At 59.2% G+C, this 56,294-nt stretch carries 56 protein-coding genes (2 of these 56 only partly in view); 22 read left to right on the top strand and 34 right to left on the bottom strand.

Annotated elements, in window-relative coordinates:
* Nucleotides 1-305: the 3' portion of a methyltransferase domain-containing protein gene (locus ASC96_RS23720; protein ID WP_060505525.1), read on the top strand. It extends 190 nt beyond the left edge of the window; 305 of the gene's 495 nt are visible here — the last part of the coding sequence; its start codon lies beyond the left edge, outside the window; the stop codon is at nt 303-305.
* A 172-nt stretch (nt 306-477) separates the two neighbouring features.
* On the opposite strand, the gene ASC96_RS23715 is transcribed toward ASC96_RS23720, so the two are convergent.
* The 7 genes from ASC96_RS23715 to ASC96_RS23685 all read right to left on the bottom strand — a co-directional run bounded on the left by ASC96_RS23715 (nt 478) and on the right by ASC96_RS23685 (nt 8,224).
* Nucleotides 478-1,761 (bottom strand): multidrug effflux MFS transporter, encoded by a 1,284-nt coding sequence (locus tag ASC96_RS23715; protein WP_060505524.1) that lies wholly within the window; start codon nt 1,759-1,761, stop codon nt 478-480.
* A gap of 39 nt (nt 1,762-1,800) precedes the next feature.
* Nucleotides 1,801-3,036, bottom strand: coding sequence for a multidrug effflux MFS transporter (locus tag ASC96_RS23710; RefSeq protein ID WP_112834669.1), 1,236 nt, complete (start codon nt 3,034-3,036; stop codon nt 1,801-1,803).
* Between the two features lie 399 nt (nt 3,037-3,435).
* Nucleotides 3,436-3,771, bottom strand: a complete 336-nt coding sequence (grxD, locus tag ASC96_RS23705; RefSeq protein ID WP_060505523.1) for a Grx4 family monothiol glutaredoxin — start codon at nt 3,769-3,771, stop codon at nt 3,436-3,438.
* Between the two features lie 137 nt (nt 3,772-3,908).
* Nucleotides 3,909-4,130, bottom strand: a complete 222-nt coding sequence (locus ASC96_RS23700) for a hypothetical protein (protein ID WP_060505522.1) — start codon at nt 4,128-4,130, stop codon at nt 3,909-3,911.
* A gap of 6 nt (nt 4,131-4,136) precedes the next feature.
* Nucleotides 4,137-4,370: a BolA family transcriptional regulator gene (locus tag ASC96_RS23695; protein WP_037095612.1), complete on the bottom strand. Its 234-nt coding sequence runs from the start codon at nt 4,368-4,370 to the stop codon at nt 4,137-4,139.
* A gap of 17 nt (nt 4,371-4,387) precedes the next feature.
* Nucleotides 4,388-6,622 carry a phosphoribosylformylglycinamidine synthase subunit PurL gene (gene purL, locus ASC96_RS23690; protein WP_060505645.1) on the bottom strand — a complete coding sequence of 745 codons (2,235 nt, stop codon included), beginning with the start codon at nt 6,620-6,622 and terminating at the stop codon, nt 4,388-4,390.
* A gap of 183 nt (nt 6,623-6,805) precedes the next feature.
* On the bottom strand, nt 6,806-8,224 hold the full coding sequence (locus tag ASC96_RS23685; protein ID WP_060505521.1) for a PLP-dependent aminotransferase family protein: 1,419 nt from the start codon (nt 8,222-8,224) through the stop codon (nt 6,806-6,808).
* A gap of 90 nt (nt 8,225-8,314) precedes the next feature.
* Between ASC96_RS23685 and ASC96_RS34100 the strand changes: the two genes are divergently transcribed.
* Entirely contained in the window at nt 8,315-8,557 is a 243-nt protein-coding gene (locus tag ASC96_RS34100; protein ID WP_244482278.1) for a DUF1127 domain-containing protein, read from the top strand.
* 15 nt (nt 8,558-8,572) lie between these two features.
* Here ASC96_RS34100 and arsC read toward each other — a convergent pair whose 3' ends face one another.
* From arsC to purC, 7 genes are all read right to left on the bottom strand, one after another.
* Complete coding sequence (gene arsC, locus ASC96_RS23680) at nt 8,573-8,920, bottom strand: arsenate reductase (glutaredoxin) (RefSeq protein WP_060505520.1); 348 nt, start codon at nt 8,918-8,920, stop codon at nt 8,573-8,575.
* Between the two features lie 439 nt (nt 8,921-9,359).
* Nucleotides 9,360-9,761 carry a hypothetical protein gene (locus ASC96_RS23675; protein ID WP_060505519.1) on the bottom strand — a complete coding sequence of 134 codons (402 nt, stop codon included), beginning with the start codon at nt 9,759-9,761 and terminating at the stop codon, nt 9,360-9,362.
* A gap of 50 nt (nt 9,762-9,811) precedes the next feature.
* Entirely contained in the window at nt 9,812-10,483 is a 672-nt protein-coding gene (gene purQ / locus ASC96_RS23670; RefSeq protein WP_060505518.1) for a phosphoribosylformylglycinamidine synthase subunit PurQ, read from the bottom strand.
* Nucleotides 10,480-10,737: a hypothetical protein gene (locus tag ASC96_RS23665; RefSeq protein ID WP_060505517.1), complete on the bottom strand. Its 258-nt coding sequence runs from the start codon at nt 10,735-10,737 to the stop codon at nt 10,480-10,482. The genes purQ and ASC96_RS23665 overlap by 4 nt, the downstream gene beginning before the upstream one ends.
* A gap of 4 nt (nt 10,738-10,741) precedes the next feature.
* Complete coding sequence (locus ASC96_RS23660) at nt 10,742-10,936, bottom strand: hypothetical protein (RefSeq protein WP_060505516.1); 195 nt, start codon at nt 10,934-10,936, stop codon at nt 10,742-10,744.
* A 20-nt stretch (nt 10,937-10,956) separates the two neighbouring features.
* Nucleotides 10,957-11,199 carry a phosphoribosylformylglycinamidine synthase subunit PurS gene (purS, locus tag ASC96_RS23655; protein ID WP_037095598.1) on the bottom strand — a complete coding sequence of 81 codons (243 nt, stop codon included), beginning with the start codon at nt 11,197-11,199 and terminating at the stop codon, nt 10,957-10,959.
* A 16-nt stretch (nt 11,200-11,215) separates the two neighbouring features.
* Nucleotides 11,216-11,980 (bottom strand): phosphoribosylaminoimidazolesuccinocarboxamide synthase, encoded by a 765-nt coding sequence (purC, locus tag ASC96_RS23650; RefSeq protein ID WP_037095596.1) that lies wholly within the window; start codon nt 11,978-11,980, stop codon nt 11,216-11,218.
* A gap of 243 nt (nt 11,981-12,223) precedes the next feature.
* On the opposite strand from purC, the gene ASC96_RS23645 reads away from it, so the two are divergent.
* Nucleotides 12,224-12,538 (top strand): DUF1476 domain-containing protein, encoded by a 315-nt coding sequence (locus tag ASC96_RS23645; protein ID WP_060505515.1) that lies wholly within the window; start codon nt 12,224-12,226, stop codon nt 12,536-12,538.
* Between the two features lie 55 nt (nt 12,539-12,593).
* Here the strand turns inward: ASC96_RS23645 and ASC96_RS23640 are convergent, their stop codons facing one another.
* Nucleotides 12,594-15,176: a bifunctional diguanylate cyclase/phosphodiesterase gene (locus ASC96_RS23640; protein WP_162246390.1), complete on the bottom strand. Its 2,583-nt coding sequence runs from the start codon at nt 15,174-15,176 to the stop codon at nt 12,594-12,596.
* 102 nt (nt 15,177-15,278) lie between these two features.
* Nucleotides 15,279-15,833 carry an alpha/beta hydrolase gene (locus ASC96_RS23635; RefSeq protein WP_060505513.1) on the bottom strand — a complete coding sequence of 185 codons (555 nt, stop codon included), beginning with the start codon at nt 15,831-15,833 and terminating at the stop codon, nt 15,279-15,281.
* Nucleotides 15,834-16,057: 224 nt separating this feature from the next.
* Here ASC96_RS23635 and ASC96_RS23630 point away from each other — a divergent pair, with 224 nt between their 5' ends.
* Entirely contained in the window at nt 16,058-16,864 is an 807-nt protein-coding gene (locus tag ASC96_RS23630; RefSeq protein ID WP_060505512.1) for a DUF2189 domain-containing protein, read from the top strand.
* Between the two features lie 75 nt (nt 16,865-16,939).
* Here ASC96_RS23630 and ASC96_RS23625 read toward each other — a convergent pair whose 3' ends face one another.
* The 7 genes from ASC96_RS23625 to ASC96_RS23595 all read right to left on the bottom strand — a co-directional run bounded on the left by ASC96_RS23625 (nt 16,940) and on the right by ASC96_RS23595 (nt 22,897).
* Nucleotides 16,940-17,245, bottom strand: coding sequence for a PilZ domain-containing protein (locus tag ASC96_RS23625; RefSeq protein WP_060505511.1), 306 nt, complete (start codon nt 17,243-17,245; stop codon nt 16,940-16,942).
* A gap of 159 nt (nt 17,246-17,404) precedes the next feature.
* Nucleotides 17,405-18,706 carry an adenylosuccinate lyase gene (gene purB / locus ASC96_RS23620; RefSeq protein WP_060505510.1) on the bottom strand — a complete coding sequence of 434 codons (1,302 nt, stop codon included), beginning with the start codon at nt 18,704-18,706 and terminating at the stop codon, nt 17,405-17,407.
* A gap of 61 nt (nt 18,707-18,767) precedes the next feature.
* Nucleotides 18,768-19,310 carry a hypothetical protein gene (locus ASC96_RS23615; protein WP_060505509.1) on the bottom strand — a complete coding sequence of 181 codons (543 nt, stop codon included), beginning with the start codon at nt 19,308-19,310 and terminating at the stop codon, nt 18,768-18,770.
* A complete protein-coding gene (locus ASC96_RS23610) occupies nt 19,307-20,044 on the bottom strand; it encodes a DUF2259 domain-containing protein (protein ID WP_060505508.1) in 738 nt (245 codons plus the stop codon). The genes ASC96_RS23615 and ASC96_RS23610 overlap by 4 nt, the downstream gene beginning before the upstream one ends.
* A complete protein-coding gene (gene rpe, locus ASC96_RS23605) occupies nt 20,041-20,718 on the bottom strand; it encodes a ribulose-phosphate 3-epimerase (RefSeq protein WP_060505507.1) in 678 nt (225 codons plus the stop codon). Before rpe ends, ASC96_RS23610 begins: the two co-directional genes overlap by 4 nt.
* Before the next feature lie 86 nt (nt 20,719-20,804).
* Nucleotides 20,805-21,812, bottom strand: coding sequence for a P1 family peptidase (locus ASC96_RS23600; RefSeq protein ID WP_060505506.1), 1,008 nt, complete (start codon nt 21,810-21,812; stop codon nt 20,805-20,807).
* A complete protein-coding gene (locus ASC96_RS23595; protein ID WP_060505505.1) occupies nt 21,809-22,897 on the bottom strand; it encodes a branched-chain amino acid ABC transporter substrate-binding protein in 1,089 nt (362 codons plus the stop codon). Before ASC96_RS23595 ends, ASC96_RS23600 begins: the two co-directional genes overlap by 4 nt.
* Nucleotides 22,898-23,125: 228 nt before the next feature.
* On the opposite strand from ASC96_RS23595, the gene ASC96_RS23590 reads away from it, so the two are divergent.
* Genes ASC96_RS23590 through ASC96_RS23560 form a run of 7 tightly spaced genes read left to right on the top strand, consistent with a single transcriptional unit; the run spans nt 23,126 to nt 28,788 of the window.
* Nucleotides 23,126-23,575, top strand: a complete 450-nt coding sequence (locus ASC96_RS23590) for a flavin reductase family protein (protein WP_244482297.1) — start codon at nt 23,126-23,128, stop codon at nt 23,573-23,575.
* 25 nt (nt 23,576-23,600) lie between these two features.
* Complete coding sequence (locus tag ASC96_RS23585; RefSeq protein ID WP_060505504.1) at nt 23,601-24,530, top strand: MoxR family ATPase; 930 nt, start codon at nt 23,601-23,603, stop codon at nt 24,528-24,530.
* Nucleotides 24,531-24,534: 4 nt separating this feature from the next.
* Complete coding sequence (locus tag ASC96_RS23580; RefSeq protein WP_060505503.1) at nt 24,535-25,788, top strand: VWA domain-containing protein; 1,254 nt, start codon at nt 24,535-24,537, stop codon at nt 25,786-25,788.
* A 20-nt stretch (nt 25,789-25,808) separates the two neighbouring features.
* A complete protein-coding gene (locus tag ASC96_RS23575; protein WP_060505502.1) occupies nt 25,809-26,138 on the top strand; it encodes an XdhC family protein in 330 nt (109 codons plus the stop codon).
* Between the two features lie 3 nt (nt 26,139-26,141).
* Nucleotides 26,142-26,849: an XdhC family protein gene (locus tag ASC96_RS23570; protein WP_060505501.1), complete on the top strand. Its 708-nt coding sequence runs from the start codon at nt 26,142-26,144 to the stop codon at nt 26,847-26,849.
* Nucleotides 26,846-28,465 (top strand): molybdopterin-binding/glycosyltransferase family 2 protein, encoded by a 1,620-nt coding sequence (locus ASC96_RS23565; RefSeq protein ID WP_060505500.1) that lies wholly within the window; start codon nt 26,846-26,848, stop codon nt 28,463-28,465. Before ASC96_RS23570 ends, ASC96_RS23565 begins: the two co-directional genes overlap by 4 nt.
* A gap of 5 nt (nt 28,466-28,470) precedes the next feature.
* On the top strand, nt 28,471-28,788 hold the full coding sequence (locus ASC96_RS23560; protein WP_060505499.1) for a TfoX/Sxy family protein: 318 nt from the start codon (nt 28,471-28,473) through the stop codon (nt 28,786-28,788).
* Here the strand turns inward: ASC96_RS23560 and ASC96_RS23555 are convergent.
* From ASC96_RS23555 to ASC96_RS23535, 5 genes are all read right to left on the bottom strand, one after another.
* A complete protein-coding gene (locus tag ASC96_RS23555) occupies nt 28,778-29,200 on the bottom strand; it encodes an NUDIX domain-containing protein (protein ID WP_060505498.1) in 423 nt (140 codons plus the stop codon). The genes ASC96_RS23560 and ASC96_RS23555 overlap by 11 nt on opposite strands.
* A 16-nt stretch (nt 29,201-29,216) precedes the next feature.
* Nucleotides 29,217-30,752 carry a DEAD/DEAH box helicase gene (locus tag ASC96_RS23550; protein WP_060505497.1) on the bottom strand — a complete coding sequence of 512 codons (1,536 nt, stop codon included), beginning with the start codon at nt 30,750-30,752 and terminating at the stop codon, nt 29,217-29,219.
* Nucleotides 30,753-30,962: 210 nt separating this feature from the next.
* A complete protein-coding gene (locus ASC96_RS23545) occupies nt 30,963-32,279 on the bottom strand; it encodes a M23 family metallopeptidase (protein ID WP_060505496.1) in 1,317 nt (438 codons plus the stop codon).
* A 98-nt stretch (nt 32,280-32,377) separates the two neighbouring features.
* Nucleotides 32,378-33,205, bottom strand: a complete 828-nt coding sequence (locus ASC96_RS23540) for a ferritin-like domain-containing protein (protein ID WP_060505495.1) — start codon at nt 33,203-33,205, stop codon at nt 32,378-32,380.
* A 2-nt stretch (nt 33,206-33,207) separates the two neighbouring features.
* Nucleotides 33,208-33,690, bottom strand: a complete 483-nt coding sequence (locus ASC96_RS23535) for a peroxiredoxin (RefSeq protein ID WP_060505494.1) — start codon at nt 33,688-33,690, stop codon at nt 33,208-33,210.
* 364 nt (nt 33,691-34,054) lie between these two features.
* On the opposite strand from ASC96_RS23535, the gene ASC96_RS23530 reads away from it, so the two are divergent.
* Complete coding sequence (locus ASC96_RS23530) at nt 34,055-37,453, top strand: DUF3971 domain-containing protein (RefSeq protein WP_060505493.1); 3,399 nt, start codon at nt 34,055-34,057, stop codon at nt 37,451-37,453.
* Between the two features lie 53 nt (nt 37,454-37,506).
* Here the strand turns inward: ASC96_RS23530 and tyrS are convergent, their stop codons facing one another.
* On the bottom strand, nt 37,507-38,760 hold the full coding sequence (gene tyrS, locus ASC96_RS23525; RefSeq protein ID WP_060505492.1) for a tyrosine--tRNA ligase: 1,254 nt from the start codon (nt 38,758-38,760) through the stop codon (nt 37,507-37,509).
* 131 nt (nt 38,761-38,891) lie between these two features.
* Between tyrS and ASC96_RS23520 the strand changes: the two genes are divergently transcribed.
* A complete protein-coding gene (locus ASC96_RS23520) occupies nt 38,892-40,046 on the top strand; it encodes an anhydro-N-acetylmuramic acid kinase (RefSeq protein WP_060505491.1) in 1,155 nt (384 codons plus the stop codon).
* Nucleotides 40,047-40,151: 105 nt separating this feature from the next.
* Nucleotides 40,152-41,345 (top strand): GGDEF domain-containing protein, encoded by a 1,194-nt coding sequence (locus tag ASC96_RS23515; RefSeq protein ID WP_060505490.1) that lies wholly within the window; start codon nt 40,152-40,154, stop codon nt 41,343-41,345.
* 60 nt (nt 41,346-41,405) lie between these two features.
* Here ASC96_RS23515 and ASC96_RS23510 read toward each other — a convergent pair whose 3' ends face one another.
* Nucleotides 41,406-42,119 (bottom strand): DNA helicase, encoded by a 714-nt coding sequence (locus ASC96_RS23510; protein ID WP_060505489.1) that lies wholly within the window; start codon nt 42,117-42,119, stop codon nt 41,406-41,408.
* Nucleotides 42,120-42,420: 301 nt separating this feature from the next.
* On the bottom strand, nt 42,421-43,098 hold the full coding sequence (locus ASC96_RS23505) for an alpha/beta hydrolase (protein WP_037130387.1): 678 nt from the start codon (nt 43,096-43,098) through the stop codon (nt 42,421-42,423).
* A 224-nt stretch (nt 43,099-43,322) separates the two neighbouring features.
* Here ASC96_RS23505 and ASC96_RS23500 point away from each other — a divergent pair, with 224 nt between their 5' ends.
* From ASC96_RS23500 to ASC96_RS23465, 8 genes are all read left to right on the top strand, one after another.
* On the top strand, nt 43,323-44,489 hold the full coding sequence (locus tag ASC96_RS23500) for a cysteine desulfurase family protein (protein ID WP_060505488.1): 1,167 nt from the start codon (nt 43,323-43,325) through the stop codon (nt 44,487-44,489).
* Nucleotides 44,490-44,635: 146 nt separating this feature from the next.
* Nucleotides 44,636-46,105 (top strand): Fe-S cluster assembly protein SufB, encoded by a 1,470-nt coding sequence (sufB, locus tag ASC96_RS23495; RefSeq protein ID WP_060505487.1) that lies wholly within the window; start codon nt 44,636-44,638, stop codon nt 46,103-46,105.
* A 78-nt stretch (nt 46,106-46,183) separates the two neighbouring features.
* Nucleotides 46,184-46,939 carry a Fe-S cluster assembly ATPase SufC gene (gene sufC, locus ASC96_RS23490; RefSeq protein ID WP_060505486.1) on the top strand — a complete coding sequence of 252 codons (756 nt, stop codon included), beginning with the start codon at nt 46,184-46,186 and terminating at the stop codon, nt 46,937-46,939.
* Nucleotides 46,940-46,950: 11 nt separating this feature from the next.
* Nucleotides 46,951-48,225 carry a Fe-S cluster assembly protein SufD gene (sufD, locus tag ASC96_RS23485; RefSeq protein WP_060505485.1) on the top strand — a complete coding sequence of 425 codons (1,275 nt, stop codon included), beginning with the start codon at nt 46,951-46,953 and terminating at the stop codon, nt 48,223-48,225.
* A gap of 13 nt (nt 48,226-48,238) precedes the next feature.
* Nucleotides 48,239-49,480, top strand: coding sequence for a cysteine desulfurase (locus ASC96_RS23480; protein ID WP_060505643.1), 1,242 nt, complete (start codon nt 48,239-48,241; stop codon nt 49,478-49,480).
* A 12-nt stretch (nt 49,481-49,492) separates the two neighbouring features.
* Nucleotides 49,493-49,873, top strand: coding sequence for an SUF system Fe-S cluster assembly protein (locus tag ASC96_RS23475; protein WP_060505642.1), 381 nt, complete (start codon nt 49,493-49,495; stop codon nt 49,871-49,873).
* A 90-nt stretch (nt 49,874-49,963) separates the two neighbouring features.
* Nucleotides 49,964-50,356 (top strand): Fe-S cluster assembly scaffold SufA, encoded by a 393-nt coding sequence (gene sufA, locus ASC96_RS23470; RefSeq protein WP_060505484.1) that lies wholly within the window; start codon nt 49,964-49,966, stop codon nt 50,354-50,356.
* A 116-nt stretch (nt 50,357-50,472) separates the two neighbouring features.
* On the top strand, nt 50,473-52,347 hold the full coding sequence (locus tag ASC96_RS23465) for a PAS domain S-box protein (protein WP_060505483.1): 1,875 nt from the start codon (nt 50,473-50,475) through the stop codon (nt 52,345-52,347).
* A gap of 73 nt (nt 52,348-52,420) precedes the next feature.
* On the opposite strand, the gene gcvP is transcribed toward ASC96_RS23465, so the two are convergent.
* The 3 genes in view from gcvP to gcvT are tightly spaced (at most 16 nt apart) and all read right to left on the bottom strand, a layout consistent with a single transcriptional unit that may run on beyond the window.
* Nucleotides 52,421-55,285 carry an aminomethyl-transferring glycine dehydrogenase gene (gene gcvP / locus ASC96_RS23460; RefSeq protein ID WP_060505482.1) on the bottom strand — a complete coding sequence of 955 codons (2,865 nt, stop codon included), beginning with the start codon at nt 55,283-55,285 and terminating at the stop codon, nt 52,421-52,423.
* Complete coding sequence (gene gcvH / locus ASC96_RS23455) at nt 55,285-55,647, bottom strand: glycine cleavage system protein GcvH (protein WP_060505481.1); 363 nt, start codon at nt 55,645-55,647, stop codon at nt 55,285-55,287. Before gcvH ends, gcvP begins: the two co-directional genes overlap by 1 nt.
* 16 nt (nt 55,648-55,663) lie before the next feature.
* Nucleotides 55,664-56,294 carry the 3' portion of a glycine cleavage system aminomethyltransferase GcvT gene (gene gcvT, locus ASC96_RS23450; protein WP_060505480.1) on the bottom strand. It continues 509 nt past the right edge of the window, so 631 of the gene's 1,140 nt are visible here — the last part of the coding sequence; the start codon falls outside the window, past its right edge; it ends in the stop codon at nt 55,664-55,666.

The following is a 56,294-nucleotide window of genomic DNA, read 5'->3' as shown; positions in this document are numbered from 1 at the left end:
TGCAGGATGGCGTTGCCGAGGACAGGCTTATCCTGGTGGAGCGCAATCCTGTATTTGCCACGCTGTTGCGCCAGCGCTTTCCCAAGGCGACCCTGATCGAGGAGGACGCACGCCATTTGCGTCTGCCCTCGGCGGGCAGGATCGGCGCCGCCATCAGCGGCCTGCCACTGCTGTCCATGCCGAAGCCGGTTGTGCAGGATATTCTGGCAGCAGTCTTCCGCCATCTGGCCGATGATGCTTGTCTGTTTCAGTTTACCTACGGGCCGCGTTGCCCCCGTTCCGGCAACGGTTCTTCAAGCGCTTGACCTTGAAGCATCCTTCCGGCGATGGGTGCCGCTTAATCTGCCGCCAGCCAGCGTTTACCGCATCCGGCGCCGGAGCGTTTGAGACCGTAAATGCAGTCTGATGCCGCCACGAAAAGAAAAAGGCCTCGCCGGTTGCCTGGCGAAGCCCTTGTTTGCAGGTCGGTTGGCGCGCTTACATATGGCCGCCAGCGCCTTCCAGCGTGGCGTGGTCGTCGCCCGGATGGGTGAAGAGCTTGCCGTTTTCTGCCCAGAGGACGGCAAGGATCGTCACCACGCCGAAGACGGCGAAACCGGCGAACAGCGGCTGAACGGTACCGTTGAACATCTGGCCGACCAGACCGCCGAGCAGTGCGCCGCCCGTTGTTGAGACGAAACCGGTGATGGCGGTTGCCGTTCCGGCAAGATGCCCCATCGGCTCGAGGCTGATGGCCGTGAAATTGGTGGCGATGACGGCGAAGAACATCAGAAGGATCGAAAACAGCACATAGCTGAACAGGAAGCTCGGCGTACCGGCAAGCGCGACCAGAAGGCCCAGAACGGATAGCAGCGTGAACAGGATCATCGAGGTATGCGAGATCCGGCGCATGCCGAAGCGGCGGACGAAGTAGCCGTTGGCGAAATTGGCAACCGCGATACCGCCGGCCGTGGCTGCAAAGGCGAGCGGCAACCAGTCGCCAAGCCCGTAGACTTCACCGAACATCTGCTGAACGCTCATGATATAGGCGCAGATGACGGCGGTGAACAGCGTCATGCCGATCATGTAGCCGCAGGTGACGCGGTTGGTCAGCACCGTGCCGAAGCCCGAAATGACGGTCGCGACCGACAGTGGCAGGCGCTCGGCAGCCGGCAGCGATTCGCGCATGCGAAGCAATGCCCAGAAGAACAGCACCGCGCCGGCAATGCCGAGCAGGATGAAAATCCAGTGCCAGTTGGCGTAGATGATGATCGCCTGGCCGACGGATGGTGCAACGATCGGGATGATCATGAAGACGATCATCACATAGGACATCACCCGCGCCATTTCGCGGCCGCCGAAGCAGTCGCGCACGATCGCCATCGTCGTGATGCGCACGGCGGCAGCGCCGATGCCTTGGATGAAGCGCATGACAAGCAGCATCTCGAAACTGCCGGAAAGGGCTGCGGCAAACATACAGACGGCATAGAAGGCGAGGCCGCAGAGCAGCACCCGGCGGCGGCCGAACGCGTCCGACAGGCTGCCGAATACGATCTGCGAGCAGCCGAAGCCGAACATGAAGACGCCGATGACCCACTGGGTATCGTTGGCATTCTGGACGCTGAGCGATTGACCGATGTTTGGCAGCGCGGGCAGCATGATGTCGATCGCCATTGCGACGCTGGCGGTCATGAGGGCGATGGTGATGACGAATTCGAAGAAGCCGAGGCCTATTCGTGACGAGCCGAGATTCTCGACGTATTCAGTGGTGGTGGCGGACATGAAGAAACCTATGAATGTCTTGGGAGGAGACAGGGACGTTTAAACTGCAGGGTTATGCGCCTTGAAAAGCTTGCCTTTTTCGGCGGTCAGAACGAAGGCGAGCCCGATGAGGGAGACGGCGAGGAAGCCGATGGCAAGGGGCGTGATCGTGCCGTTGAACGCCTGGCCGATCAGCGCGCCGATGGTGGCGCCGCCGATCGTCTGAGTGAAACCCAGGACCGAGGATGCGGTTCCGGCGACGTGACCGAGCGGCTCCATCGCCATGGCGTTAAAGTTTGAACCGATCAACCCGAACTGGAACATGGCGCAGGCGTAGAGCAGGGCAAAAAGCCAGAAGGGAAGAAAACCGGAGACCGATGCCACGACCCAGATCAGGCTTGAAATAACGAAACCGATCAACGCCCCGTGCGACAGGCGGCGCATACCGTAGCGCCGGACAAGCCGCGAATTGGTGAAGGAAGCGAGCGCCATCATGCTGGCAAAGCCGGCGAAGACCAGCGGAAACCAGTGTCCGAGCCCATAGATGCCGACAAGAATCTGTTGCGCCGAGTTGATGAAGCCGAACAGCGATCCGAACAGAAAGGCGGCCGCCAGCGAATAGCAGAGCGAGACGCGGTTTGTCAGGACGATGCGGAAGCCGGCCAGGATGGATGTGACTGTGAAGGGCCGGCGATGCTCGGCGGAGAGTGTTTCGGGCAGGCGCAGCATCACCACTGTCGCAACAGAGACCGCAAACAGGCAGATGACCACGAAGATCATATGCCATTCGGCAAAGATCATGATCAACTGGCCGACGCTGGGCGCAATAACTGGCACGATCATGAACACCATGAGCACCAGCGACATGACTTCCGCCATCATCCGGCCGCCATAGACATCACGGACAATCGAGACGGTGACGACGCGGGTGGCCGCTGCACCGATGCCCTGGATGAAGCGCAGCGCCAGCAATCCGGTAAAGGAGGGAACAAAGACAATGGCAAGCGCGCAAAGCGCATAGAGGCCAAGGCCGCCGAGAAGCGGCAGCTTGCGGCCGAAGCGATCCGACAGTGGGCCGAAGATGAGCTGCGCGCAGCCCATGCCGATAAGATAGGCGGTGATGACATATTGGCGGGTATTCTCATCGGCGACACCAAGGCTGGCGCCGATTTCCTGCAGGCCGGGCAACATGATGTCGATCGAAATTGCGTTGACCGCCATCAGCATGGCCATCAGCGCAATGAACTGTGGTTTGGGCAAAGCCGGGAGACCCGGCGCTTGGGATGGTGTGGTCATAGGATATTCCTGGCGGATGTGCCGGGCGCCTGAAACAGGAAACGGAAACGTTTCCGGCGCAGATGAAAATGCTGGAGCCAGCAGAAAAGATCGAGCCGAAAGCGCGGCTCCGAAGCGCTTTCAAAAATGGAAACCGGGTTGACCGGCCATAAGGCAAAGCCGGCAAAACGAGCCAGCGATTACGACGATGTACGGGAGGTCAGATCTGGCCTCGTTCAACGGCGCAGACATCTGCACCGCGTGTGCATACTCCCAACATCGCGACCGGCTTGTGACAATGGGTCATATTGGCTTCAGCTAAAAAAGCGCCGGAAACATTAGGTTGTCTTCATGGCGTTCCGGAATCAAAAAAGGCGGTGACCCGCCTTTTTCAGGTGTCACTGTGGCTTAAATCCGGTTTTAGGCTGCGCCCTTGACCGCAATGCCCTGTTCCTCGAAATGCGCCTGTAGTTCGCCAGCCTGGAACATTTCACGCACGATATCGCAGCCGCCGATGAATTCGCCCTTGATATACAGCTGCGGAATTGTCGGCCAGCTGGAATAGTCCTTGATGCCCTGGCGGAGGTCTGCGTCAGCAAGCACGTTGATGCCCTTGTAGTCGACGCCGATATAATCCAGCATCTGAACGACCTGGCCGGAGAACCCACACTGCGGGAACTGGGGGGTGCCCTTCATGAAAAGAACGACATCGTTGCTCTTCACTTCATTGGCGATGAAATCGTTGATACCGCTCATGTCGTAATCCTTCCTCATCCCGCTTCAAGGGCCGGGTGTGTCGATATCTGTTAGATAGCATGCACGCGAGTGATTTTCATCACCTGAATACAACAAAAATTGATGGCTTGCACGACTGCAACAGTGACGGCGCAGTCCTAGCGCACCTTGCTGCGAGATGCGGCTGTTTTGCGCCGGCTCAGCTGCTTCTTAGCCGGTTTTGCCTTTGCGGCCGGGGCCTTCTTGAAACGGCCGGTTGTGGCAGAACGGGTCTGCCGCTTTTGCCGTTTGGTTGCCGTGCTTCCGCCAGCTTTCTTCAGGATTTCCTTCAGAACGCTCTCGACTACGCCGCTAACCAATTCGTTCATGAGGCTGGCCATTCAGGCTTATTCCGGCGCGGATGTCTGAAGGGCGAGGGCGTGCAGAACGCCCCCCATATTGCCCTTCAGCGCATTGTAGACCATCTGGTGTTGCTGCACCCGGCTCTTGCCGCGGAAAGCCTCCGCGACAACTTCGGCTGCGTAATGGTCGCCATCACCGGCGAGATCCCGGATAGTCACCTTTGCGCCGGGAATGCCCGACTTGATCATGTCTTCAATATCGCCAGGTGCCATCGGCATGGTCTGTACTCCCTGAATTACTCGGCGGCGATCTGTGTTTCGCCGTCCATGAAGTCAGGGAACCATGATTCATAGGCCGAGCGCAATTGCAGAATTGCAAGTGGCTTGGCCGAACCCAGCACCACTTCCGTACCGCCGGTGCTACCGATGACAGGTGCTGCCACGCCGGCAGCCTTTGCCCGCTCTGCAACCAAGGCTGCATGCTCCGGCTTGACGGTGACGACATAACGTCCCTGGTCTTCGCCGAAGAAGACTTCGATCGCATCGCGGCCGGCAACAGCCGATACCTTGGCACCGATTCCCGATGCCATTGCCATTTCGGCAACCGCCAGCGCCAGGCCGCCGGACGAGCAGTCGTGTACCGCTGTCGTCAGCCCGTCGGTAATCAAGTCGCGAACGAAATCGCCGGTCTTGCGCTCATGAGCGAGATCGACATGCGGGGCAGGGCCGTCGGAGCGGCCATGGACGTCGCGCAGGTAAACCGACTGGCCAAGATGCGTTCCAAGGCCTTCCGGCGCGCCAACGAGCAGGAGGGTCTCGCCTTCGGCGGCAAAGCGGATGCGCGCCATCTGCGACCAGTCGCCAAGCAGGCCGACGCCGCCAATGGTCGGGGTCGGCAGGATACCCTGGCCGTTAGTCTCGTTGTAGAGCGAGACGTTGCCGGAAACGATCGGGAAATCGAGCGCGCGGCAGGCCTCGCCGATGCCCTTGATGGCGTGAACCAGCTGGCTCATGATTTCCGGGCGTTCCGGATTACCGAAGTTGAGATTGTCGGTGGCAGCCAGCGGCAAAGCACCGGTTGCCGTGATGTTGCGCCAGCATTCAGCCACGGCCTGCTTGCCGCCTTCGAACGCGTCAGCCTCGACATAACGCGGTGTTACGTCGGACGAGAATGCCAGCGCCTTGGTCGGATGACCTTCGACGCGGACGACGCCAGCATCGCCGCCCGGCAGCTGCAGCGAATTGCCCTGAATCAGCGTGTCATATTGTTCGTACACCCAGCGGCGCGACGAATTGTTGGCGGATCCAACCAGCGACAGAACGGCATCGGCGATATCGGCCTGCGGAATGTCGCCGGCTGCCAGCGGAGCGGCAATCTTTGCCGGGGTCCACGGACGGTCGTATTCTGGCGCTTCGTCGCCCAGTTCCTTGATCGGCAGATTGGCGACTTCCTCGCCCTGATGGATGACGCGGAAACGCAGGTCATCAGTGGTCTTGCCGACGATGGCGAAATCGAGACCCCACTTGACGAAGATCGCCTTGGCGACGTCTTCCTTGGCGGGTTCGAGAACCATGAGCATGCGCTCCTGGCTTTCCGACAGCATCATTTCATAGGCGGTCATGCGCTCTTCGCGCACGGGAACCTGATCCAGCTGCAGCTCGATGCCGAGGCCGCCCTTGGCGCCCATTTCGACGGCCGAGCAGGTGAGGCCGGCAGCACCCATGTCCTGGATGGCGATGACCGCACCGGTCTTCATCAGTTCAAGGCAGGCTTCCAGCAGGCACTTTTCGGTGAAGGGGTCGCCGACCTGGACGGTCGGACGCTTCTCCTCGATCGACTCGTCGAATTCGGCCGATGCCATGGTGGCGCCGCCGACACCGTCGCGGCCGGTCTTGGCGCCGAGATAGACGACGGGCAGGCCGACGCCCTTGGCTTCCGACAGAAAGATGGCGTTGGACTTGGCGAGGCCCGCCGCGAAAGCGTTGACGAGGATGTTGCCGTTGTAGCGGGCATCGAACTCGACTTCGCCGCCGACTGTCGGCACACCGAAGGAATTGCCGTAACCACCGACGCCAGCAACGACGCCGGAAACGAGATGACGGGTCTTCGGATGATCCGGTGCGCCGAAGCGCAGCGCGTTCATCGCGGCGATCGGACGCGCACCCATGGTGAAGACGTCGCGCAGGATGCCGCCGACACCGGTCGCAGCACCCTGATAGGGCTCGATATAGGACGGGTGATTGTGGCTCTCCATTTTGAAGACCACGCAATCGCCGTCATCGATATCGACCACGCCGGCATTTTCTCCCGGTCCCTGGATGACGCGCGGACCGGTGGTTGGCAGCGTGCGCAGCCATTTCTTCGAGGATTTGTAGGAGCAGTGCTCATTCCACATCGCCGAAAAGATGCCAAGTTCCGTAAATGTCGGCTCGCGGCCGATCAGGCCAAGGATACGCTGATACTCATCCGGTTTCAGGCCGTGCGAGGCAATCAGATCGGCGGTGATGGGGCGGGTATTGGAAATGGTCATCGGGGTCCATTCGGTCCGTTGGAGCATCCTGGACGGCAAAGGTTCCGTCAGTTTGTGAGGATGCGTCAAAACAAAGAGATCACGTCGCGGTTTCTTTAACCGAAGCGACTGCCGGATGCGACAGGAAAATGCCGGAAAAGCACAGGAGATCACGCGCTTTTCGCCGATAATGTGCTGGCTCGCTCAGGCGAAGCTGTCATAGCCCGTGCGGCCGCTGTCGAGTAGCCGGCGAAGGGTCAGGAAACCCCGCCGCACCTCGTTGCGGTCGGCGGGCGAGGAAAAGCCGATGCGGACACGGTGATAAACGCTTTCCGTCCGCCCGGCCTTGAACTCGTCCTCGTCATCAACAAGCACGCCTTCCTCGAAGGCTGCATGCTTGAACGTGCCTGAGAACCAGGGTTCCGACAGTTTCAGCCAGAGGAACGGCACATGTGGGTGAGAATTAAAGTCAATGTCGGCGAAGATTTCGCGGGCCATTTGTTCCCGCGCCCTGATCTCGTCGATGCTTCTGGAGCGTAAAGCCGCCGCTTCGCCGCTTAATACAAGCCGGGCGCAAAGCTCTGCCAAGAGAAACGGCATGCCGCCGCTGACCATCTTGTGAGCGATGCGAATGCGCTGGCTGAAATGCGGAGGACAGGCGACCCAGCCGCCGCGCACGCCCGCAGCGACCGATTTCGACAGGCCACCGACCAGAAATGTCCGCTCGGGCGCCAATTCGGCCAGAAGCGGCAGCATGTCGCCGGTCATTGCGCCATAAAGATCATCTTCCAGCAGCCAGACGCCGTAGCGGCGGGCAATATCGGCGATTGCCTGACGTCGCTCCAGTGACAATGTCACCACGGTCGGATTTTGCGCCGTTGGCATCAGGAAGGCGAGTTTCGGGTGCTGCTGGGCGCAGACCCGCTCGAAATCGTCCGGATCCAGGCCGTAATCATCAGTGCGCAAGAGAATCGTCCGGCGTCCGATCAGTCCGGCGCTGCGGCTGATCTGGGAATAGGTGATGTTCTCGAAGGCGATCTTGTCGCCTGGTGCCGTAACGGCGGCGATGACGGCGACGGCGCCGGCATGAGCGCCAAGCGTCGGCACGATGCGATCGGGCTGCGGCCGGAAACTCCCCTTGGCGAGCCACTGGCTTCCCGCAGTAAACCAATGTGCCGGAAAATCGCGAGCATAGCTGGCAATATCGGCGTGATGTTCCCGGCTGATATCGACCAGCACTTTTTCAAGCGAGGCGCCCTGGCCGATATCCGGTGCGGCCGTGCTGTCGAACCGGAGTTTTCCGGGCGGGGCCTTCAGCGGCCTTGTGCCGGCCAGTGCCGCGCTCATTGGATCTGGCTGTTCGGCCGGGCGCAATTCGGCATTGTCAAGCACATAGGTCCCGCGCCCCACTTCGCCACTGACCAGCCCGCGTTCGCGCACCAGATGATAGGCGCGGCCGATTGTCCCGATTGTCACGCCGATATCGAAGGCAAGGTTGCGCTGTGGCGGCAATTTCGTACCGACGGCCAACACGCCACCGGCAATCGCCTGCTCGATCTGATCGGCGATACGTGCGTAAAGCGGCCCTTGGCCTTGTGTGGGGTCTGGCATCCATGTTGTCATGGTGACAATTTCTACATTGCATCGGTTTTCCTGTCAATTATGACAATCCAATACCGAAATGCAACCGTTGCAATCGATGGAGTGATGACAATGGGTACAATTTGCACCGATAATGGCGCCGCATGTTCTATTGCGATAGGTACAATCCAGCCGCGAGGCCTCGTCTCGCGATTGAAGCAGCTTGGTCGGTATATGATCGTCTGGATTCTCGGCCGTGAAGAAAAGCGGCTGAGCCGGATTGCTCTTTCTGAGCTGACGGATGATCAGCTTGCCGATATCGGCGTTACGCCGGCGGAGGCGCGCCGGGAGGCAGCACGGCCATTCTGGGACTAAAATGGACCTGCAGGACTACAGAATTTCCAGGACTTTGGTGTCTGGCCGGCAGAGTCTGACACCCTTCCCGGTCACGACGATGGGTCTCTGTATCAGTTCGGGATGGGCCAGCATTGCGTCAATGATCTCCCGGTCTGTCTTGCTCTCGTCATCCAGCTTGAGCGCCAGGTACGCGGGCTCCTTGATCCGCAGCAACTGGCGTGGCGCCATGTCCATGGCAAGCAGAAGAGCCAGCATTTCCTCATGGCTCGGCGGTGTTGCCATATAGTCGACAATGGCAGGCACTGTTCCTGTGTCGCGAATGAGCTTGAGAACCGAACGGGATGTACCGCAGGCACTGTTATGATAGATCATGACGGTCATAAGTGTGCCTTTGGTGTGGGTAAGAGCTGGGGTGAAAAGCGCCAGCGGAATGGTCTGCGCCTAGCATGAGAATGTACGCGGATTCGTGACAGCCACAAGAATACCATTCTCTGGTTGCTTGCATAAAAATACGTTCTTGGATTGCGTTGAGTGGGTGTGAACAGTCTCGAGTTGATTGTCGTGCAAAAGGGCGTGAATGAAAAGCGGCAAGAAATAGCGATATGCGATCAATCCACCGCCTATCTCCACCGGTTAGAACGGTGGCTTTCACGGTGGACAATACTTGAGTGAACAGAAGGTCAGTGCCGGTAATTCACCGTATGCGAACGAACTGAATGGTATAATGACAGCCCGGAATGCCGCCGGGCTCAGGTTGTTCGCACCTGATTAGGTTTTTTCGGGGTGCTGTCCGCGCGGCAAGGACTTTGTGCTGAAAGCCTCAGCGGCAGCCCGTTCCGCCAGCAGCCCAGCGTTTGATATCCGTGGTCATCCGTGCGCCGACAGTTTCGCTGAAAAGCGGGCCAAAAGCCTGCAGCCGGGCAGGGTGCCCCTCGGCTTGGACCACTGCGAGAGGTCGCGATTCGGGTGAATTGCGCTTGACGATGAGGATGCGCGGGCGCCCGGAGAAGGAATTCAATTCCGGCGCGAGGCGATAGGCCTTGAAGGCTGCATCACCGGATTTGAACCAGCAGGCATTGGCGCCCAGCGCGATCCGCTCCATGGTGGGCAATGCTGCCGTGTTCTGCGCCGGGGTCGGCGGTTTTGATGACTGGCAACCCGCCAGAAGCACGGCGATGGAGCCGGCGGTAGCAAAGAAGCGAAGGAAAGCTGCGGCGCGCATGAAGGCCCCTTATGATTCTGTCTATAGGGTGCCTTCTAGCAGAGCGACTGTTAAGCAGCGATTACATCGAGCGCGGAAGCGAACAGGCCGCGTCCGTCCGAGCCGCCATGTGCGGCTTCGATCAGGTTCTCCGGATGCGGCATCATGCCAAGCACATTGCCCCTGGCATTGACGATCCCGGCAATGTCGTTGACCGAACCGTTCGGATTGGTACCGGCCGCATAACGGAAGACGACCTGGCCATTATCCTCGATCGTCTTCAGTGTTTCCGCGTCGGCAAAATAGTTGCCGTCATGATGGGCTACCGGGCAACGGATGATCTGACCCTGTTCGTAAGCGCGGCTGAAATCGGTATTGGCATTGACGACCTCAAGCTTGATTTCCTTGCAGACGAACTTCAGTGAGGCGTTGCGCATCAAGGCACCCGGCAGGAGGCCTGCCTCGACCAGGATCTGGAAGCCGTTGCAGACGCCGAGCACCTTGACGCCGGCCTCGGCCTTCGCCTTGATCGCCTGCATGACGGGCATGCGGGCTGCGATCGCGCCGCAGCGCAGATAATCACCGTAGGAAAAGCCACCAGGAATGACGATCAGGTCGACATCCGGGATGTCCGTTTCTGTTTGCCAGATGGTGACCGGCGCGTTGCCGGAAATCTTGGTCAACGCTGCGATCATGTCGCGGTCACGGTTAAGGCCTGGAAGCTGAACGACGGCGGATTTCATGGGTGCGGTTCAAACCTGGATTGGGCCTCGGCAAGCTCGCGCAATTCGAGGCGGTTTTCTATTCTCTCCAAACGCTCATCTATCTGATGAAGCATTGTATAGAGCGTGTTGATGTCGTTCTGGTGGGCATGTAACGACAGTCTTATAGAGCCCATTTCGCTTCGAAGGTCGCGGATCGCATTATCGGATTTGTCGGCCCTAACGTGCATACGCCGCAGAATCTCGTGAATAAGTTCCTGAGTGACATCAGCCATGAAACTAGCCTAGCTTCTCCAGGCGGCTTCCGAACAACGTTCGCTTGAGAGTTTCTGTACGCTCACGGCCTTCTGTTAACTCCCGGTTGGTTTCCCGCATAAAGGCAACCAATTCATCCAGAGACTGGGCGGTCTCTTGAAGCCGACGATCGAGTGCCATTACTTCCGTGTACAGCATTTCATTCGTGATTTCGGCCATTCGACCACCTCATTCAACCATCAGGCGAGTGAGATAGTGTAGTTCTCAATCACCGTGTTGGCGAGGAGTTTCTCGCACATCGCCTTTACTTCGGCTTCGGCCTTTGCCTTGTCGGCAGTGTCGATCTGCAGATCGAAGACCTTGCCCTGGCGGACATGGCCAAGGCCCTCGAAGCCGAGTGCGCCAAGCGCGCCTTCGATTGCCTTGCCCTGAGGGTCGAGAACGCCGTTCTTCAGCGTCACTGTTACGCGTGCGTTGATCACTGTCGTCTTTTCCTGCTTACTTTACCAGAACCGGGCCGGAGCCGCGGGGCGGTTCGTTTTCGTTCATGATGCCAAGGCGGCGCGCCACTTCCTGGTAAGCCTCGACAAGGCCTCCCATATCGCGGCGGAACCGGTCCTTGTCCATCTTTTCCTTGGTCTCGACGTCCCACAGACGGCAGCTGTCCGGCGAAATCTCGTCGGCCAGGATGATGCGCATCATGTCGCCTTCGAACAGACGGCCACATTCGATCTTGAAATCAACCAGTTGGATGCCGACGCCGAGAAACAGGCCGGTGAGGAAGTCGTTGATGCGGATGGCGAGCGCCATGATGTCATCAAGTTCCTGCGGACTTGCCCAGCCGAATGCCGTGATATGCTCTTCGGAGACCATCGGGTCTTCAAGCGCATCGGCCTTATAGTAAAATTCGATGATCGAGCGCGGCAGGACCACGCCTTCCTCGATGCCGAGGCGCTTGGCGAGCGAGCCGGCAGCCACGTTGCGCACGACAATCTCGAGCGGAATGATTTCCACTTCCTTGATCAGCTGTTCGCGCATGTTGAGGCGGCGGATGAAATGCGTGGGAATGCCGATACGGTTCAGATGGGTGAAGATATATTCTGAAATCCGGTTGTTGAGCACACCCTTGCCGTCGATGATCTCATGCTTCTTGGCGTTGAAGGCCGTAGCATCGTCTTTGAAGAACTGGATCAGAGTGCCAGGCTCCGGACCTTCGTAAAGGATCTTGGCCTTGCCCTCGTAGATACGGCGGCGACGGTTCATGAATGGTGTCTCTATCTCTAAAGGCGCTTGGGCTGCGCACTTGGTATTTTCTAAGGCGGTCCATAACCGAAATGAAACCATTTCACAATCGGCGACTGTTCCGATCCCCTGATTTACGTCTGCCCGATCCTCTTCAGGGTAGCACGAAAGTCGCCACGCCGGAAAACTTCGCATTGCACTTTCGATGACCTTTTGGTTTATGGGCGAAAAGCTAAACTCAAAACGGTTTTTGGGAGATCAAGGATGACCAATATGCAGGATCGCGAAAAGGCGTTCGAATCGAAGTTTGCTCTCGACGAAGAGTTGAAGTTCAAGGCCGAGGCGCGCCGCAACAAGCTTCTTGGTCTCTGGGCTGCCGAGCTTCTGGGCAAGAGCGACCCGGCCGCCTACGCAAAGGAAGTCGTCGCGGCTGACTTCGAAGAGTCGGGGCACGAGGATGTCGTGCGCAAGCTTCGCGCCGATTTTGACGCTGCCGGCATCACCCTGACAGACGAAGAGATTCGCCTGAAGATGCTTGAGCTTCTGTCTGAGGCCGTCACACAGGTCCAGAACGGCTGATATCGCCGTATTAGCTAATTAGAACCGTCCGAGTTTTCGGGCGGTTTTTTTATGCCTAGCGGTCCCTCCTGGCCATTTTGTGCATAGATTCGATGGATGTTTCCGGCGTGCGCCAGCGTCCGGAACGGATAAATGCCTCGAGGTCTGTTCTGGCCATGGGCCTGGCGAAGGCATAGCCCTGCAGTGTATCGCAACCCAGATCACGCAAGATATGCGCATGGCGGATTGTCTCCACCCCCTCGGCGACGACTTCGATGTTGAGCGAATGGCCGATATCGATGATCGATCCAACCAGCTTGCGCTGCTCCGCGGCCTCGATAATCGGTATGACGAGAGCACGATCGATCTTGAGGCGGCTCGGATTGAGCTTCATGAGGCCAACAATCGAGGCATGGCCTGTCCCGAAATCATCGATTTCGATGTCGATGCCGAGCGCGCTGAGATTATTGAGGATTTGCGAGGATTCCTCGTCGAGATCGTCGAGGAAGATTGATTCCAACAGCTCGAATGACAGTTTTCCACGCGGTATGTTCAACTGCTTCAAGCTATCGATCAGGCCAGGCTCGCGCAACCGGGGCGAGGAGACGTTGACGGAAATGCGCGGGACACCAAAACCTTGCGTCTCCCAGCGGTTGAAATCGCTCAATGCCTGCTCGGCAATGCGGCGGTCGATTGTCATCAGCGCATTGATATCGTCGGCGATCTTGAGAAAATAATCGGGTGCCAGCAGGCCATGCCGCGGGTGTACCCAGCGGGCGAGCGTCTCGACGCCGGTAATATCGAGCGTGCGGGCATCAAACTGTGGCTGATAGAAAGGAACGAATTCGCCTTCCTCCAGCCCCTTGATGATTTCATCGGCCGTGCGCTTGGTATGATGGATTTGCGTCTGCAACTGTTGCGTGAAAAATTCATAACGGTTCCGGCCAAGCCCTTTGGCCCGATAGAGCGCTATATCGGCGTTCATCAGCGACTGTTTGGCGCCAACTGTTCCATCGACGGTCCAGGCGATGCCGACGCTGGCTCCGAACCTGCACGGGTGCCCGTCATAGGTCACCGGCTGTCGCAGAGCTTCGATGATCTGATCCGTGAGCAAGATGACGTCATCCTGCGGTCGATGCGCGTCGCACAACACCAGGAATTCGTCGCCGCCGATCCGCGCAACGAAATCACGATCGCCGATGATCGTGGAAAGCACGTTCGCCGTATGTACGAGCATGGCATCACCGGCCTGATGACCGAGCGTGTCATTAATCTGCTTGAACCGGTCGAGATCGATATGAAGGATGGCGCAATAATCGACCTTATCGGCAATCCATTCATCGAGACGCTGGTCAAGGAACCGCCGGTTCGGCAGGCCGGTCAGATGATCATGCAGCGCGTTGTATTCGATTCGGGTCCGGGCCGCTTCCAGTTCAAGATTGCGTGCCTCTGCGAGTTGCCGCGCTCTTTCCAGATCCTCGCGCAAGGTAACATCCTCGGTCACGTCCCAATTGGCACCGATGAGTTTGCGCGCGCCTTCATTGTCGGTGAAGGTTACGGAACTTGAGCGGATGTGGCGAATTTCTCCGTCGGGACGGATAATGCGAAACGCGTTCATGAAGGGAGCAGCCGAAGCTACGCCCGCCGCAACCCTTGCGAGGGCTGCATCCCGATCCTGCGGGTGCAGCCTTTCTTCGAAGGCCAACACACTCGGCTCTTGTGGATCCAGGCCATAGATAGATAGCAAATGCTTGTCGCGCACGATAGCGCCGGTATCGAGATTGGCTTCGAATACACCCACCTTCGATACATCAAGAGCAAGTCTCAGCCGTCGCGATATTTCCTCAAGATGAGCCTCGGCCTTTTTGCGTTCGGAGATATCGGTATCCGTGCCGATGATCCGGCTCGGCTTGCCCTCCGATGTCCACTCAATGGAGGCTCCCCGGCTTTCGATCCAGATCCAGCGGCCATCCGCATGGCGTTCGCGGTACTGGAATGTGTTGAACGCGACTTCGCCCTCGTCCTGACGGCGAATACTTTCGATTACGTGTTCGCGGTCGGCCGGATGGACATTGTCGATCCAGACATCGAGGGATCCGTCAACGGTCGCATCCGCTGCCATGCCACGCAGATTTTTCCAGGGAATGGAGTAGAACAGTTCGTTTGTGCTGAAGTCGTGGTCCCAAACGCCCTGGTGAGCACTTTCAAGCGCGTATTTCCAGCGCGTTTCGCTCTTCTGCAGAGTGGTAACGGCCTGCTTGAGCTCGTCGATCGATTGAGTTTGGAGAATGATCCACGGCGATGAGCCGCTCATGTGCGATATCGAAGCCATGACCCATTTGATAGAACCGTCCGGTCGGGGCAGGCGTAGTTCACATTGTTTGGGCGAGGCTCCGTTGGCCTGGACATCTGCCATCATTGCTGTCAGCGGACCCGCGTCCTCGTCATGGACAAAACACTGGATATGTTCGCCGAGGATTTTATCTAAGGGCAGGGCAAGAGCATGTGAGAAGGCTGCATTGACCTGGCGAATGCAGCCGTCCTGTTCCAGCAGGCAATAGCCAATTGGCGCACAATCAAGAATGCTTGCGGCGTCCGGTAAAACCCCCGTTGCTGCCGGTTTTGGCGGCGAATGTCTACTTTTACTCGCGGTTGTCACGTACCAGCTATTCCCGAACAAATTTCGGGCATCATGACCGATGACAATGAAAGTCCCCTTAATGGGAGATGTCGCTAAAATATCCTCGTTGCTGCGGCAAGGTCAGGGCTGGAGCCGGTTGAGAAATTGAGCAAAGACCATCGTGCCTTCCGGCCAGGGACCATGCCCGGATTCACTGTTGATATGGCCGGATTCGCCTGCGTCCACGAGCAGAGAGCCCCAGGCATTGGCCATATCGCCGGCATGTTCGTAGGTGCCGAAAGGATCATTGCGGCTTGCCACGACAAGGCTCGGAAACGGCAGCGGATCACGCGGATAGGGACCGAACGTCATCAGGTGTTTCGGGCGGATCTTCGGATTGGTCACCTCGGGCGGTGCAACGAGGAAGGCGCCGGCGATTTTCTTCTCAAAATGGGGCAGGGCGTGAATGGCCGTTGCCACACCGAGTGAATGCGCAACGATGACGACAGGTTTTGTTGCTGCATTGACGTCATCGATCATCCGCTTGACCCAGTCCTCCCGGACGGGCTTTGCCCACTCCGCCTGTTCGACGCGCCGCGCCGAGGCAAGTTTGTTCTGCCACCGGGTTTGCCAATGGTCAGGCCCGGAATTGGTATAACCGGGTACAATGAGGATATCTGCTTCTGATGCTTTCATAATAACGGGGATTTGAGGTTGGGGGCAGCGGAAGTCAAGTGTATGGTGTGCAAATCTGGTATATGCTGGATGCACGGGCGATTGAACACGACGCCCGTGGCGGCGAGTACGCCAATATCGAGAGCATCGGATTGCCGTCAAGGATACCGCAATCCCCTCGAAACTTGAAATACTGATTGTTCTCGAATGACGTGACGACGCGTGTTCCTGGAGGAGAATTGGTCATGACAACATTTCATGTAATGGCAGGATCCAGCGACGGGCTCACACATCCGGAGATACGCAGGATCGGTGTTTCCGACGTTTTCGACGCGTTGCGTCTCGGCTGGCAGGATTTCAACGCAAAACCGTCTCACTACGTCTTTCTCTGCCTGATCTATCCGATTGCCGGCGTCGTCCTTGCGACCTGGAGTTCGGGCGTCAATATGCTGCCGCTGCTCTATCCTCTGGCTTCCGGTTTTGCCCTGCTTGGCCCGGTCGCAGCCATCGGTCTCTACGAGATCAGCAGACGCCGGGAAATAGGGATGGATACCTCCTGGCGGCACGCCTTCGATGTCCGCCGCTCCCCGGCACTGCCGTCGATCCTCGCCTTGGCTTTCATGCTGCTCGTTCTCTTCGTCGTCTGGCTGATGGTCGCGCAATCGCTCTACACGCAACTGTTCGGCGACGTGCCGGCATCGTCGCTTTCGGCGCTCTACAATCAGATCGTTGGAACCGATCAAGGGTGGAGCCTTGTCCTGATCGGCAATGCAGTCGGCTTCGTCTTTGCGGTTATCGTGCTTTCGACGGTGGTCGTGTCGTTTCCGTTGCTGCTTGATCGGGATGTTGGCGTCGTGGCGGCGGTCGAGACGTCGGTGCGCGTGACGCTTGCCAACCCGGTACCGGTGGCTGTCTGGGGATTGATTGTTGCGGCCGGTCTGGTCATCGGCTCGATCCCGGTTTTCGTCGGTCTCGCCGTCATCATGCCGATCCTCGGGCATGCGACGTGGCACCTTTATCGCAAGCTGGTTGTTGCGCCGAAAGGCAAGTAACCGCTCGACATGCCGCACCACGATAGGTGCCGCCGGGCATGGCGGCACTGTTTTTTCGCACGTAACGCCTGTGGCTTAGCGGAAATATTTGAAATAGGACGAAATCTGCGCCGATGTGTTGGACGACGTTTTAAGGCGAATGCCAATCTTGTCGCCACGGTACCATTGCACGACACCGGTCAGATGGCCGAACTCCTCGCTCTTGATCGAGACTTCCTGACCGGTCCTGGCATTGATATCGAAGTAGAGCTGAAAGCAAATCCCGGTTTCCGACAGGTCCTTGACGATCCCCCGGCTTGACCCGCCCTTGCAAGTGACTTCACCGGTGAATTTTGTTACCGTTCGTGTGGCTTTGCGTTCGATTGTCTGCTGGCTCGGCATGGTCCCCTCCAACTTTTGCATTTTCACTCCGTCGCAGTCTCCTATGGAAGACTGACAAAAGGTTTGAAAAAATCATTCGCAGTTGAATGAACCGGGTCGAAATAAGACATTGCAGCCGCAAGAGTGCGGAGAGCCCGTCAGGCTCTCCGCAGAACGCGATCAGCCGAACACGCGGCGGAAGATCGTGTCGACATGCTTGGTGTGGTAGCCGAGATCGAATTTTTCGCGGATTTCCGCTTCCGGCAGGGCTGCCCGTACTTCCGCGTCGGCCAGAAGTTCCTCAAGGAAATCGGCGCCTTTTTCCCAGACCTTCATGGCATTGCGCTGCACGAGGCGATAGCTGTCCTCTCGCGATACGCCAGCCTGGGTGAGGGCGAGAAGCACGCGCTGGCTCATCACCAGACCGCGGAACTTGTTCATGTTCTTCAACATGTTTTCCGGGTAGATCACCAGCTTCTCGATGACACCGGCCAGACGGTTAAGAGCGAAGTCGAGGGTGATCGTCGTATCCGGACCGATGGTGCGCTCGACGCTGGAATGGCTGATATCGCGCTCGTGCCACAGGGCAACGTTTTCCATGGCCGGAACCACCGACATGCGCACCAGACGGGCAAGGCCTGTCAGGTTTTCGGTCAGGACCGGATTACGCTTGTGCGGCATGGCCGACGAGCCCTTCTGGCCCGGCGAGAAGAATTCTTCCGCTTCCAGAACCTCGGTGCGCTGCATATGGCGGATTTCGGTAGCGACGTTTTCGATCGAGGACCCGATCACGCCGAGTGTTGCGAAGAACATCGCGTGACGGTCGCGTGGGATCACCTGCGTGGAGATCGGTTCGGCAACGAGGCCGAGCTTTTCGCAGACATATTCTTCGACATGCGGGTCGATATTGGCAAAGGTGCCGACAGCGCCGGAGATTGCGCCGGTGGCGATTTCTGCCCGGGCAGCGACCAGACGGTCGCGGTTGCGCTTCATCTCGGCGTAGAACCGGGCGAAGGTCAGGCCCATCGTGGTCGGCTCGGCATGGATGCCGTGGCTGCGGCCAATGCGGACCGTGTCCTTATGTTCGAAGGCGCGGGTCTTCAGGGCATTGAGTACGCGATCAAGGTCAGCAAGCAACAGGTCGGCTGCGCGCACCAACTGGATGTTCAACGTGGTGTCGAGGACGTCGGACGAGGTCATGCCCTGGTGGACGAACCGGCTGTCGGGACCGATGAATTCAGCCAGATGCGTCAGGAAGGCGATGACGTCATGCTTGGTGACGGCTTCGATCTCGTCGATACGCGCAACGTCGAAAGTTGCCGCGCCGCCCTTTTCCCAGATTGTCCGCGCGGCTTCCTTGGGGATAACACCGAGATCAGCCAGTGCGTCGCAGGCATAGGCTTCGATTTCGAACCAGATGCGGAATTTGGTTTCCGGCGACCAGATGGCCACCATTTCCGGCCGGGAGTAACGGGGGATCATGGGCTTTCAGCTTTCGTCACGATGGGAGTTGCTGAGCCTCTAGCAAAGATACACGGCAATCTCAACGTTGCTGTTCGGGCGTGCGCCAAGTCAGCCACAGGCTGGCGAGAGCCAGAGCGGCAAATCCGATCGGCAGATAGAGGCGAATGCCCATGACGATGAACTGATAAATGGCACTGGCTGAGGTAAATGCGAACTGGTAGGCCCAGAGACCGGTGCCAAATGGCGCATGCCAGCGGGCATAGAAAATCCGGTAATCAAGGGCGAAAAGTACAGCCGTGATGGCGATGGTGCAAAGCGTCAAGCACAGGAAGAATGCCGCAAAGCGGGTTTCCCGGCCTCTGCCAATGGCACCGAAACGGCCAAGCAGCAACGCGAATGGCCAGGAAACCAGACCACCCAAAAAGAACAGCACAAGAATGCTGTAAAGATGCGATGTCTCTGCTCCATTCCGCAGATACAGCGCAACCAGTGCCGACAGCGCCATGACCACGCCCCAGACCGGTGCGCCGAACAGGACTTCGCGAAAACTCGGCAAGGAGGCACGCATCCGCGCCGCCATCGCCGAAACTGCACCCGTTTCTTGACGCTCGGATGAAATCATGGCGCTGCGGGCTCCGGAACGGCGATCCAGCGCCCGTCACGTCCTTCGAAACCGACGCTCAAGACCTGAACGAGGACAACGTGGACCGGTTCGCCTTGCGGTGGATTATACACCATGACGCCGCCGATACGATAACCCGTCGGGCATTTTCGGCTATCGGGAATGGCCGTGTCGGTGTGCAGAACGCGGTCCGATGCCGTGCCGTCTTCAGTTTGGTAGGAGAGACGGAAGCCGGCCGATTGCGGCGTCACGTCCTTGCAGAGTGCGGAGGGGGCAAAAGGGATTTCGTTGAGCGTCAGCGTGAAATCTCCGCCGACCGGCGGATCGACGGCATATTGCCGGTAAGTCAGGCGATGAGGCGAGCTTTCCGTTTCCGTGATCGGATTGAAGGCGGCGAGCAGGCCGGGATTGGCGCCTAGATCGAGTTTCTGGGTGAGCGCAGCGGCTTTTTCGGCCGTTTGCGCCCTTACCTTGGCAAGGCTGGTGTTTTCTTCATCAATGCGCAGCCGGATCGGCGTGCCGGGTAAAAACGTGTCCTTGCGAGTGTCGACGAAAAAGATGTTCGAATAGGGAAAGCCGGAGCCATCCTGCACACCGTATTCCTCGAAGGCGAAGACACTGCCGTCCTCCGAAAACCCGATCGGCTGAAATGAGGCGAAATCGCCGGCACGGGCCGCGCCGGCAAAAAATGCCGAAGCAAGTAAAGCAACCGCGATTCCGCCTGAAAATCTCACCCGCGGCCTCCCTCAGCGTTGCTGCGCAGGATGTCGATGGTCTTACGGTAGGCGTCGACATGGCCACCGCTGAAGATCGCCGAGCCAGCAACGAAGACATTGGCTCCGGCCGACGCTGGAAGCGCAATCGTATCCAGCGCGATTCCGCCATCGACCTGAATGTCGATCGGCCGGTCGCCAATCATCGCCTTGATGCGGCGGATCTTCTCTTCCATGGCAGGAATGAACTTCTGGCCGCCGAATCCCGGATTGACCGTCATCACCAGAACGAGGTCGATCTTGTCGAGCAGATAGTCAAGCACGCTTTCGGGTGTTGCCGGATTGATCGAGACGCCGGCTTTCTTGCCGAGTGCCTTGATGGCTTGAACGGAACGGTCGAGATGGGGGCCTGCTTCCGCGTGGACGGTGATGCTGTCGCAGCCGGCTTTCGCAAAGGCTTCGAGATACGGGTCGGCCGGCGCGATCATCAGATGGCAATCGAAATAGGCCTGTGTATGCGGCCGCAGCGACTTAATCACATCCGGCCCGAACGAGATATTCGGAACGAAATGGCCATCCATGATGTCCAGATGGATCCAGTCGGCACCGGCGGCAACGACGTCGCGTACTTCCTGTCCGAGTTTAGCGTAATCGGCGGCGAGAATGGAGGGGGCGATGCGGATAGGCAGGGGCATGATAGGGGGCTCCAACTGTTTTGCGGGCAATAGCACCGCTTTTCGTGGCAAACAACCGATGTTGCCGCTTCGCCGTCATGCCGGGTCTAGCGCTGCACCGCCCAAACGGGAAGCAGATCGTTTTCCTGCGGCGTCGCATCGTGCACACCACGGGCGATGGCGCGGGCCATGACGGATGCGGCAGCCGCGCCAAGATCAATGAAATCCTGCAGCGATATGGTTTTGCCGCTGGTTCCTGTCGCCAGCGAAAAAACCAGGTCGCCGTCAAGCGGAGTATGGGACGGCCACAGCGCACGGGAAAAACCGTCGTGAGCGGCGATCGCCAGCCGTTTTGCCTCGGCCTTGGTCAGAACCGCATCGGTAGCGATCACCGCGATCGTGGTATTTTTAGTTTCACTCTGCCTGCCGCGGAACTTGATGCGAAGGTCTCGCGCATCCTTTGGAAATGGATGCGGCATGCCGATGCCGCCAAACTCTGCACCTTCCTCGAACGGTGCCGCCCAGAAATGCCTGCCGTCACCGATGGTCGCCGACCCCAGCGCGTTGACGGCGACCAGTGCACCGATAGTGATGCCGTTGTCGAGGATCGTCGAGGCGGTGCCGAGCCCACCCTTGAAGGTGGCGGTCAAGGCACCGGTCCCCGCGCCGGCGGTGCCTGTGGAAAACTCCAGCGCCGCCGCCTGTACGGCTGCGTAACCCAGTTCACGATAGGGCGGGTAGAGGCCCCAATCCTTGTCGCTACCATTGATCAGGTCGAAGAGGATGGCGGCTGGGACGATCGGGATATGTAGGTCTCCGACCGGAAAACCACGGCCCATCTGGCGCAGCGCGGCCTGGGCGCCGGAGGCTGCATCGAGCCCGAAGGCCGACCCGCCCGACAGAACGATGGCATCGACGGTCTGCACGGTGTTGTGTGGTTCCAGAAGATCGGTTTCCCGCGTACCGGGGGCGCCACCCAGAACCTGTACCGCAGCGATGGCCGGTTGATCACAGACGACGGCGGACACGCCGGATTTCAGCCTATGATCCTCGGCATTGCCGACCTTCAAGCCACCAACATCAGTTATCGCGTTGCGCGGCCCCGGGCGCATCACGGGCTTCCCGAAACGGCCGGAGCAGTAATGAACCGGTTGTTTTGCCATTCCAGCAGGCGGTAGGGGTTTTCGGCCAGTTCGTGACCGGCGCTGAAGCGGATAGGGCCGAGAACGGTCTGGTATGGGCCTTTGGCCAGCGCAGCCAATACCGGGCCTCCGTCCTTGCCTGCCTGGTCCTTTGCCTGCTCCAGCAGCGTAACAGCTGCAAATGCCGGCAATACGTAACCCTCCGGAAGCAGTTTGGCCGCTGTCATGGCGTCGACGGTGGCCTTGGCGTCCGGCAGAGTGGCATAATCGGGCAGGGCGACAGCCAGGACACCATTTGCCAGCGGAACCGGCAGGTTTGCCGCATCCAGCGTTTCGCCGCCCATCAGCGTCAGCGAGACCTGTTCGGATGCGGCATCGCGAGCGATAATGGCTGTATCGGCGCGATCTCCGCCGGTGAATACGTGTGTCGCGCCACTCTTGGCAAGCCTTCGGACAAGGCTGACCTGCTGTTCCTGGGCGGGGCGGTAGGTGTCTGAGAAGGTTGGTGTCAGGCCGATTTCGGCCAAGGCGCTGCGCACGCTTTCCACCAGTTCGCGCCCGTGGATCGTTCCGTCTTCGATCAGTCCCAGAGGTTCGTTCTTCCAGCGCGACAGGATGATTTCCGTCACCTTTTCTGCTTCGGCCTTGGCGCTCGGCACCAACCGGAAGAACGGCCATTTCTTTTTCAGCGCGTCTTCCATCAGGATATCGGAGCGAACGCTCAAGGTCAGCGCTGGAATACCGGCCTCGGCCAACGCCGGCAGCGCCGCCTCCAGGCTTTCAGTGCACAGGAAACCGATCGCTGCCTCGGCGCCGCTGGCAAGCAGTGTCTTCGTCAGGGTCTCCGCATCCTTCGGCTCGCAGGTTTCCGGAATGGCGATGATCTCAGACCCGCGATCTTCTGCCTGAAAGCGGGCGCCATCCAGAATCTGTTGCCCGAGAAGCGCGAACGGTCCATCAGCCGGAGCGACGACGGCGATCTTCAGGCCCGCAGCCAATGCGGGAGCGGCCTGCACCGATCCGGCAATCACAAGGCTGGCAAAAATCGAACGAAACATGCGCTTATCCAGTTGAGAACGCCCATGTTTTAAAGATGTGGCGGCAGGGGTCAAAGGAAAAGATCGGAACCTGCGCACCGGGAATGGCGATTGCCGTAAATGACGAAGAAAAACCAGACGATGGGTTTCATATTTCGTTGCAATGTCTATGTGTTAGAAACGTACATCGATCTGGAGACTGCCGTGTTGGACAAGACCCAACTGGACCCGCTGACCTACCGTGATGCCATGAGCCGGCTGGCCGGGCATGTGCATATCGTCACGGCCGCCCACGAAGGTGCGCGGCGTGGGGTGACAATCACGGCCGCATGTTCGGTATCCGACGATCCGGCAACGCTGCTCGTGTGCCTCAATGGAGCCAATCCGCGCAACGACATCTTCGCCGAGAGCGGTAGCTTCGGGCTCAATCTGCTCGGCGCAGACCAGATGGATCTCGCTCATGTCTTTTCGGGCAAGAACGCTGTCGATCCGTCAGAGCGATTCTCTCACGGCACCTGGGGCGAGTTGAAGACAGGTGCGCCGATTCTTGGTGAAGCCGTTGCGGCATTCGATTGCCGGCTGATCGATATCAAGACCGTTGCCACGCACATCGTTCTGTTCGGACAGGTCGTTGCGGTCACGCTCGGCCAGCAGAAACCGGCACTCGTCTATCTGGACCGGGACTACCGCACGTTATAGATTTCCTCCAACGGAGCGAGGAAACATGACGACATACACGAATGGCGCATTGCCTGCCTCGATCGCCGAGACGATGGAGATGCTGGAAGCCGGTGATTATCTTGCCGGAACGGCGCTTTCGACCGTGCTTTTCCTGTCACTTAGAATGAAGCGCCCTTTGTTTCTCGAAGGCGAGGCGGGCGTCGGCAAGACCGAAATCGCCAAGGTCCTGGCAAAGGCACTCGACCGGCCGTTGATCCGCCTTCAGTGTTACGAAGGCCTGGATATTTCCTCGGCCGTCTACGAGTGGAACTATCCGGCGCAGATGCTGGAGATCAGATTGTCGGAAGCTTCGGGTAACGCCAATCGCCAGGCGGTCGAAAGCAACATATTTTCGGAGAAATACCTGATCCGCCGCCCGGTTCTCCAGGCGATCTCGGCAGAGGCCGGAAAGGCACCGGTTTTTCTGATCGATGAACTCGACCGCACAGACGAGGCCTTCGAAGCTTTTCTGCTTGAAGTACTTTCCGACTTTCAGGTGACTATTCCGGAACTCGGGACGATCAGGGCGCAGGAGCCGCCCATCGTCATCATTACGACGAATCGCACCCGCGAAGTCCACGACGCATTGAAGCGCCGCTGTCTCTACCACTGGGTCGATTATCCCAAGGCCGCGCAGGAGCTGGACATCATTCGCCGCAAGGTGCCGGGCTGCAACGAGCGTCTGTCGCGCGAAATCGTCGGTTACGTGCAGCGGTTGCGAACCATTGATCTGTTCAAGAATCCTGGTGTTGCCGAAACCATCGACTGGGCGACAGCGTTGACCGAACTCGATCGCCTGGCGCTTGATCCTGAAACCATCTCCGACACGCTGGGCACGCTTCTGAAATACCAGGATGACATCGCCCGGATCGAAGGCGGCGACGGCCGGAAAATCCTCGACGACGTCAAGGCCGAACTTTTGGCGGCAGGGTGATGTCATGGAGACGGCAGCCCGGACAGGAGACGGCGCAGTTCTTCCACCGCTGCATGAAGGTGACGGGCGGTTTGCCGACAATATCGTCTTCTTCGCCCGCGCCTTGCGCAAAGCGGGTTTGAAGATCGGGCCGGGGGCAGTCGCCGATGCGATCGAAGCCGTCGCGTTGATCGGCATTGGCAACCGCGACGAATTTCAAGCCACGCTACAATCGGTCTTCGTCAAGCGCCATGAGGACCAGGCGATTTTTAACGAAGCCTTCCGGCTGTTCTGGCGGTCGCGCGACCTGATCGGCAAGATGATCGCGATGATGTCGCCGGTAGCACCTGATTCACGCGAGAAAGCACCACGCCGCGCAGGCGAGGCCCGCGTCAGCGATGCGCTGTTTGCCGATCGCGATGTGGCGCGGCCGGTGCGCGATGAACCGGATATTGAGATCGATGCGCGATTTACCGCGTCCGGCCGGGAACTGCTGCGCCGGGCGGATTTCGCGCAGATGTCGGCAGCCGAGATTGCCGATGCCAAGAAGGCTTTGTCGGCGCTGGTACTGCCGATGGATGAGGTGAGGACACGCCGTTTTCGCGCTTCGCACCGGCCGCGCCGCATCGATCCGCGTGCAACGATGCGCGATGCGATGAAAACCGGCGGCGATCTCATCCTGCCGCGGTTTCGCGAGCCCAAGACCCTTCATCCGCCGCTGGTGGTGCTGGCCGACATTTCCGGCTCGATGAGCCAATACACCCGGATCTTCCTGCATTTCCTGCATGTGCTGACCGAAAAGCGCCGCCGGGTCCACACGTTCCTGTTCGGAACCCGGCTGAGCAACGTGACCCGCCAGATGAAGAAGCGCGATCCCGATGCGGCGATGGACGATTGCCTGCGCGCCGTCAGCGACTGGTCCGGCGGCACGCGGATCGGTGAAACACTGCATGAATTCAATCGTCTCTGGTCGCGCCGGGTGCTCGGGCAGGGCGCCATCGTGCTTCTGATTACCGATGGTCTTGAGCGTGACGATATCGGCGATCTCAAAATCGAGATGGACCGGCTGCACCGGTCCTGCCGCCGTCTGATCTGGCTTAATCCGCTGCTGCGTTTTGATGGTTTCGAGGCGCGGGCGCGTGGCGTCCGGGCCATGTTGCCGCATGTTGACGAATTCCGCGCTGTGCATAACCTTGAAGCGGTGTCCGATCTGGCGGAAGCTCTTTCCGGGAAAAGAACAGCTGATGCCGATCCCCGCCGTTTCATGCGGCGGCGATAACTGAAACAGGAGGAGAGCAGATGCTGGACCAGCCTCTTTATCCCGACCCGTTGACGGTTGCCGGGGAGTGGCATGCCGATGGACGCGGTGTGGCCATTGCGACCGTCATCGAAACCTGGGGCTCGGCACCGAGACCGGTCGGCAGCCATCTGGTCATCGATTCGGAGGGTAATTTTCACGGCTCCGTTTCCGGTGGCTGCGTCGAGGGGGCCGTGATCGTCGAGGCCGCCGAAGTCATCACGTCGGGGACGGCACGCATTCTCGAATTCGGCGTTGCCGACGCGACCGCCTGGCGGGTTGGCCTGTCCTGCGGCGGCCGCATCCGCATCTATGTCGAAAGGCTGGGATAAGCGATGTTGGTGGGGCATCTGCAGAGGCTGAACGCGGCGCGCGGGGCGCGATTGGCAACGGTGACGATTACCGAACTCGACACGGGAACGACACGGCTCTTCCACGAGGGAGAGCCACATGATCCTTCCGTTGCACAATCCATAGAGTCTGCGCTGCGTACGGGCAAATCCGGGATTGTCGAAATCGGCGGGCAGGCGGCCTTCGTCAATGTCTACCTGCCGCCGCCGCGCATCGTCGTGATCGGCGCGGTGCATATCTCGCAGGCGCTCGCCATCATGGCGGATATCGCCGGGTTCGATCTGTCGATCATCGATCCCCGTAGCGCCTTTGCGACGCAGGAGCGTTTCGGCCAGACGAAGCTCGTTGCCGAATGGCCGGAGGATGCGCTTCGGCATACGCCACTCGATGCCTATACGGCCTTGGTCGCGGTTACCCACGATCCCAAAATCGATGATTTTCCTCTGGCGCAAGCGCTTGAGGCGGGGTGCTTCTATGTTGGAGCGCTGGGAAGCCGCAAGACCCATGCCCGCCGGGTCGAGCGGCTGATGAAACTGGGGGTGGATGAAAACAGGATCGCCCATATTCATGCCCCGATCGGCCTCGATATTCGCGCCTCCAATCCGGCCGAGATCGCTGTCGCCATCCTTGCCGATATTATCCTTACGCTGCGGACGCGCGATGTAACGGCCGGGCGAGGGACTAAAGAATGAAATTTGGTCCGGTGCCGGTGGGCAAGGCAGAAGGCGCCATTCTCGCGCATTCAGCCAAGTTGCCCGAGGGGCGGCTGGCAAAGGGACATGTTATTTCCTTGGCTGATATTGCCGCGTTGCAAGGAGCGGGTTTCTCTGAGGTCATCGTCGCCCGCCTGGAGCCCGGTGATCTGCTGGAGGACGAGGCAGCCTCCCGGATTGCGGCAGCGATCGATCGCGATCACCTGACCTTCTCGAAAGCGGCAACCGGGCGGATCAATATTCACTCCGCGGTCGATGGGCTTTTCGTTGCCAGCCGCGCTGTCATCGACCGGCTCAACCGCATCGATCCGGCCATTACGCTCGCCTGTCTTGCCGATCACGTGCCGGTTCGATCCGGCGATATGGTGGCGACCATCAAGATCATCCCGCTTGCCGTTGCAGAACGGTTTGTTGATGAAGCCGCGGCGCTTCTGCGGGCTGAGCGCGCCTTCAGAGTCAAGCCGTTCGCCGCGCGCCGTGTCGGGCTGATCGCAACTCTGTTACCCACACTGAAGCCCAGCGTGATGGACAAGACGCGCCAGAACCTTGAGGCGCGATTGCGGCTATCATCGAGCGTGTTGGTGGACGAGCAGCGCGTGCCGCATGATACCCAAGCCGTTGCGGCAGCGATTTTAAAGGGGAGGCAAAGATTCGAGATGATCATTGTCTTTGGCGCTTCCGCGGTTGCTGACGCCGATGATGTCATTCCCGCCGCCATCCGGCTTGCGGGCGGGGCTGTCGATCATGTCGGCATGCCGGTCGATCCCGGCAATCTGCTCGTTCTCGGCAGAGTTGGGGATATTCCAGTCATCGGAGCGCCGGGCTGCGCCCGCAGCCCCAAGGAGAATGGTTTCGACTGGATCCTGAACAGGATCTTAGCCGGCGAATGGCCGACGGTGCACGATATTACCGGGCTTGGTGTTGGCGGGCTTTTGATGGAGATACCGACACGACCCTTGCCGCGTGGCTTGGCGAGTTCTGAACCGAATGGTGTTTCCGTCGTGGCCGTCTTGCTCGCTGCTGGCCGTACCTCGCGGATGGGCGCAACAGGCCAGCACAAGCTGCTGGCGGAATTTGATGGCGTGCCACTCGTGCGCCGCAGCGCGCAGGCAGCCTTGGGTGCCGGTGTTCAACGTGTCCTGGCGATTACCGGTCACAGGCAAACCGAGATTCGTGAAGCACTTGCGGGACTGAACGTCATCGTTGTCGAAAATGCCGCTTATTCGACGGGCATGGCCTCATCGCTGATCGCCGGGGTGAATGCCGCCGGCAATGACGCTGATGGGGTGCTGGTGCTGCTGGCGGACATGCCATGGGTTTCGGCCGAAGACCTTGCCGCGTTGATTTCGGCATTCAAGGCCGGGCGCGGGCTGACGATCGTTCGTGCCGTTTCTGCCGGAAAGCGCGGTAATCCGGTTATATTGCCGAGATCGACATTCGAATCGATCAGGCACCTGCAAGGCGATATCGGCGCGCGCCATATCATCGAAACCTGTGGGCTGCCGGTGGTCGATGTCGATATCGGGCCGGCTGCGCATCTCGATCTCGACACACCGGAGGCGATCATCGCCGCAGGCGGCATATTGAAAGGCTGATCAGAATGGACAATGCAGCTATCGAGGAGATGTTTTCAGCCCTTGGCCCGGTCACGGTCAAACGCATGTTTGGCGGCAAGGGCATCTATTTCGAGGGGCGGATTCTGGCACTGGAGGTGAGCGGCGATATCCTGCTCAAGGCGGACACCGAGAGCGCCGGTGAATTCGAGGCGGCCGGCAGTTCGCAATGGAGTTATGACGGCAAGGGCAAACCGGTGAAGATGCCGTACTGGTCCGTTCCGGAGGAGGCTTTCGATGATCCTGACGAAATGGCTCGTTGGGTGCGGCTTGCCTATCAGGCAGCCTTGCGGGCTAAGAAATAGCCAGCGCCCGTAATGCCTTTACGGCATCCTGCGCAAACAGCGACAGAGGCTGTGGCAGGTCGTCAAGAGAGTACCAGCCGATGTCGGAGAGTTTGTCGGGTTCCGTCAACTGCGGTTCGCCGGAGAAATGCTCTGTCACATAAATCAGCGAAATCCAGTGCTGCCGGTCAGCCTCGATCCGTTGCTCGCTGTGGCAAAGAAACCGTGCCGAATGGATTTTCAGGCCGCTCTCTTCTTCCGCCTCACGGCGAGCGGCGTCGGCTGCCGGTTCCATATGATCGACCTTGCCACCGACAATGCCCCAGTGTCCTGCTTCCGGCGCCTTCAAGCGCCGGCAAAGCAAAAGCTTGCCGTCATTGATGACGGCAAGCCCTGATCCCACACCGGGAAAATCTATGCCTGGATATGCCATGCGATTGCTGTAAGGCTCAGGCCTTGCCGGCGATCAGCATGAAAGCCGGGATATCGTCGCCGAAACCGACCGGCGTCGGGCCGTCGTCCTGGTCGCGGCGATAACGGTTGCGGCGGTCGCGGTTGTCATCATTGGCAGGATACGGCTGGGGAGCAGGACGGTTGCTGTTACGGCCGGCATTCTGCGGTTTCGTTTCTGCCTTGCGTTCTGATCTCACAGGTTCTGCCTTTGCTACTACCGGTTCGAGAGGGGCTGCTACGACTGCCGGACTATCGTCTGCTTTGATGTCCGATTTGTGACTGGCCACAGACCGGGGCGCGTGATCACGCTCCCTGTCATTGCGGCGTCCGCCGCGCTTGCCATCACGGCCGCCGCGCTCGGATTTTCCACTGTCGTGGCTTTCCATCGGTGCGGGCAGCGCGGAAAGGTCGCCGTTCAGCCACTCGATGTTCTTGTCGATCAGCTTTTCGATTGCATCGACGAATTTCGTGTCGCGCTTTGAAACCAGAGTGAACGCGGCACCCGAGCGGCCAGCGCGGCCGGTGCGGCCGATACGGTGGACATAGTCTTCCGCATGGATCGGCACGTCAAAATTGAACACGTGGCTGACATCCGGAATGTCGAGGCCGCGTGCAGCAACGTCGGACGCAACCAGCAGCGTGATTGCATTGTCCTTGAAACCCGCAAGCATTTTCGTGCGTGAACTCTGATCCATATCGCCGTGCAGAGCGCCGACCGAGAAGCCGTGACGCGAAAGCGAGCGGTACAGGTCGGCAACATCCAGCTTGCGATTACAGAAGATGATGGCGTTCTTCAGGTCTTCCTGCTTCTGGATCAGATCGCGCAGAACGGCGCGCTTTTCGTAATCCTTGCTGTGAGTCGCGACCAAGCGTTGTGTCACGGTCGATGCCGTCGAGGAAGGCTTGGCCACCTCAATGCGCTCCGGATTCTGCAGGAACCGGTCGGCCAGTTTCTGAATTTCCGGCGGCATGGTGGCCGAGAAGAACAGGGTCTGGCGCGTGAACGGGATCAGCTTGGCGATGCGCTCGATGTCGGGAATGAAGCCCATGTCGAGCATGCGGTCGGCTTCATCGATGACCAGGATCTCGACGCCGGTCATCAGAAGCTTGCCGCGTTCGCAATGGTCGAGCAAGCGGCCTGGCGTGCAGATCAGCACGTCGGCGCCACGCTCAAGCTTGCGGTCCTGTTCATCGAAGGACACGCCGCCGATCAGCAAGGCGACATTCAGCTTGTGGTTCTTACCGTATTTCTCAAAGTTTTCAGCGACCTGGGCTGCCAGTTCGCGCGTCGGCTCCAAAATGAGCGTGCGCGGCATACGAGCGCGGGCGCGGCCCTTTTCCAGAAGCGTCAGCATCGGCAGCACGAAGGATGCCGTCTTACCCGTGCCCGTCTGGGCGATACCCAGAATATCACGCCGCTGCAGGGCCGGCGGAATCGCGCCTGCCTGGATCGGTGTGGGGATGGTGTAGCCCGCGTCTGTTACTGCGGTAAGAACTTTTTGGCTTAGGCCAAGGTCTGAAAAAGTGGTCAAAGGGAAATCTGTTTCCGTTCCGGTTCGGTCGAACACTGGTCAATCGGCGCATGCTTTAACTGCCGTCGCTGGGGCTCATAGTCCCATAGCCAAGCAAAGTCAAGAAAACCGGTGGTTTGCGCGATGAAAGAGTCAAAAATGGACTACCAACAACAGGATAGCAGCAAATTGCATCCTGTTGCGTCAAGAGCAGCAGCGCAGCTGCCAAGTTCAATTGATGTAGTGGCTGAGCTTAATGCCTGCCGTCAGGAAGCGCATCGGATCGACGGCCTCGCCATTCAAACGTACCTCGTAATGCAGGTGCGGACCAGTGGAACGGCCGGTGCTGCCGGAACGGGCAATGGCCTCGCCGGTGGTAATCTTGTCGCCGGCATTGACCAAAATGGTCGACAGATGCGCATAGCGGGTGGTGATGCCGTTGCCATGGTCGATTTCAACCATATTGCCGTAACCGCCGGTCTTGCCCGCAGTGATCACCGTGCCGGGAGCCGTTGCAAGGATGCGAGTTCCCGTCGGAGCCCGAAAATCGATGCCGGCATGTAGCGCCAACCGGCCAAGGAAGGGGTCGGGCCGATTGCCAAAGCTGCTGGTAATGTCGCTTGCCGGCGACGGATTGTTGAAAGGTAGCTTCCGTGCCTGGCTGCGAACACTTTCGAGGCGGGCAAGTGCGGTATCGAGCCCGACAAGAGAATCATCGAAGGCTTCGGCCGTTTCCGGCTCGACGAACGGACCGCCGATGGCATCCGCGTCTTCCGTGATGGGCGCGGAAGCTGCAACCTCGTCTGCGGCCACCTTTACACCGGTACGCGCAAGGATGGTCATGATGGCATCGGTGGCTTCCGATGCGCCTGCCGTGAGGTTATCGATACGAGCTTTCTGTTGCTGCTCGATATCCTTGAGCGACAAGGTTACCTTCGAAAACAGACGGTCGGCCCGGTCGGACATGCCTTCCCGTCCTTTCGGGGCGGATTGCGGCGCATAGGCAAGCGCCGTCTTCTGTTCTGCTGCCTTGCCACCCAGGCCCATCAATCGTTCAATAGCCTTGACGCCACCGCTGGCATCGGCCCGCTTTTCGTAGGCGAGGGGTGTTATCTCTGGCGGCTGAACGTCCTTCTCCGCGATCCCGGATTCCTCGGCACGGTCGAGCAATGTTCCAAGGCGGCCGTGGCGCGATGACAGCGCCATTTGTTGCTGCAGCAGCTTTTCGACCTTGTCTTCGACGACTTGCTGATCGAGGAGCTGGCGGCTGGTGACGCGGTCGACCTGCGCCCGCAAGGCGGCGATCCTGTCTTCATATTCGTACTGCATACGCGCCTGGCGCGCCATCGTGCCGCCGATCAGATCATCGCGCAGTACCAGATAGGACGTCGCGGCAAGATAGCCGATCGAAAAAACCGAGATGGCGCAGACCGAAAGTGCGGCCATCCATGGCTGAAAGGTCATGTGGCGAACCTTATCGCCGCTTGCCAGAATGATGATGTGTTTTTGCGCGCGCTTGCCGAAAACCTGGCTTTCCGTAGACACCAACTCACCCCCAACGCGTGCGATTCTGCCTGTCCTGATAGGCGCGATTAGACACTGTTAAGGTTAATAAAGCCTTGCCTGAGGGGTTTTGTGGTGACGTCTCAGGTGTTTACGGAGGCCGTCATCGACCGGTAGAAAGATGGCGTCAGGCCGGCTTCAGCGCGAGCGATGTCGTTGAATGGTGCTTTTAGAGGACCGCGAAAGTTGGCCCTGACCAAAGCCTGAAACGCGGCGGCTGGGTCTTTCTTCTGCCGGGCGCAGAGGAAACGGAACCATTTGGCGCCGACAGCCACATGGCCTTTTTCGTCCTCGTAGATCACGTCGAGCACCGCGGCGCTTTCCAGATCGCCGGCCTCCCGCATCTTCGCCTGCAGGGCCGGTGTCACGTCGAGACCGCGCGCCTCGAGAATCAGCGGCACCACCGCCAGCCGTGCCGTGAGGTCGTTGCGGGTGTCATGGGCTGCCTGCCAGAGCCCGTCATGGGCGGGCAGGTCGCCATAATCGGCGCCGAGCTGGCGCAGACGATCGCGCACCATGCGGAAATGCTTAGCCTCCTCGAAGGCCACCTTCATCCAGCCGTCGAAAAACGAATTCGGAACGGGTTCCGTGGCAAAGCGGGCGACGATATCAAGCGCCAGATCGACGGCATTGAGTTCGATATGGGCGATGGCGTGGAGGAGGGCGATCCGGCCTCGGTCCGTGGTCAGCGCGCGCTTTGGCATTTGTCTTGGCGGTATCAATTCCGGCTTTTCAGGCCGTCCGGGCCGGTCAGGCACGGTCACATCGAGCGGTGAGCGCAGCGACAGGGTTCTCTCACTCCAGCGGCGTGCCGTTTCCTGGGTCAAAAGTGTCTTGATATCCAGATCTGCGGCGCGGATCGCGCGAACTGCCCCATCACGCAGACTTCGGATCGCCGGAAGGCTTGTCATTGTCATGCCGTTTCGTTGGCAAGGTTTTTGGCGGCGGCCAGCACCTCTTCGGCATGACCGGCGACCTTCACCTTCGGCCAGATGCGGCGGATGACCCCATCCGGACCAATCAGCAGGGTTGTCCGCTCAACTCCCATATATTTGCGGCCGTACATGCTTTTTTCGACCCAGACGCCATAGCTGTTCAAGACTGCCAGATCTTCATCCGAGGCGAGGATGACGGAAAGATCATATTTCTTCGCGAATTTGTCGTGCTTCTTCACCGAATCGGGAGACATGCCAATCACCACCGCTCCAGCTGCCGAAAATTCACCCAGAAGCCCGCTAAAGGCGATCGATTCGGTGGTGCAGCCGCTGGTGTCATCCTTCGGGTAGAAGAAAAGTACGACCGATTGTCCCTTGAAATCCTTTAGCGAAACGGTTCCGCCGCCGTCGCGGGGCAGGGTAAAGTCTGGTGCGATTGCGCCTTCGGTCAGGTTCGCCATGGTTATTCCTTTTTTCTGGGGCATGTGCCGCAAAAGTTTGTCGCATGAGGCATATCCAATTGGAGCCCGGCCCGTCCAGCGCCGCAGGGACGGATGGATGTTTCGCGCACAGGGAAGATGCTTGGAACGGCAGACATCGTTTGCCCCGGGATCGTTCTTTAACTACTGTGTCACGGATGCAAAATGCCCAAAGACGCTTCGATACGCCCTTGGCATTCTCGAGCGATAACATGAGATAAATCAACCACGTACGACGTGCGTACGGCGTCATGGCATGGAGTCGCCTAATGCCGCGCGATGGAATCGCAGCAGATGGGAAATACCGCATGATTCTTTTTCACACTTCCGGAGGCCGCCGGCGCTGATGAATGAAATCCGCGGCGAAAAAGTATCGTTTCGCAAGGAAGACATTGTCGTTCTGCATTCCCTGCCATCGGCGCAGGCCCATGACCCATGTATCGTTCACGCACCGAACAAACGTGGGATTTCCCATTTCGTCTTCACCGTAACGTCAGTCGTTGCCGCGATTATTCTTCTGCTTGGTGCAGCGCTTGTGGGGGCCATTGAAGGTGGGTTTCTTGACGAGCCGTTGAATGCGCGGGCGCAGACCGCACTGAACTCAGCGCTCGGCAGCGGTTATCATGCCGAGGTCGGCAGTACGGTGTTGCGGGTGACGTCGAATGGTGCGCTGGCGCTGAAGGCGCGGGACGTGACTCTGGTGGATAACGCCTCCAGCAAGCGCCTGGTCACCACCAATTCCGTCTTTATCGAACTCAACCCACTGGCTTTGGTGACCGGTCGGGTTGCCGTTTCGCGGCTTGAGGCTGAAGGCGCGGTGCTTGACCCGTCGCTGCTGCCGCAGGGCAAGCCGATCGATCTGACGACCATTCGCATTGCCGATGTTGCCGGAGGGCTGGAGGTCGCTTTCGACCAGATAGACCGGATCTCGCAACTGATCGGCCACAGCAATACCGAAACCGTGCGCATCGCTGATTTGCGATTGTCGTTTGCCGGTCCTCGCCAGCGTATCGTCCCCGTCGTGGTGGAGGCCGTGGATTTCAAGCGCACAGCCGATGGCTCGATGCAGATTGACGGCGCCTTCTCTATCGACGGACAGTTATCGGAACTGCATCTTCGCGCCGACCGGCAAAACGGGCGGATCACGACGCTCGACGGTTCCGCCGCCGGTTTGCCCCTGTCGGCCTTCCTGCATCGCAATGATTCTGCGACGGAACTTGCCTTCGGGATCAGCAGCAGCGCCGATTTGACCATCAAGGCAACGCGCGGTGGTGAAAACACAACACCGACACTGCAGTTGAACGGTCGTACCAACGGTGGCGCATTCGATGCAGGCGGGTTCACATCCGAACTCAAGCCTTCCGAACTCAATGTCAGCTATGATTTCGCCCGCGAAAGAATCGAAATTCTGCCCTCGATGGTGCGTGTTGGCCGGTCGACTTTCCCGTTTACCGGCGCGATTGCCGATCTTGATCCGGCAGTTCTTGCCGGGAAAAAGGGCTTTTCAGTCGATCTCCTGTTGCAGGCCGCCAGTTCGTCGCCGGTCGATGTGTCCGAGGCGCCTCTGATATTCGATGCCAAGGCGCAGGGACGTTACCTGTCGGAAAGTCATCAGCTGGTGTTCGACGAACTGACGGTCGCAAGCGGGCTCGGGACGGCTGCGGGTTCGCTATCCATGACCTTCGGGAATGCCTCGCCACAGATCAGCTTTGCCCTCCTGACCAGCAAGATACAGGCTGCGGCCGTGAAACAGCTCTGGCCCTGGTGGGTGGGCAAGACAGCGCGGCGCTGGGTGATCAACAATATCTTCGGCGGCACGGTGACGGACGGCAAGATCGAGGTGTTCCTGCCGATGGGACGCATTACACGTACCGTCGGGCCTATCGACCTGAACGCCGAGGAACTAAGCGTTCAATTCAACATCGCCGATACGCGGGTCAATCTGGCCGGCGATATCCCGCCATTGCGCGATGCTGCCGGTGCCTTCAAGCTGAAGGGCGAGCGTATGGATGTGGAGATCCAGCGCGGAACGGCCTATTTTCCTTCGGGGCGCTCTGCCACGGTGAATGGTGGCAATTTCGTCATCCCCAATACCTACGAAAAACCGCTGATTGCCGAAATGAAACTTGATGTCGGGGGGCAGGCAGATGCAATCGCTGAACTTGTCAGTTACCGGCCGATTCTCGCGCTGCAGCGAACCCCTTTCAAGCCGGAGGATTTTTCCGGCGAGATGACAGCCGAGGTCGGTGCGCGGTTCGGTCTCGTCACCGCCCAGAAACCACCGCCGCCACAATGGCAGGTGCAGATGCAGCTGGATGGCGTGACCGTCAACAAACCGTTTGCCGGACGCGCCATCTCCGACATCAAGGGGACAATGCGGATCGACCCCAACCAGGCGGTGCTGGAGGCAAAAGCCGATATCGATGGCGGAGAGATGGATATTTCCGTCGTCGAGCCTGTCGGGGCTGGCAGCACGGTTTCGCGCAAGCGCGAGATTTCCGGAATGCTCAACGATGGCGAGCTTGCCAAGATGGCCCCCGGACTTGCCGGCATCATCAATGGACCTGTTGCGCTGGATATCTTGATCAACGACAACGACCGGCACACGGTTTCGGCCGATCTTGGTAATGCCTCCATTTCGCTTCCCTGGATCGGCTGGTCGAAAGGCGCAGGTATCGGCGCCAAGGCGACCTTTTCGGCATCCACAGCTGACGGCATCACGCAGATTGATGATCTGAAGCTGAACGGCGACGGCTTCGGCGCTGCGGGTTCACTCGTTCTCGACAAATCCGGTTTGAATTCCGGAGAGTTTTCCTCGGTTCAACTCTCCAAAGGCGATAACTATGCCGTCAACATCAAGCGCCAGAAAGGTGGCTTTGCCGTTGCCGTCAATGGCATGTCTGCCGATATGCGGCCGGTCATCGAAAGCCTGCGCAGCGGATCAGGCGATGGGGACGGAAATGGTGACAGCAAGCGGATAGCCATTAATGCAAACCTTCAACAGGTGACTGGCTTCCACTCCGAGACATTGTCGAATGTCAATCTGAGCTACGCGGCGAGGGGTAAGCAGATTGATGCCGTCGATCTGACGGCGGTCACCGACAGCGGTCAGGCCGTGGTCGCCAAGTTGACGAAAAATGGTGCTGATAACACGCTGGAACTGACCAGCGGCGATGCGGGCTCTCTGGCGCGGTTTGCCAATATCTACAGCAACATGCGTGGCGGTCTTTTGAACCTCAAGCTGCGAGATCGCGGCGGCAGTTCCTGGCGTGGCAACATCGATATCCGCAAGTTTTCGCTCGTCAACGAAGCACGGCTGCAATCCATCGTCTCCACACCGACCGGCGCTGATGGCAGAAGCCTCAACCAGGCGGTGAAGAAGAATATCGATGTCAGTTCGGCCCGCTTCGAACGCGGCTCCGCCAATGTGGCGCTCGACAACGGAACGATTGCAATCGACAGCGGGGTGGTGCGCGGGGTTGATGTCGGCGCCACGTTCCAGGGCACGGTGCGCGACGCAAATGGCAATATGGACATGACCGGAACATTCATGCCGGCCTACGGGCTCAACCGTTTGTTCGGGGAACTGCCGTTGATCGGCGTGCTCCTCGGCAATGGCAGGGATCGCGGCCTGCTCGGGATCACCTTCAAGCTGGTCGGCCCGTTCGCCAAACCGAACCTGACGATCAACCCCTTGTCGATCATTGCGCCCGGCGTGTTCCGCAGCATCTTCGAATTCCAATAAAAAAACCGGCGGGGTCACCGCCGGTTTGGGTTTCACTCGATGTCGCGCGTATTTCAAGCCGGACGGACGAGGATGTGCTTCTTCTTGCCGAGCGACAGCTTGATGACGCCATCTGCGGTGACGTCACCGGTGCCGATCACCTGGCGATCGTCGCCAACGACGGTATCGTTGAGGCGAACGGCACCGTCCTTGAGGAACTGCCGCACCTTGCCGTTGGACTCTGCCAGCCCGGCGCGCACGAACAGCGCGAGAACGCCGATTCCGGCTTCAAGTTCGGTCGCAGGCACATCGATGGATGGCAGGTTGGCGGCAAGAGCGCCTTCCTCAAAAGTCTTGCGGGCGGTCTCGGCTGCTTCTTCTGCCGCCGCACGTCCGTGCAATGTCGCGGTGATTTCAGTTGCCAGGATCTTCTTCACCTCGTTGATCTCGGTACCGGCCAACTGTGAGAGACGTGCGATTTCGCCCATCGGCAGCGTTGTGTAGAGCTTGAGGAAGCGCGACACGTCGGCGTCTTCGGTATTGCGCCAGTACTGCCAGAAGTCATAGGCCGACATCATGTCCGGGTTGAGCCAGATGGCGCCGTTGACCGATTTGCCCATCTTGGCGCCCGACGATGTGGTCAAAAGCGGCGATGTCAGTGCGTAAAGCTGCGGCGTTCCCATGCGGTGGCCGAGATCGATACCGTTGATGATGTTGCCCCACTGGTCGGAGCCGCCCATCTGCAGGCGGCAACCGGTGCGCTTGTAAAGTTCGACGAAATCGTAGGCCTGCAGGATCATGTAATTGAATTCGAGGAACGAAAGCGATTGCTCGCGGTCGAGCCTGGTCTTGACGCTGTCGAAGGCCAGCATGCGATTGACCGAAAAGTGGCGGCCGACATCGCGCAGGAACTCAAGGTAGTTGATGCCCAGCAGCCAGTCGGCATTGTTGATCATCAGGGCGTCTTTTGGCCCGTCGCCGTAGGTCAGGTAGTTGGAGAACACCGATTTGATACTGGCGATGTTGGAGGCGATGGTTTCTGGCGTCATCAGCTGACGCGCTTCGTCCTTGAAGGACGGGTCTCCGACCATGCCGGTGCCGCCGCCCATCAGCGAGATCGGCTGATGGCCGGTCGCCTGCATCCAGTGCAGCATCATGATCTGGATCAGGCCGCCGGCATGCAGGCTCGGCGCCGTCGGATCAAAGCCGATATAGGCCGTCACGGTTTCCTTGTTGAACAGCGCATCCAGTCCGGCATTGTCGGATGTCTGGTGGATGAAACCGCGTTCATGGAGGGTGTGAAGGAAATCGGACTTGAATTCGGACATGACCTGTCTCTTTCGGTGGGCTGCTTGGAGAAGAATGAGGACTTGCTGGATATTTGCGCGGCGTTTAGCACTGTTTGCTGAAAAGTGCACGTGTTTGCATTGTGAATGTTTTCTTTGGGGCTGAGTGCGGGATGACGCAGATGAAGACGGCGATCGGGCTGATGAGCGGAACCAGCATGGATGGCATCGACATTGCGCTCATTCGAACCGACGGCCGCGACCGGGTCGAGAGTGGTGCTGCCCTCGGGATATCCTATGACGCACAGTTTCGCGATCGCCTGAAACAGGCGCTGGAGGATGCCAAGCCGATACGCCAGCGCGGGGAGCGGCCTGGCACTCTTGCGAATGTCGAGCACGAGTTGACGTTACGTCATGCCGAGGCCGTGCGAATTTTTGTCAAGAAAAACAATCTGAAGCCTGCTGATATTGATGTGATCGGCTTTCATGGCCAGACAGTGCTGCATCGTCCTGACGATGCTTTGACGGTCCAGCTCGGCGACGGCGCGTTGCTGGCGCGCGAAACCGGCATGGCCGTTGTTCATGACATGCGTGCCGACGATATGGTTCATGGCGGACAGGGCGCGCCGCTGATCCCCGTTTATCATGCAGCACTCGCGGCCAGATTGCCGGGAGAATTCCGCTCCGACCGGCCGGTTGTGTTCGTCAATATCGGCGGCATCTCCAACCTGACTTTTGTCGGCACTGATGGGACCCTCGTTGCCTATGATAGCGGCCCGGGCAACACGCTGATCGACCAATGGGTCGAGGCGCATGCCGGAATTCCCTACGATCAGGGGGGCATGATCGCCAGCGAGGGACGTGTTCTGACCGGCCTGGCGGAACGCTACCTGGCAAATCGGTTTTTTTCCGGGACCAAGCGCCGCTCGCTCGATCGTAACGATTTTTCGCCTCCTGCCGGGACTGATGCGAACCTCGAGGACGGCGCCCGCACGCTTGCCTATGTCACGGCTGCCGCCATCCTCAGATCCGCGCAGCACCTGCCGGAACGGCCGGGCACCTATATCATCTGCGGCGGAGGGCGGTTGAACCCGATCATCATGCGCGATCTCGCCGACCTCGCGTTGCGCGATGAAGCGACGGTCGTTTCCGCCGAGGCTGCCGGCCTTGATGGCGATGCCATGGAGGCGGAGGCATGGGCCTATCTTGCCGTGCGCTCACTCAAAGGATTGCCGCTGACGTTTCCCGGTACGACGGGCGTAACTGAGCCGGTCACCGGCGGGGTCTTCAACGCCGCCGTGGGCTCGTCGCCATCGGTTTCCGATTAACGTTTCTTTTGCCCGGCATGGGTACCATTCATACGAATCTGCGATGCCTTTTCGGCATGGTGGAAGAGAACGCGCGGCGGGTGCGGACTCGAAACGGACGTAGAGATGAACGGCGCGCTTTTCCTCCTGACGGTCAACTTCCTGATAGCGCAACTTTTTTGCGTGTTTTTTCTCGTCATCTCCAGACGCAGCCGCATTCCCGCTGCCGGACGCTGGTTTGCGGTCGCCTTTGCTGTTGCATCGCTGTCCGCCGTTTTTGAAGTTGCCATCCGCTATGGTGATTTCGACCGCTTCGCCAGTTTCGGCGCTTTCAGTTCTCTGCTGATCGCACTCGTGATGATCCGCATCGGCATTGGCCGGCTCTACGCGGTTCCGTCAAACATCTGGGCGACAACTACGCTTCTGTGCACTGCACTTCCCCTCAACCTGATGATCTTCGACCTGCCACGAGGCACCTTTGTGCATTCGCTTGGCTACCAGGCGCCGTTTGCCATTGCGGAATTGATGTGCGCCGTTGCGATCTACCGGTCCGGGCGCCGCGAGACGGGCGACCGGATACTTATGGCCCTGCTGCTGATCACGGCCGGGAATTTTGCCAGCAGGGTCTATTTTGCCGTGATCTTCAGCGGCGGAAGCACGGCACAGGCCTATCTTGGCAGCACCTATGCGCTGGTTTCCCAGAGCATCAGTGCCGTTCTGGTCGTCTCCACCGGGCTGACATTGCTGGCCGTCATCGTGCTTGAAATCATGGACGACGCCAAGGCAAACTCGGAAATCGATCCTCTGTCAGGACTTTTGAACCGGCGCGGTTTCGATGGAAGAGTGAACCAGATTCTTGCGCGCCCCGTGTCCGCCTATCCCCATTGCGTGATCGTTTGTGATCTCGACCACTTCAAGTCGGTAAATGATACCTACGGACATGCCGCCGGCGATCAGGTCATCCTTGCCTTTGGCCGCATGCTCGCCGGACACGCTCCGCCGGAGGCGATTTGCGCACGTTTTGGCGGCGAGGAATTTGCCATCTTTTTGCCGTCCACCAGCATGGCCACGGGCTATCTCTTCGCCCAGGGACTGCGCAATACGTTCTCATCAATGGCGATCAGCGGATTGCCGGATACGGTTCGCCTCTCGGCCAGTTTTGGCGTTTGCGCGCTCGCAGCCCCGGGTGATTCGATCGCCGACGCAATCAAGGGGGCTGACGCGGCCCTCTACGATGCCAAGAAGGGCGGACGCAACCGGGTAAACCGTGCAGGCGCGTCCACGGCCAACAGCCCGCAGGAATGGCAGGCACAGGCCTGACTGTTTTATCAGGCAGGTGGGCGAGTCGTCTGCCGGGCGATCACCCGGCAGACTGGACAATCAGGCAATCACTTGAAACCGCGCCTTGCCTTCGTGCAGGAAGCACGCCTTGGAAAAAATTCCCGTGTCGAACCGGTTGGGCAGGCGAATGTCTTGCATGCCTGGCAGCGGCTTTTCGTCAGGCCGATACGCACGATCGATCTGTGATATAAAGGCCAGAATGATCCCGGCCTTTTCTGCGAAAGCCTGAAGTGCCGCGAGTTGCTGCGAAAGCTCGGGCTTGGTTCTGCGCTGATCGAGAATCTGCAGATAGTCGATGACGGCGACCGTTCCGCGGGGGGCATCGTCAAGATGACGGATCATGTAATCGGCGCAGATATCATCATCGGTGACGATTTCCACGAGTTCACCAAGGCCAGGTGTTTCGCCTTGCAGTGACCGGATGCGTTGCCGGGTCTCATGCTCGGTATATTCGAGAGTAAAGAAGATGCCCCTGCGGCCATCACGGATCGCATCGAGCAGGAGCTTTAATCCCAGTAGCGTTTTGCCATGTCCGGGCCGGGCTCCCAGCAGGATGATATCGCCATCGCAAAGCCGGGACAGGATGTTCGTTTCGCCGGAACTTTCTGCAATTTGCGCAGCAAGCAAGCTCCATCCGGCAAAACCCTCCTGGCTTGCAATGCGATCCAAGGCGGCATGCAGGGAAATTTTTTCATCGCGGGCCAAGAGCTTGGCGCGGCGTTTCAACTGGTAGACCGGGGTGGATAGCCTCATCACAAAACCTCCATTGCGAGCAGAAAACGCAATCCCTCCTTATGCGGCGCTCGAACAGATGGCTCGATGATGGAAATACCCCGTATGAACGATACTTCCCCGATTGGAGGGAGGAGGCGCGGGCCAAGCCTGTACCTCAATCAATATCGCGAGTCGGAAATGACAACAAGACGGAAGCGCAGTGTTGCCCGGGCTGAACCGGCGGTTCTGTAATGCAAAAAAAATGGCACCTTGCGACGCTTGAGGACGCAGGGTGCCATTTGAAAAACCTAGAGCCGGGGGATACCAGCTCTTTAAGCCGTTAGCGGATGCGCTTTGCCGCCGGTTCCGGTGTCAGTTCGCCGTTCAGGCGACGGTCGAGGTAGTCCTCGCATTCAGCCATCAGCGTATCGACCTGGCCGTTGAAGAAGTGGTTGGCACCTGGCACCGTCTTGTGGGTGATCAGGATGCCCTTCTGGGCCTTCAGCTTGTCAACGAGATTGTTGACGTCCTTTTCCGGCGCCACCTTGTCGAGATCGCCATTGATGATCAGGCCGGACGAGGGGCAGGGCGCAAGGAAAGAGAAGTCATAGGTGTTCGGCTGCGGCGCAATCGACATGAAGCCTTCGATTTCTGGACGGCGCATCAGAAGCTGCATGCCAATCCAGGCGCCGAAGGAATAGCCTGCGACCCAGCAGCTTTTCGAATCCGGGTGCATGCTTTGTACCCAGTCGAGTGCCGATGCGGCATCCGAGAGCTCGCCGGCGCCGTGGTCAAATTCGCCCTGGCTGCGGCCGATCGAGCGGAAATTGAACCGGAGTGTCGTGAAGCCGCGCTTCTGGAACATATAGAACAGCTGGTAGACGATCTGGTTGTTCATCGTGCCGCCAAACTGCGGATGCGGATGCAGGACGATGGCGATCGGGGCATTCTTCTGCTTGGACGGCTGGTAACGGCCTTCGAGGCGACCGGCCGGTCCGTTGAAGATGATTTCGGGCATTGGCTCTCCGGGCTTGATTCTGGTATTAAAAACCGGCTCAGCGCTGATGCAGTCTTGACGAAAGCAGTCAGCTTTTCTAAAACCAGTTTAGAACCATTCAAAACTTTGACACGGACTTTCCGTGGCGAGTGCTGTCTCTTACGGCAAGCGAAGCGAAAAATTCAAGGAAAATGCACCGGCCGCATGCCTTTACATGGCAGCCAGTTCATCTTTGGCAAGGGAATATGGGACAAGAGCGTATCTATATGGATTGGAATGCCACCGCGCCGCTCTTGCCGGCCGCGCGCGAGGCGTGCCTTGATGCGCTTGATCTGCCTGGAAACCCATCATCGGTGCATGGCGAAGGCCGTAAAATCCGCACATTGATCGAGAATGCCCGCCGTGATGTCGCAGCCCTTTGCGGTGCCGCTGCCGCCAGCGTGACCTTTACCAGTGGTGCTACGGAAGCGGCGAACTGGGTGCTGACGCCGGATTTCCGCATGGGCAAGACGCCGCTAGCGATCGGCCATCTCTACATATCGGCGATCGAGCATCCGGCGGTTCGCGAAGGCGGGTGTTTCGGTAAAGCCAATGTCAGCGAAATTGCGGTGACGCCGGCAGGAACAATCGATCTGGCCGCCCTTGAGGCAGCCCTGGCCGTCCATGACCGGCAGTCCGGCCTGCCGATGGTTGCGGTGATGCTGGCCAACAACGAGACGGGCATTGTCCAGCCGATCGAAGGGGTGTCCCGCCTGGTCAAGACCGCCGGCGGCATCCTTGTCGTTGATGCGGTTCAAGCCGCGGGACGGTTGCCGCTGTCGATTGAGACGCTTGGTGCGGACTTCCTGATCATCTCATCGCATAAGATTGGCGGACCAAAAGGAGCCGGTGCTCTGGTGGCGCGCGGCGAAATCCTGATGCCTGCAGCGCTGATCCGTGGCGGCGGCCAGGAAAAGGGTCATCGTTCCGGAACTGAAAATCCCGCCGCGATTGCCGGGTTTGGTGCGGCAGCGCGGTTGGCGGCTGACAATCTGGAAGGCCGGATGACGGACGTTTCCGTGCTGCGCGACCGGCTGGAAGCCGCGATGATCGCAGCGGCACCCGATGTCATCATTCATGGCCGTGATGGCGTACGCATCGGCAATACCTGCTTCTTCACGTTGCCTGGATTGAAATCCGAGACCGGGCAGATTGCCTTCGATCTGGAGGGGGTGGCACTGTCTGCTGGCTCCGCCTGCTCGTCCGGTAAGGTCGGCCAGAGCTACGTTCTGTCGGCAATGGGGCACGATCCGCGCCATGGCGCGCTGCGGATTTCGATCGGTCCATCAACGACAGAGGTGGACATCGACCGGTGCGTGGAAGTCTTTACCAGGGTCGCATCGCGGCGCAGGCTTTCGGGGGCTGCGGCTTGACTCTGAATTAAATTGCGGAAATTGAATTTTCCGCTTGGCAAACGGGGTGAAAATGCCCCTTTAGCCCACTACATAGGCGATACAACGAACATAGTATCGTGCTGACAAGCTGCCGGACCTTGTATCCGGCGAGATTGGAGAACGACATGGCTGCCGTGCAGGAAACAATCGATCAGGTCGCCCTGATTGATGTGGACCAGTACAAATACGGGTTTGAGACGACGATCGAAATGGACAAGGCGCCCAAAGGCCTGTCCGAAGACATCATCCGCTTCATTTCGGCAAAGAAGAACGAACCGGACTGGATGCTCGAATGGCGTCTGGAGGCGTATCAGCGCTGGCTGACGCTGGAAGAGCCGACATGGGCGCGCGTCAACTATCCGAAGATCGATTTCAACGAGATTTACTTTTACGCCGCGCCGAAGAGCACGCCCGGCCCGACCTCGATCGATGATGTCGATCCCGAGCTTCTGCGGGTCTATGAAAAGCTCGGCATTCCCTTGCGCGAGCAGGAAATCCTCGCAGGCGTGAAGACGCCGCGCATCGCCGTCGATGCCGTGTTCGATTCCGTTTCGGTCGTGACGACCTTCAAGGAGGAGCTGAAGAAGGCCGGCGTGATCTTCATGTCGATCTCGGAAGCCATCCGCGAACATCCGGATCTGGTGAAGAAATATCTCGGTACTGTCGTTCCGACCACCGACAACTATTATGCGACGCTGAACAGCGCCGTCTTCACCGATGGTTCGTTCGTCTACATCCCCAAGGGCGTTCGCTGCCCGATGGAACTGTCGACCTATTTCCGTATCAACGAGAAGGGCACCGGCCAGTTCGAGCGCACGCTGATCATCGCGGAAGAGGGCGCCTATGTGTCCTATCTCGAAGGCTGCACGGCGCCGCAGCGCGACGAAAACCAGCTGCATGCGGCGGTCGTCGAGCTTGTTGCGCTTGACGATGCCGAGATCAAGTATTCCACCGTCCAGAACTGGTATCCGGGCGACAAGGAAGGCAAGGGCGGCATCTACAACTTCGTTACCAAGCGTGGCGATTGCCGCGGCAAGAACTCGAAGATTTCGTGGACGCAGGTCGAAACCGGCTCGGCGATCACCTGGAAGTATCCGTCTTGCATCCTGCGTGGCGATGGTTCTCGTGGCGAGTTCTACTCGATCGCCGTCTCCAACGGTCATCAGCAGATCGACAGCGGCACCAAGATGATCCATCTCGGCAAGAACACGTCGAGCCGCATCGTTTCCAAGGGCATTGCGGCCGGCTTCAGCCAGAACACCTATCGCGGCCAGGTCTCGACCCATCGCAAGGCGGAGAATGCGCGCAACTTCACCCAGTGCGACTCGCTCCTGATCGGCGACAAGTGCGGTGCGCATACCGTGCCCTATATCGAGGCGCGCAACTCCTCGGCTCAGTTCGAGCATGAGGCGACCACCTCGAAAATTTCCGAAGACCAGCTGTTCTACTGCCTGCAGCGGGGCATCCCGACGGAAGCGGCGATCGCACTGATCGTCAACGGCTTCGTCAAGGAAGTCATCCAAGAACTGCCGATGGAATTCGCGGTCGAAGCGCAGAAGCTCATCGGGATTTCGCTGGAAGGCTCGGTCGGTTAATCGCGACCCGCATTTTTGAACGTGGTGCGCCGATAGTCGCGCCAAAAATCTATTCGTTTCCCAAGAGGACGACGTAACATGCTTGAAATCAGAAACCTCCATGCCCGCATTGCCGAAGACGGTACCGAGATCATCCGTGGCCTGAACCTGACCGTGAAGGCCGGCGAAGTCGCTGCCATCATGGGGCCGAACGGCTCCGGAAAGTCGACGCTGTCCTATATCCTGTCGGGCCGCGAAGACTATGAAGTCACCGAAGGCGACATTCTTTACAACGGCGAGAGCATTCTTGAGCTCGACCCATCCGAGCGCGCTGCCAAGGGTATCTTCCTTGCCTTCCAGTATCCGGTCGAAATCCCCGGCGTTGCAACCATGCAGTTTCTCAAGGTCGCGCTCAACGAGCAACGCAAGTATCGCGGCGAAGACGAGCTTTCGACACCGGACTTCATCCGCCGGGTCAAGGATGCTGCGGCCAAGCTGCAGATCAACCCGGATATGCTCAAGCGTCCGCTCAACGTCGGTTTCTCCGGCGGCGAGAAGAAGCGCGCCGAAATCCTGCAGATGGCGCTGCTGGAGCCAAAGCTCTGCGTGCTCGACGAAACCGACAGCGGCCTCGACATCGATGCGCTGAAGATCGTTTCGGATGGTGTCAATGCGCTGCGTTCGCCGGATCGTGCGGTGATCGTCATCACCCACTACCAGCGCCTGCTCGAATACATCGTTCCCGATAGCGTCCACGTTCTCTACAAGGGCCAGATCATCAAGTCCGGCGACAAGTCGCTGGCGCTCGATCTCGAAGCCAATGGTTATGCCGACATCATTGATGCGGCTGCTTGAGGAGTGAGGCGATGAACATGCAAACGGCAATCACGATGACGGCCGCCGAGACGGCCCTCGTCGATGCCTATACGGCCCAGATCGGCGAACTGCCGGGCGAAGGCGCCGTACTGTCTGCCCGCGATAGCCTGCTGGCGAATCTGAGGCAGCAGGGGCTGCCGACGCGCCGCGTCGAATCCTGGCACTATACGGACCTGCGTGCACTTTTGCGTGTCGTTCCGGCGTTTGATCCGACGGCGTTTGCTGAGAAGGTCGACCCGCTGGTTCCGGGCTCGTCGGTGCTTTCGGTCCTGAACGGCAAGGCTGATACGCGAAACCTGCCGGCCGGTATCAATGTGCGCTCCTATGCTGAAAGCCTGATCGACGGCGTTGCCGCTGCCGATCTGGTCGAGCGCGATCAGGACGACGCGATCGGGCGGATCAATGGCAGCTTCGTGCGCGACGGTTTCGAGATCGAAGTGCCCGAGGGGACCGAGCTGGAACAGCCGGTTGAGTTCCAGCTGGTGCAGAGCGCCGGCCAGAGCCATTCGCGCTTTCCGGTGACCTTCGGTGCCAATTCCAAGGCAACGATCATCGAGCGCCATCTCTCGGTCAATGATGCGGCCAGCCTGGTTACGGTTGTCAGCGACCTGATCCTCGATGAAGGTGCTGAGATCACCTGGATTATCCTGCAGCAGCAGGGTGCAAGTGACAGCCATCTCGCCCAGGTGAATTTCGACCTCGGCACCAATGCCAAGCTGCGGCTGTTCATCATCAATGCCGGTGGCAAGCTGGTGCGCCAGGAAGTTCATGGCGTTACGACCGGCGAAGGTGCGGACTTCAAGTTGCGCGGCATCAACCTGCTGGGCGCGGAAACCCATACCGACGTGACCTTCACGCTCGGCCATGACGTGCCGAACACGACATCGACGGAAATCCTCCGCAACGTGCTGTTCGATCGCGCCAAGGGTGTATTCCAGGGCCAGATCCGGGTTGCGCCGGATGCGCAAAAGACCGACGCGAAGATGGCGTGCAACACGCTGCTACTCTCCGACGACGCCGATTTCTCGGCCAAGCCGGAGCTGGAAATCTTTGCCGACGACGTCCAGTGCGGCCATGGTGCCACCGTCATCGACATCAACCCGACGCATCTCTATTACCTGCGTGCACGCGGCATTCCGGAAAACAAGGCCCGGGCCATGCTGGTCAACGCGTTCGTCGACGAGATTGTCGAGGAACTCGAAGACGAGGGACTGATCGAGACGCTGGAAACGATCATCGCCGCCTGGCTCGAAAAGCACGCCTGATTGGATCATGGACATGGAACATGTGGTGCCGGTGCCCGCCTATGACGTCGAAGCGATCCGCAGGGATTTTCCGATCCTTTCGCGAACCGTCTACGGCAAGCCGTTGGTCTATCTCGACAACGGCGCGTCGGCGCAGAAGCCGCAGGCCGTGATCGATGCCGTTGCCCATGCCTACGCCAATGAATATGCCAATGTCCATCGCGGCCTGCATTTCTTGTCGAATGCCGCGACGGACGCCTATGAAGGCGCCCGCGAAAAGGTGCGCCGGTTCCTGAACGCGCCGTCGGTCGACAACATCATCTTCACGAAATCGTCGACCGAGGCGATCAATACGGTTGCCTATGGCTACGGTATGCCGAAGATCGACGATGGCGACGAGATCGTCGTCTCGATCATGGAGCATCATTCCAATATCGTGCCGTGGCATTTCATCCGCGAACGCCAGGGTGCCAAGCTGGTCTGGGTGCCGGTCGATGATCAGGGCGCTTTCCATATCGACGATTTCGTCAAATGCCTGACCGATAAGACCAAGCTGATTGCCATCACCCATATGTCGAATGCGCTCGGCACGGTCGTTCCGATCAAGGAAATCTGCAGGATTGCCCGCGAACGTGGTATTCCCGTGCTGGTCGATGGCAGCCAGGCGGCCGTTCATATGCCGGTCGATGTGCAGGATCTCGACTGCGACTGGTACGTGATGACCGGCCACAAGCTTTACGGTCCTTCGGGCATCGGTGTGCTCTACGGCAAGATGGACCGGTTGAAGCAGATGCAGCCCTTCATGGGCGGTGGCGAGATGATCGTCGAGGTGACCGAAGACGCGGTTACCTACAACGAACCGCCGCATCGTTTTGAAGCCGGCACGCCGCCGATCGTCCAGGCAATCGGTCTCGGCTATGCGCTGGATTACATGGAGAATGTCGGCCGGGCGGCGATTGCTGCGCATGAGGCCGATCTTGCTGCCTATGCGCAGGAGCGTCTGTCGACCGTCAACTCGCTGCGCGTCATCGGAACGGCGCCGGGCAAAGGGGGGATCTTTTCCTTTGAGCTTGAAGGTATCCATGCCCATGACGTGTCGATGGTGATCGACCGGGCAGGAGTTGCTGTGAGGGCAGGCACGCATTGCGCCCAGCCGCTCTTGAAACGCTTCGGCGTGACCTCCACATGCCGTGCATCCTTTGGCCTTTACAATACGCGGGCCGAAGTCGATGTGCTGGTGGATGCGCTTGAGCAAGCCCGCAAATTCTTTGCGTAAGGACATATGCCGATGAGCCTTGATACGACAGAAGACAAGATCGACGTCCGCGACGGGATCGTCCATTCCGCCATTCCGGCGGACGAACTGGCGCGCCTCAGCGACGATGTGATTTCCGCGCTGAAGACCGTTTATGACCCGGAGATTCCGGCCGACATTTTCGAACTCGGTCTGATCTACAAGATCGACATCGAAGACGACCGCATGGTCAAGATCGCCATGACGCTGACAGCACCCGGCTGCCCTGTTGCCGGTGAAATGCCCGGCTGGGTCGAAAACGCCGTCGGCGCGGTCGAAGGCGTGTCTGGCGTCGAAGTCTCGATGACTTTCGATCCGCCGTGGACGCCGGATCGCATGTCGGAAGAGGCTCAGGTTGCGGTCGGCTGGTATTGATCGCGTATTGATCCCTTAACCGCTGCGCATTACATTCTGGACTCGGAAAGCGTCAGGCCTTGAACCTGGTTGCTACAAGGAGAACGGCCCATGGGCTTTGCAGTCATGAGTTTGAGCGATGCGGCGGCAGGCCGCGTCAAGGCGATCGTCGAAAATGCCAGTGGTGATGCCCAGGGCATCCGCGTCGGGATCAAGAAGGGTGGTTGCGCCGGCATGGAATATGCCATCGATCTGGTGACGGCTGCCAACCCCAAGGATGACCTTGTCGAACATCAGGGTGCCAAGGTCTGGGTTGCACCGGAAGCCGTACTTTATCTCCTCGGGACCCGGATGGACTTCGAAGTCACGACATTGCGTTCGGGGTTTACCTTCAATAACCCGAATCAGACATCGGCTTGCGGCTGCGGCGAATCTGTCGAGTTGAAGCCCGCCGATCTGGCGGCACTTGCGGCAAAGGGCGATGCTGTCGTTCGTGCCGGCTAAACATCCTGCCGCTGTTGCGCGGCGCTCTGTCGGAAACTCATAAAGAGACTGGTATGCGCCAGTCTCTTTTTCTGTTCTTATGGGCTGCTCACAGGGTGGGCGGGGTGGAATAGAGAATGCCGGCAGCGCAGACAGATTTCGTTCAAGCATTGTATGATAATTTTCCCGATCCAATCATTTTCGCAGATATCGACCACACGATTCTGTCGGTCAGCGCTTCGGCTCTGAAACAGTTCGGCTACGCGGCGGAAGACGTTGTAGGCGGCCCGGTGCGGGCTCTGTATGCCACAGACAGGGACTTCGAACGGGCACGGCGCCAGAGCCTGGAAGTGCTGGCCGTCAGCCGCTTTGCCGAGGGTATCTACCGTTACCGCCGCGTTGACGAAACTGTTTTCACCGCGCGATTGCGGGTCACGGCGGTCGTCAACGAAGCTGGTGAAAAGATGGGGTTCGTTGCCATTATCCGGGACATTTCGGATTATCTCGAGCTTGATCGGGAACGCAGGAAAACCGGAGAAATCCTTGACACGGCGCTGCAGGCTATTCCGGAAGGATTTGCAATCTTCGACGCGAACGAGCGGATCGTCGTCTACAACGACGCCTATAAGCGGATCTGCGGCGCGGCGGGACCGCATCTGACGATTGGCATGACCGCGGAAGAGATCATGACTGCTGTCCACGAGGCAGGGCATTACCCCAATGCACCTGCCGGATCGCGACAGGCCACGGCTTGGCTGGAAAGCAGGATGCGCGCCTTCCGCAATCCTGACGGCGATAACCAGATCTTCGAATATGGCGACGGCCGGTGGTTGCGTATCGAGGATTCGAAGACGCCTGATGGCAATACCGTGGCGCTTCGCATCGATGTGACAGACTTGAAGCGAGCTCAGATCGCGCTCGATAGGCAACGGCTGGAATACTACACGCTGGTCCAGAATATCCCAGACTTCATCTGCCGCATTTCTCCTGATCTTACGTACACGTTTGTCAACGAGCGCTATGCGCAGTGGATTGGGGTGCTGGCCGATGACCTTGTTGGAAGACCGCTTCTCGATTTCGTTCCGCAAAGAGACCGGGAGACGCTGGTCAACACGCTGAAAAACCTGTCGATCGAGGAGCCACTTGCCGCACGCGAGCAACACCGCAAGTTGCCCGATGGCAGCGATCTATGGCTATTCTGGTCGAATATCGCAGTCTTCGATGGCGGCAAGCTGGCAGAGTACGTCACCGTTGGCCGCGATATCACCGAGTTGAAGCAGCAACAGCAACGTATCGCTCAGCAGACCGTCGAGTTGCAGCGAAAAAATGATGCCCTTCACCAGTTTACCGGAACGGTGTCGCATGATCTGAAAGCGCCGCTGCGCCATATGGCGATGTTTTCGGAAATGATGGTCGAGGATGTGGCCAGCGGAAACCTTGAAGAGCTGCCTGTCTATGCCGGCCATCTACGCCAGAGTGCGCGGCGGATGGGCCAGTTGATTGACAGCCTCCTTGATTATGCCCAGATCGCCGACGAAATTGGCAGTTGGCACATCGTCTCGATGGCCGACGTGATTTCCGACACGATCCTCAACCTCGACAGCTTCATTCAAGAAGCCGGCGCCAGTATCGAGGTTTCAGCTTTGCCACAGCTGAAAGGCGATCCTGAGCTCCTGCAACGCCTTTGCCAGAACCTGATTGGCAATGCCATCAAGTACCGCCGGGAGGACGTGAAACCGGTGGTGCGGATCTACGCCGAAACGGAGGGGGACACCGTGCGAATGTTCTTCGAAGACAATGGCATCGGCGTCGACCCGCGTTTCTCCAGGAAGATATTCGACGTGTTCCAGCGCCTGCACCGGGATGAGACCGTCTACCCGGGAACGGGTATCGGCCTGGCGCTGGCAAAACGGATCGCCGAGAGCCACGGTGGAACGATCGCGCTTGATCCCGCATTCACACGAGGGGCACGTTTCGTCGTGTCGTTTCCACACCAATCTCATGCACCGTAAAACTCGGGCAGGTGTTGGTTGAAGCAGCTTGGATATGAAAAAGGGGCACATCAAGCGCCCCTTTCTGTTTTTGCTATTCTGCCGCCTCGGCGTAGTCTTCCAGGGGCGGGCAGGTGCAGACCAGATTGCGGTCACCAAAGACATTGTCGACGCGGTTGACCGGCGACCAGTATTTGTCGACGCGGAAGGCGCCCGGCGGGTAGCAGGCCTGTTCGCGCGAATAGGGACGGTCCCATTCGCCGACGAGATCTTCAACCGTATGCGGAGCATTCTTCAACGGGTTGTTCGTCCGGTCCATCTTGCCGTCTTCGATCGCCTGCGCTTCGGCACGGATCGCCAGCATGGCGTCGCAGAAGCGGTCGAGCTCGGCCTTGGTTTCCGATTCCGTCGGCTCGATCATCAGCGTGCCGGCCACCGGCCAGCTCATGGTCGGGGCGTGGAAGCCGCAGTCGATCAGGCGCTTGGCCACGTCATCGACGGTGACGCCGGCGCTGTCGACCAGCGGACGGGTATCGATGATGCATTCATGCGCGACACGACCCTTGGCCGACTTGTAGAGCACGTCATAGGCACCCTTCAGCCGGGCTGCGATATAGTTGGCGTTGAGGATCGCCACCTTGGTCGCCTGCGTCAGCCCTTCGCCGCCCATCATCAGGCAATAGCTCCAGGAGATTGGCAGGATGGAGGCGGAGCCGAACGGCGCCGCCGAAACCGCACCTTCGCCGCCATCGGTTTCCGGATGGCCGGGCAGGTAAGGAGCAAGATGCGCCTTGACGCCGATCGGCCCCATGCCTGGACCGCCGCCGCCATGCGGAATGCAGAAGGTCTTGTGCAGGTTGAGGTGACTGACATCGCCGCCGATATCGCCGGGCCGGGCAAGGCCGACCATGGCGTTCATGTTGGCGCCGTCGATATAGACCTGACCGCCATGCTTGTGGACGATGTCGCAGATGTCGCGGACATTTTCCTCGAACACGCCGTGGGTCGACGGGTAGGTGATCATGCAGCAGGACAGGTTCTCGGCATGCTGCTCCGCCTTTGCGCGGAAATCGTCCATGTCGATATCGCCGTTGTCACTGACCTTGATAACGACGACCTTCATGCCGACCATCTGGGCCGAGGCCGGGTTGGTGCCATGCGCCGATGTCGGGATCAGGCAGACATCGCGATGGCCGTTGCCATTGGCGCGGTGATAGGCGCGGATCGTCAGAAGTCCGGCATACTCGCCCTGTGCACCCGAATTCGGCTGCATGGAAACAGCGTCATAACCGGTGATCTGGCAGAGCTTCTGCGACAGATCAGTGATCATGTGACGGTAACCTTCGGCCTGGTCGGCCGGCACGAAGGGGTGGATTTCAGAAAATTCCGGCCAGGTGATCGGCAGCATTTCCGCTGTCGCGTTCAGCTTCATCGTGCAGGAGCCGAGCGGGATCATTGAGCGGTCGAGCGCCAGGTCCCGGTCCGACAGCCGGCGGATATAGCGGGTCATTTCGCTTTCCGCCCGGTTCATGTGGAAGATCGGATGCGTCAGGTATTCACTGGTGCGCAGCAGGGTTTCGGGCAGGCGATAACCCGCGTCGAAATCCTCGACCTTGAAATCACCGCCAAATGCGCGCCAGACGGCTTCCAGCGTGACCGGCCGCGAACGCTCGTCGAGGCTGATGCCAATCTTGGTGGTACCGATGCGGCGAAGGTTGACTTCTTCGGCCACGGCCGTCTTCAGGATGATGCCCTGCAGCTTGCCGACATCGACGGTCACCGTGTCGAAGAACACATCCGGCTCGACCTTGTAGCCAAGCTTTTCGAGGCCAAGCGCCAGAAGAACGGCCTTCTGGTGGACGCTCTGGGCGATGGCTTTGATACCCTTGGGACCGTGGAAGACGGCATACATCGAGGCCATGACGGCAAGCAGGACCTGCGCGGTGCAGATGTTCGACGTCGCCTTTTCGCGGCGGATATGCTGTTCGCGGGTCTGCAGCGACAGGCGATAGGCACGGTTGCCGCGGCTATCCTGCGAGACGCCGACCAGACGGCCGGGCATCGAGCGCTTGTAGGCATCCTTGACTGCCATGTAAGCCGCATGCGGGCCACCGTAACCGACCGGTACGCCAAAGCGCTGGGTGCAGCCGATGGCGATATCGGCGCCCATTTCGCCAGGAGATTTCAGCAGCGCCAGCGCCAGAGGGTCGGCAGCGACCGTGGCGATTGCACCCGTCTGGTGCAGACGTGCAATCAGGCCGGTGAAATCGTGAACATGGCCATAGGTGCCCGGATACTGGAAGATCGCACCGAAGACATCGACCGGATCGAGATCGGTGAACGGGTTGCCGATGACGATCGACCAGCCGAGCGGCTCCGCGCGGGTCTTCAGAAGCGCAATGGTCTGCGGGTGGCAGTTTTCATCGACGAAGAAGGCCTTCGCCTTCGATTTTGCCACACGTTCGGCCATGGCCATGGCTTCGGCGGCAGCCGTTGCCTCATCGAGCAGCGAGGCATTGGCGACATCGAGGCCAGTCAGGTCGCAGACCATCGTCTGGTAGTTGAGCAGAGCCTCAAGGCGGCCCTGGCTGATTTCCGGCTGATACGGCGTGTAGGCCGTGTACCAGGCCGGATTTTCCAGGATGTTGCGCTGGATGACCGGCGGTGTGATCGTGCCGTAATAGCCCTGGCCGATCAGCGACACGAGCTTCTTGTTGAGGTTGGCCGTTTCGCGCATCTTGTCGAGCGCTTCACGCTCGGTCATTGCGGCGCCCCAGGCAAGCGGGGACTTCTGGCGGATCGACGGCGGAACAGTGTCGTCGATCATGGCGTCGAGGCTGGGATAGCCGACGACCTTGAGCATCGCCGTCATTTCATCGGGCGAGGGGCCGATATGACGCCGGTTGGCAAAGTCATACGGCTTGTAGTCGGTAAAGGTGAAATCCTTCGGCATGCTCATCAGGCGATAAGCTCCTTGTAAGCTGCTTCGTCGAGAAGCGCGTTGACGGCCGACGGGTCGGAGAGTTTCAGCTTGAAGAACCAGCCGGCGCCCTGCGGGTCGCTGTTGACCAATGCCGGATCATCGACGATGGCCTGGTTGCTTTCGACGATCTCGCCATCAAGCGGACAATAGACGTCGGAGGCAGCCTTGACGGATTCAACGGTGGCTGCGGTCGCGCCCTTGTCCAGCGCCGTGCCGGATTCCGGCAGTTCCACAAAGACGAGGTCGCCAAGCTGCTCGGCAGCATGGGCGGTAATGCCCACGGTTGCGATATCACCCTCGATTTTCAGCCATTCATGTTCATCGGTAAATTTCAGCATGGGGTTCAGCTCCTGATCAGCGTTTGTAGGTCGGGGTGACGAAGGGAAGGGCGGAGACGGTGATCGGCAAATATTTGCCGCGCACCTCCGCGAAAAGTTGCGTGTTATTGGCGGTGTGAGCCTTATCGACATATCCCATGGCGACGGGATGATCGGCACTTGGCCCAAAGCCACCGGAAGTAACGGTGCCGGCCGGTACCTTGCCTTCGGCATCGGCAAACAGCGGCGCGCCGCCACGAACGGGCGCCTTGCCTTCCGGCTTCAGGCCAACACGGCGGCGGCCGGCACCTTCGGCGAACTGGCGAAGAATGACGTGGGCTCCGGGGAAACCGCCTTCGCGGGCGCCACCAGCGCGACGCGCCTTCTGCATGGCCCATTCAAGACCAGCCTCGACCGGCGTCGTCATGGTGTCGATATCGTTGCCATAGAGACAAAGGCCAGCCTCGAGGCGCAGGGAATCGCGGGCGCCAAGGCCGATCGGCATGACATCGGGATGTTCGAGGATTCGGCGCGTCACGTCTTCGGCAGAGGCTGCGGGAATCGAGATTTCAAAACCGTCCTCGCCGGTATAGCCGGAACGCGAGATGATGCAGGGTACGTCGTGAAGTGCGGCTTCGGCCACATCCATGAACCGCATGGTGGCGATA

Source organism: Rhizobium sp. Root1204 (assembly GCF_001424965.1).
Classification (GTDB): Bacteria; Pseudomonadota; Alphaproteobacteria; order Rhizobiales; family Rhizobiaceae; genus Pararhizobium.
This window is presented reverse-complemented; position numbering and strand designations above follow the sequence as displayed.

Coding starts and splice junctions, on each gene's coding strand:
- gcvP (WP_060505482.1), bottom strand. CDS start 55,285: ATGAGCATGCCGAAGGATTTCACCTTTACCGACTACAAGCCGTATGAC.
- tyrS (WP_060505492.1), bottom strand. CDS start 38,760: ATGTCCGAATTCAAGTCCGATTTCCTTCACACCCTCCATGAACGCGGT.
- gcvH (WP_060505481.1), bottom strand. CDS start 55,647: ATGCTGAAATTTACCGATGAACATGAATGGCTGAAAATCGAGGGTGAT.
- ASC96_RS23585 (WP_060505504.1), top strand. CDS start 23,601: ATGACGACATACACGAATGGCGCATTGCCTGCCTCGATCGCCGAGACG.
- ASC96_RS23645 (WP_060505515.1), top strand. CDS start 12,224: ATGACCAATATGCAGGATCGCGAAAAGGCGTTCGAATCGAAGTTTGCT.
- sufD (WP_060505485.1), top strand. CDS start 46,951: ATGAACATGCAAACGGCAATCACGATGACGGCCGCCGAGACGGCCCTC.
- sufA (WP_060505484.1), top strand. CDS start 49,964: ATGGGCTTTGCAGTCATGAGTTTGAGCGATGCGGCGGCAGGCCGCGTC.
- ASC96_RS23530 (WP_060505493.1), top strand. CDS start 34,055: ATGAATGAAATCCGCGGCGAAAAAGTATCGTTTCGCAAGGAAGACATT.
- ASC96_RS23580 (WP_060505503.1), top strand. CDS start 24,535: ATGGAGACGGCAGCCCGGACAGGAGACGGCGCAGTTCTTCCACCGCTG.
- ASC96_RS23480 (WP_060505643.1), top strand. CDS start 48,239: ATGGAACATGTGGTGCCGGTGCCCGCCTATGACGTCGAAGCGATCCGC.
- ASC96_RS23535 (WP_060505494.1), bottom strand. CDS start 33,690: ATGGCGAACCTGACCGAAGGCGCAATCGCACCAGACTTTACCCTGCCC.
- ASC96_RS23570 (WP_060505501.1), top strand. CDS start 26,142: ATGTTGGTGGGGCATCTGCAGAGGCTGAACGCGGCGCGCGGGGCGCGA.
- ASC96_RS23520 (WP_060505491.1), top strand. CDS start 38,892: ATGACGCAGATGAAGACGGCGATCGGGCTGATGAGCGGAACCAGCATG.
- ASC96_RS34100 (WP_244482278.1), top strand. CDS start 8,315: ATGGGTACAATTTGCACCGATAATGGCGCCGCATGTTCTATTGCGATA.
- ASC96_RS23685 (WP_060505521.1), bottom strand. CDS start 8,224: ATGACAACATGGATGCCAGACCCCACACAAGGCCAAGGGCCGCTTTAC.
- rpe (WP_060505507.1), bottom strand. CDS start 20,718: ATGCCCCTGCCTATCCGCATCGCCCCCTCCATTCTCGCCGCCGATTAC.
- ASC96_RS23465 (WP_060505483.1), top strand. CDS start 50,473: ATGCCGGCAGCGCAGACAGATTTCGTTCAAGCATTGTATGATAATTTT.
- purC (WP_037095596.1), bottom strand. CDS start 11,980: ATGAACCGTCGCCGCCGTATCTACGAGGGCAAGGCCAAGATCCTTTAC.
- ASC96_RS23555 (WP_060505498.1), bottom strand. CDS start 29,200: ATGGCATATCCAGGCATAGATTTTCCCGGTGTGGGATCAGGGCTTGCC.
- ASC96_RS23510 (WP_060505489.1), bottom strand. CDS start 42,119: ATGAGGCTATCCACCCCGGTCTACCAGTTGAAACGCCGCGCCAAGCTC.
- purL (WP_060505645.1), bottom strand. CDS start 6,622: ATGACCATTTCCAATACCCGCCCCATCACCGCCGATCTGATTGCCTCG.
- ASC96_RS23710 (WP_112834669.1), bottom strand. CDS start 3,036: ATGACCACACCATCCCAAGCGCCGGGTCTCCCGGCTTTGCCCAAACCA.
- ASC96_RS23505 (WP_037130387.1), bottom strand. CDS start 43,098: ATGCCCGAAATCATCTTCAACGGACCGGCCGGTCGCCTCGAAGGCCGT.
- ASC96_RS23540 (WP_060505495.1), bottom strand. CDS start 33,205: ATGACAAGCCTTCCGGCGATCCGAAGTCTGCGTGATGGGGCAGTTCGC.
- ASC96_RS23675 (WP_060505519.1), bottom strand. CDS start 9,761: ATGCGCGCCGCAGCTTTCCTTCGCTTCTTTGCTACCGCCGGCTCCATC.
- ASC96_RS23635 (WP_060505513.1), bottom strand. CDS start 15,833: ATGAAAGCATCAGAAGCAGATATCCTCATTGTACCCGGTTATACCAAT.
- ASC96_RS23565 (WP_060505500.1), top strand. CDS start 26,846: ATGAAATTTGGTCCGGTGCCGGTGGGCAAGGCAGAAGGCGCCATTCTC.
- ASC96_RS23715 (WP_060505524.1), bottom strand. CDS start 1,761: ATGTCCGCCACCACCACTGAATACGTCGAGAATCTCGGCTCGTCACGA.
- purQ (WP_060505518.1), bottom strand. CDS start 10,483: ATGAAATCCGCCGTCGTTCAGCTTCCAGGCCTTAACCGTGACCGCGAC.
- ASC96_RS23625 (WP_060505511.1), bottom strand. CDS start 17,245: ATGCCGAGCCAGCAGACAATCGAACGCAAAGCCACACGAACGGTAACA.
- grxD (WP_060505523.1), bottom strand. CDS start 3,771: ATGAGCGGTATCAACGATTTCATCGCCAATGAAGTGAAGAGCAACGAT.
- ASC96_RS23595 (WP_060505505.1), bottom strand. CDS start 22,897: ATGTTTCGTTCGATTTTTGCCAGCCTTGTGATTGCCGGATCGGTGCAG.
- ASC96_RS23475 (WP_060505642.1), top strand. CDS start 49,493: ATGAGCCTTGATACGACAGAAGACAAGATCGACGTCCGCGACGGGATC.
- ASC96_RS23560 (WP_060505499.1), top strand. CDS start 28,471: ATGGACAATGCAGCTATCGAGGAGATGTTTTCAGCCCTTGGCCCGGTC.
- ASC96_RS23615 (WP_060505509.1), bottom strand. CDS start 19,310: ATGATTTCATCCGAGCGTCAAGAAACGGGTGCAGTTTCGGCGATGGCG.
- purB (WP_060505510.1), bottom strand. CDS start 18,706: ATGATCCCCCGTTACTCCCGGCCGGAAATGGTGGCCATCTGGTCGCCG.
- ASC96_RS23660 (WP_060505516.1), bottom strand. CDS start 10,936: ATGGCCGAAATCACGAATGAAATGCTGTACACGGAAGTAATGGCACTC.
- ASC96_RS23700 (WP_060505522.1), bottom strand. CDS start 4,130: ATGGCCAGCCTCATGAACGAATTGGTTAGCGGCGTAGTCGAGAGCGTT.
- ASC96_RS23665 (WP_060505517.1), bottom strand. CDS start 10,737: ATGGCTGATGTCACTCAGGAACTTATTCACGAGATTCTGCGGCGTATG.
- sufB (WP_060505487.1), top strand. CDS start 44,636: ATGGCTGCCGTGCAGGAAACAATCGATCAGGTCGCCCTGATTGATGTG.
- ASC96_RS23500 (WP_060505488.1), top strand. CDS start 43,323: ATGGGACAAGAGCGTATCTATATGGATTGGAATGCCACCGCGCCGCTC.
- ASC96_RS23630 (WP_060505512.1), top strand. CDS start 16,058: ATGACAACATTTCATGTAATGGCAGGATCCAGCGACGGGCTCACACAT.
- ASC96_RS23590 (WP_244482297.1), top strand. CDS start 23,126: ATGAGCCGGCTGGCCGGGCATGTGCATATCGTCACGGCCGCCCACGAA.
- ASC96_RS23695 (WP_037095612.1), bottom strand. CDS start 4,370: ATGCCGATGGCACCTGGCGATATTGAAGACATGATCAAGTCGGGCATT.
- ASC96_RS23515 (WP_060505490.1), top strand. CDS start 40,152: ATGAACGGCGCGCTTTTCCTCCTGACGGTCAACTTCCTGATAGCGCAA.
- sufC (WP_060505486.1), top strand. CDS start 46,184: ATGCTTGAAATCAGAAACCTCCATGCCCGCATTGCCGAAGACGGTACC.
- ASC96_RS23575 (WP_060505502.1), top strand. CDS start 25,809: ATGCTGGACCAGCCTCTTTATCCCGACCCGTTGACGGTTGCCGGGGAG.
- arsC (WP_060505520.1), bottom strand. CDS start 8,920: ATGACCGTCATGATCTATCATAACAGTGCCTGCGGTACATCCCGTTCG.